Source organism: Kribbella sp. VKM Ac-2569 (assembly GCF_004216905.1).
Classification (GTDB): Bacteria; Actinomycetota; Actinomycetes; order Propionibacteriales; family Kribbellaceae; genus Kribbella.
In genome coordinates this window covers 837187-893831 of sequence record NZ_SGXJ01000004.1, presented here as the reverse complement: position 1 = coordinate 893831, position 56645 = coordinate 837187, and the positions used below count along the sequence as shown (strand labels likewise).

General features: G+C 67.7%; 57 protein-coding genes and 1 riboswitch (1 of these 58 running past the window's edge). Of the genes, 31 read left to right on the top strand and 26 right to left on the bottom strand.

What is annotated here, in order from left to right; genetic code table 11:
• Nucleotides 1-384 precede the first annotated feature (384 nt).
• Nucleotides 385-873: a hypothetical protein gene (locus EV649_RS30910; protein WP_130387116.1), complete on the bottom strand. Its 489-nt coding sequence runs from the start codon at nt 871-873 to the stop codon at nt 385-387.
• A 414-nt stretch (nt 874-1287) separates the two neighbouring features.
• On the opposite strand from EV649_RS30910, the gene EV649_RS40955 reads away from it, so the two are divergent.
• The 5 genes from EV649_RS40955 (at nt 1288) to EV649_RS30890 (ending at nt 3512) form a co-directional block, all read left to right on the top strand.
• On the top strand, nt 1288-1458 hold the full coding sequence (locus EV649_RS40955) for a hypothetical protein (protein ID WP_157996353.1): 171 nt from the start codon (nt 1288-1290) through the stop codon (nt 1456-1458).
• A 301-nt stretch (nt 1459-1759) separates the two neighbouring features.
• Nucleotides 1760-2107, top strand: coding sequence for a hypothetical protein (locus EV649_RS30905; RefSeq protein ID WP_130387115.1), 348 nt, complete (start codon nt 1760-1762; stop codon nt 2105-2107).
• Nucleotides 2108-2472: 365 nt separating this feature from the next.
• Nucleotides 2473-2763: a DUF6247 family protein gene (locus EV649_RS30900; RefSeq protein ID WP_130387114.1), complete on the top strand. Its 291-nt coding sequence runs from the start codon at nt 2473-2475 to the stop codon at nt 2761-2763.
• A 56-nt stretch (nt 2764-2819) separates the two neighbouring features.
• The gene (locus EV649_RS30895) at nt 2820-3005 is read left to right on the top strand and encodes a hypothetical protein (protein ID WP_130387113.1); all 186 of its coding nucleotides are present in this window, start codon (nt 2820-2822) and stop codon (nt 3003-3005) included.
• Nucleotides 3006-3110: 105 nt separating this feature from the next.
• Nucleotides 3111-3512: a hypothetical protein gene (locus tag EV649_RS30890; protein WP_130387112.1), complete on the top strand. Its 402-nt coding sequence runs from the start codon at nt 3111-3113 to the stop codon at nt 3510-3512.
• Here EV649_RS30890 and EV649_RS30885 read toward each other — a convergent pair.
• Together EV649_RS30885 and EV649_RS30880 are read right to left on the bottom strand one after the other, a co-directional pair.
• Entirely contained in the window at nt 3509-4165 is a 657-nt protein-coding gene (locus tag EV649_RS30885) for a response regulator transcription factor (RefSeq protein ID WP_130387111.1), read from the bottom strand. The genes EV649_RS30890 and EV649_RS30885 overlap by 4 nt on opposite strands.
• Nucleotides 4162-5310, bottom strand: a complete 1149-nt coding sequence (locus tag EV649_RS30880) for a sensor histidine kinase (protein ID WP_130387110.1) — start codon at nt 5308-5310, stop codon at nt 4162-4164. The genes EV649_RS30885 and EV649_RS30880 overlap by 4 nt, the downstream gene beginning before the upstream one ends.
• A gap of 156 nt (nt 5311-5466) precedes the next feature.
• On the opposite strand from EV649_RS30880, the gene EV649_RS30875 reads away from it, so the two are divergent.
• Entirely contained in the window at nt 5467-7590 is a 2124-nt protein-coding gene (locus EV649_RS30875; protein WP_130387109.1) for an MMPL family transporter, read from the top strand.
• Between the two features lie 7 nt (nt 7591-7597).
• On the opposite strand, the gene EV649_RS30870 is transcribed toward EV649_RS30875, so the two are convergent.
• The 5 genes from EV649_RS30870 to EV649_RS30850 all read right to left on the bottom strand — a co-directional run bounded on the left by EV649_RS30870 (nt 7598) and on the right by EV649_RS30850 (nt 11968).
• A complete protein-coding gene (locus EV649_RS30870) occupies nt 7598-8080 on the bottom strand; it encodes a DinB family protein (protein ID WP_198682773.1) in 483 nt (160 codons plus the stop codon).
• 65 nt (nt 8081-8145) lie between these two features.
• Complete coding sequence (locus EV649_RS30865; RefSeq protein ID WP_130387107.1) at nt 8146-8796, bottom strand: hypothetical protein; 651 nt, start codon at nt 8794-8796, stop codon at nt 8146-8148.
• Between the two features lie 343 nt (nt 8797-9139).
• Nucleotides 9140-9661, bottom strand: coding sequence for a hypothetical protein (locus tag EV649_RS30860; protein WP_130387106.1), 522 nt, complete (start codon nt 9659-9661; stop codon nt 9140-9142).
• Between the two features lie 95 nt (nt 9662-9756).
• On the bottom strand, nt 9757-11040 hold the full coding sequence (locus EV649_RS30855; RefSeq protein WP_130387105.1) for a hypothetical protein: 1284 nt from the start codon (nt 11038-11040) through the stop codon (nt 9757-9759).
• 151 nt (nt 11041-11191) lie between these two features.
• Entirely contained in the window at nt 11192-11968 is a 777-nt protein-coding gene (locus EV649_RS30850) for a hypothetical protein (RefSeq protein WP_130387104.1), read from the bottom strand.
• 403 nt (nt 11969-12371) lie between these two features.
• Here EV649_RS30850 and EV649_RS30845 point away from each other — a divergent pair, with 403 nt between their 5' ends.
• Both EV649_RS30845 and EV649_RS30840 read left to right on the top strand, forming a co-directional pair.
• The gene (locus tag EV649_RS30845; RefSeq protein ID WP_241998841.1) at nt 12372-13421 is read left to right on the top strand and encodes a hypothetical protein; all 1050 of its coding nucleotides are present in this window, start codon (nt 12372-12374) and stop codon (nt 13419-13421) included.
• Nucleotides 13418-14617, top strand: coding sequence for a hypothetical protein (locus EV649_RS30840; RefSeq protein WP_130387102.1), 1200 nt, complete (start codon nt 13418-13420; stop codon nt 14615-14617). The genes EV649_RS30845 and EV649_RS30840 overlap by 4 nt, the downstream gene beginning before the upstream one ends.
• Here EV649_RS30840 and EV649_RS30835 read toward each other — a convergent pair.
• The 3 genes from EV649_RS30835 to EV649_RS30825 all read right to left on the bottom strand — a co-directional run bounded on the left by EV649_RS30835 (nt 14552) and on the right by EV649_RS30825 (nt 17836).
• Nucleotides 14552-15040, bottom strand: a complete 489-nt coding sequence (locus EV649_RS30835) for a GNAT family N-acetyltransferase (RefSeq protein ID WP_157996351.1) — start codon at nt 15038-15040, stop codon at nt 14552-14554. The genes EV649_RS30840 and EV649_RS30835 overlap by 66 nt on opposite strands.
• Before the next feature lie 122 nt (nt 15041-15162).
• Complete coding sequence (locus EV649_RS30830; RefSeq protein ID WP_130387100.1) at nt 15163-16212, bottom strand: serine hydrolase domain-containing protein; 1050 nt, start codon at nt 16210-16212, stop codon at nt 15163-15165.
• A gap of 199 nt (nt 16213-16411) precedes the next feature.
• Nucleotides 16412-17836 (bottom strand): MFS transporter, encoded by a 1425-nt coding sequence (locus EV649_RS30825; RefSeq protein ID WP_130387099.1) that lies wholly within the window; start codon nt 17834-17836, stop codon nt 16412-16414.
• Between the two features lie 97 nt (nt 17837-17933).
• Between EV649_RS30825 and EV649_RS30820 the strand changes: the two genes are divergently transcribed.
• On the top strand, nt 17934-18599 hold the full coding sequence (locus EV649_RS30820; RefSeq protein ID WP_130387098.1) for a TetR/AcrR family transcriptional regulator: 666 nt from the start codon (nt 17934-17936) through the stop codon (nt 18597-18599).
• An 80-nt stretch (nt 18600-18679) separates the two neighbouring features.
• On the top strand, nt 18680-18865 hold the full coding sequence (locus tag EV649_RS30815) for a YegP family protein (RefSeq protein ID WP_130387097.1): 186 nt from the start codon (nt 18680-18682) through the stop codon (nt 18863-18865).
• Between the two features lie 82 nt (nt 18866-18947).
• Here the strand turns inward: EV649_RS30815 and EV649_RS30810 are convergent, their stop codons facing one another.
• The gene (locus EV649_RS30810) at nt 18948-19310 is read right to left on the bottom strand and encodes a YciI family protein (RefSeq protein WP_130387096.1); all 363 of its coding nucleotides are present in this window, start codon (nt 19308-19310) and stop codon (nt 18948-18950) included.
• Nucleotides 19311-19405: 95 nt separating this feature from the next.
• On the opposite strand from EV649_RS30810, the gene EV649_RS30805 reads away from it, so the two are divergent.
• Entirely contained in the window at nt 19406-20368 is a 963-nt protein-coding gene (locus EV649_RS30805; protein WP_130387095.1) for a threo-3-hydroxy-L-aspartate ammonia-lyase, read from the top strand.
• 271 nt (nt 20369-20639) lie between these two features.
• Nucleotides 20640-20831: riboswitch (cyclic di-AMP (ydaO/yuaA leader) on the top strand.
• Nucleotides 20831-21688: an NlpC/P60 family protein gene (locus tag EV649_RS30800; RefSeq protein WP_130387094.1), complete on the top strand. Its 858-nt coding sequence runs from the start codon at nt 20831-20833 to the stop codon at nt 21686-21688. Its footprint overlaps the riboswitch before it by 1 nt.
• Before the next feature lie 157 nt (nt 21689-21845).
• Here EV649_RS30800 and EV649_RS30795 read toward each other — a convergent pair whose 3' ends face one another.
• Together EV649_RS30795 and EV649_RS30790 are read right to left on the bottom strand one after the other, a co-directional pair.
• Entirely contained in the window at nt 21846-22502 is a 657-nt protein-coding gene (locus EV649_RS30795) for a response regulator transcription factor (protein WP_130387093.1), read from the bottom strand.
• Nucleotides 22499-23719, bottom strand: a complete 1221-nt coding sequence (locus EV649_RS30790; protein WP_130387092.1) for a histidine kinase — start codon at nt 23717-23719, stop codon at nt 22499-22501. Before EV649_RS30790 ends, EV649_RS30795 begins: the two co-directional genes overlap by 4 nt.
• Before the next feature lie 143 nt (nt 23720-23862).
• Between EV649_RS30790 and EV649_RS30785 the strand changes: the two genes are divergently transcribed.
• The 3 genes from EV649_RS30785 (at nt 23863) to EV649_RS30775 (ending at nt 25984) form a co-directional block, all read left to right on the top strand.
• The gene (locus EV649_RS30785) at nt 23863-24762 is read left to right on the top strand and encodes an ABC transporter ATP-binding protein (RefSeq protein ID WP_130387091.1); all 900 of its coding nucleotides are present in this window, start codon (nt 23863-23865) and stop codon (nt 24760-24762) included.
• A gap of 25 nt (nt 24763-24787) precedes the next feature.
• Nucleotides 24788-25594, top strand: a complete 807-nt coding sequence (locus tag EV649_RS30780) for an ABC transporter permease (RefSeq protein WP_130387090.1) — start codon at nt 24788-24790, stop codon at nt 25592-25594.
• A gap of 204 nt (nt 25595-25798) precedes the next feature.
• Complete coding sequence (locus tag EV649_RS30775) at nt 25799-25984, top strand: DUF3073 domain-containing protein (RefSeq protein ID WP_130387089.1); 186 nt, start codon at nt 25799-25801, stop codon at nt 25982-25984.
• A 173-nt stretch (nt 25985-26157) separates the two neighbouring features.
• On the opposite strand, the gene purM is transcribed toward EV649_RS30775, so the two are convergent.
• Together purM and purF are read right to left on the bottom strand one after the other, a co-directional pair.
• Nucleotides 26158-27231 carry a phosphoribosylformylglycinamidine cyclo-ligase gene (purM, locus tag EV649_RS30770; RefSeq protein ID WP_130387088.1) on the bottom strand — a complete coding sequence of 358 codons (1074 nt, stop codon included), beginning with the start codon at nt 27229-27231 and terminating at the stop codon, nt 26158-26160.
• A 21-nt stretch (nt 27232-27252) separates the two neighbouring features.
• Nucleotides 27253-28815 (bottom strand): amidophosphoribosyltransferase, encoded by a 1563-nt coding sequence (purF, locus tag EV649_RS30765; protein WP_130387087.1) that lies wholly within the window; start codon nt 28813-28815, stop codon nt 27253-27255.
• Nucleotides 28816-29078: 263 nt separating this feature from the next.
• On the opposite strand from purF, the gene EV649_RS30760 reads away from it, so the two are divergent.
• Together EV649_RS30760 and EV649_RS30755 are read left to right on the top strand one after the other, a co-directional pair.
• Nucleotides 29079-30062, top strand: coding sequence for a LuxR C-terminal-related transcriptional regulator (locus tag EV649_RS30760; protein ID WP_241998840.1), 984 nt, complete (start codon nt 29079-29081; stop codon nt 30060-30062).
• 5 nt (nt 30063-30067) lie between these two features.
• A complete protein-coding gene (locus tag EV649_RS30755; RefSeq protein ID WP_130387086.1) occupies nt 30068-31054 on the top strand; it encodes a LuxR C-terminal-related transcriptional regulator in 987 nt (328 codons plus the stop codon).
• Between the two features lie 308 nt (nt 31055-31362).
• Here EV649_RS30755 and EV649_RS30750 read toward each other — a convergent pair whose 3' ends face one another.
• The 4 genes from EV649_RS30750 to EV649_RS30735 are packed head-to-tail and all read right to left on the bottom strand — an operon-like array spanning nt 31363 to nt 35531.
• Nucleotides 31363-32733, bottom strand: a complete 1371-nt coding sequence (locus tag EV649_RS30750; RefSeq protein WP_130387085.1) for an NAD(P)(+) transhydrogenase (Re/Si-specific) subunit beta — start codon at nt 32731-32733, stop codon at nt 31363-31365.
• A complete protein-coding gene (locus EV649_RS30745) occupies nt 32730-33035 on the bottom strand; it encodes an NAD(P) transhydrogenase subunit alpha (RefSeq protein WP_130387084.1) in 306 nt (101 codons plus the stop codon). The genes EV649_RS30750 and EV649_RS30745 overlap by 4 nt, the downstream gene beginning before the upstream one ends.
• The gene (locus EV649_RS30740; protein WP_130387083.1) at nt 33032-34153 is read right to left on the bottom strand and encodes an NAD(P) transhydrogenase subunit alpha; all 1122 of its coding nucleotides are present in this window, start codon (nt 34151-34153) and stop codon (nt 33032-33034) included. Before EV649_RS30740 ends, EV649_RS30745 begins: the two co-directional genes overlap by 4 nt.
• Before the next feature lie 43 nt (nt 34154-34196).
• The gene (locus EV649_RS30735; protein WP_130387082.1) at nt 34197-35531 is read right to left on the bottom strand and encodes a dipeptidase; all 1335 of its coding nucleotides are present in this window, start codon (nt 35529-35531) and stop codon (nt 34197-34199) included.
• A gap of 117 nt (nt 35532-35648) precedes the next feature.
• Between EV649_RS30735 and EV649_RS30730 the strand changes: the two genes are divergently transcribed.
• Entirely contained in the window at nt 35649-36584 is a 936-nt protein-coding gene (locus EV649_RS30730) for a hypothetical protein (RefSeq protein WP_130387081.1), read from the top strand.
• On the opposite strand, the gene EV649_RS30725 is transcribed toward EV649_RS30730, so the two are convergent.
• Nucleotides 36581-37993: a serine/threonine-protein kinase gene (locus EV649_RS30725; protein ID WP_130387080.1), complete on the bottom strand. Its 1413-nt coding sequence runs from the start codon at nt 37991-37993 to the stop codon at nt 36581-36583. The two genes, EV649_RS30730 and EV649_RS30725, sit on opposite strands and share 4 nt — an antisense overlap.
• 166 nt (nt 37994-38159) lie before the next feature.
• Between EV649_RS30725 and EV649_RS30720 the strand changes: the two genes are divergently transcribed.
• The 11 genes from EV649_RS30720 (at nt 38160) to EV649_RS30670 (ending at nt 48419) form a co-directional block, all read left to right on the top strand.
• Nucleotides 38160-39329 carry a hypothetical protein gene (locus EV649_RS30720; RefSeq protein ID WP_130387079.1) on the top strand — a complete coding sequence of 390 codons (1170 nt, stop codon included), beginning with the start codon at nt 38160-38162 and terminating at the stop codon, nt 39327-39329.
• Between the two features lie 277 nt (nt 39330-39606).
• Nucleotides 39607-39846, top strand: a complete 240-nt coding sequence (locus EV649_RS30715) for a hypothetical protein (protein ID WP_130387078.1) — start codon at nt 39607-39609, stop codon at nt 39844-39846.
• A gap of 70 nt (nt 39847-39916) precedes the next feature.
• Complete coding sequence (locus tag EV649_RS30710; RefSeq protein WP_130387077.1) at nt 39917-40648, top strand: metallophosphoesterase family protein; 732 nt, start codon at nt 39917-39919, stop codon at nt 40646-40648.
• Between the two features lie 17 nt (nt 40649-40665).
• Nucleotides 40666-41799 carry a histidine kinase gene (locus EV649_RS30705; RefSeq protein WP_130387076.1) on the top strand — a complete coding sequence of 378 codons (1134 nt, stop codon included), beginning with the start codon at nt 40666-40668 and terminating at the stop codon, nt 41797-41799.
• A gap of 210 nt (nt 41800-42009) precedes the next feature.
• Nucleotides 42010-43224, top strand: coding sequence for a formaldehyde dehydrogenase, glutathione-independent (gene fdhA, locus EV649_RS30700; protein ID WP_130387075.1), 1215 nt, complete (start codon nt 42010-42012; stop codon nt 43222-43224).
• A 149-nt stretch (nt 43225-43373) separates the two neighbouring features.
• Nucleotides 43374-43565 (top strand): hypothetical protein, encoded by a 192-nt coding sequence (locus EV649_RS30695; protein WP_130387074.1) that lies wholly within the window; start codon nt 43374-43376, stop codon nt 43563-43565.
• Nucleotides 43566-43592: 27 nt separating this feature from the next.
• Nucleotides 43593-44336, top strand: a complete 744-nt coding sequence (locus EV649_RS30690; RefSeq protein ID WP_130387073.1) for a LytTR family DNA-binding domain-containing protein — start codon at nt 43593-43595, stop codon at nt 44334-44336.
• 1 nt (nt 44337) lies between these two features.
• The gene (locus tag EV649_RS30685; protein WP_130387072.1) at nt 44338-44718 is read left to right on the top strand and encodes a hypothetical protein; all 381 of its coding nucleotides are present in this window, start codon (nt 44338-44340) and stop codon (nt 44716-44718) included.
• A gap of 1 nt (nt 44719) precedes the next feature.
• Nucleotides 44720-46258, top strand: coding sequence for a cation acetate symporter (locus tag EV649_RS30680; RefSeq protein ID WP_130387071.1), 1539 nt, complete (start codon nt 44720-44722; stop codon nt 46256-46258).
• 185 nt (nt 46259-46443) lie between these two features.
• A complete protein-coding gene (locus EV649_RS30675; RefSeq protein ID WP_130387070.1) occupies nt 46444-46776 on the top strand; it encodes a DUF485 domain-containing protein in 333 nt (110 codons plus the stop codon).
• A gap of 11 nt (nt 46777-46787) precedes the next feature.
• A complete protein-coding gene (locus EV649_RS30670) occupies nt 46788-48419 on the top strand; it encodes a cation acetate symporter (protein ID WP_130387208.1) in 1632 nt (543 codons plus the stop codon).
• A gap of 125 nt (nt 48420-48544) precedes the next feature.
• On the opposite strand, the gene EV649_RS30665 is transcribed toward EV649_RS30670, so the two are convergent.
• Nucleotides 48545-50035, bottom strand: coding sequence for a CYTH and CHAD domain-containing protein (locus EV649_RS30665; protein ID WP_130387069.1), 1491 nt, complete (start codon nt 50033-50035; stop codon nt 48545-48547).
• A 322-nt stretch (nt 50036-50357) separates the two neighbouring features.
• Nucleotides 50358-51158 (bottom strand): methyltransferase, encoded by an 801-nt coding sequence (locus EV649_RS30660; RefSeq protein ID WP_130387068.1) that lies wholly within the window; start codon nt 51156-51158, stop codon nt 50358-50360.
• A gap of 28 nt (nt 51159-51186) precedes the next feature.
• Between EV649_RS30660 and EV649_RS30655 the strand changes: the two genes are divergently transcribed.
• Nucleotides 51187-52644, top strand: coding sequence for a PLP-dependent aminotransferase family protein (locus tag EV649_RS30655; protein WP_130387067.1), 1458 nt, complete (start codon nt 51187-51189; stop codon nt 52642-52644).
• Here the strand turns inward: EV649_RS30655 and EV649_RS30650 are convergent.
• Nucleotides 52622-54724 carry an MMPL family transporter gene (locus EV649_RS30650; protein WP_198682772.1) on the bottom strand — a complete coding sequence of 701 codons (2103 nt, stop codon included), beginning with the start codon at nt 54722-54724 and terminating at the stop codon, nt 52622-52624. The two genes, EV649_RS30655 and EV649_RS30650, sit on opposite strands and share 23 nt — an antisense overlap.
• 105 nt (nt 54725-54829) lie before the next feature.
• Here EV649_RS30650 and EV649_RS30645 point away from each other — a divergent pair, with 105 nt between their 5' ends.
• Complete coding sequence (locus tag EV649_RS30645; protein ID WP_198682771.1) at nt 54830-55438, top strand: TetR/AcrR family transcriptional regulator; 609 nt, start codon at nt 54830-54832, stop codon at nt 55436-55438.
• Here the strand turns inward: EV649_RS30645 and EV649_RS30640 are convergent.
• Both EV649_RS30640 and EV649_RS30635 read right to left on the bottom strand, forming a co-directional pair.
• A complete protein-coding gene (locus EV649_RS30640) occupies nt 55426-56412 on the bottom strand; it encodes a hypothetical protein (protein WP_130387066.1) in 987 nt (328 codons plus the stop codon). The genes EV649_RS30645 and EV649_RS30640 overlap by 13 nt on opposite strands.
• Nucleotides 56413-56425: 13 nt before the next feature.
• Nucleotides 56426-56645: the 3' end of an MFS transporter gene (locus EV649_RS30635; RefSeq protein WP_130387065.1), read on the bottom strand. 1067 nt of this gene lie beyond the right edge of the window; only the last 220 of its 1287 coding nucleotides appear in the window; its start codon lies off the right edge, out of view; it ends in the stop codon at nt 56426-56428.

The window sequence follows — 56645 nt, the reverse complement described above, 5'->3', positions numbered from 1 at the left end:
CGGTCTGATCGCCGGCCAACCGGTCGCGGCTCTCGGCCCAGGCCGCGTGGTAGGTGATCATCATCTGATCACGCACCACCGTGCCCTTGCCCTGAACGCTGGTGATCATGCCTTCGTTCTGGAGCACGCCCATCGCAAGCCGGACCGTGTTCCGAGACACGCCGTACTGCTTTATAGCTCCGCCTCGGTCAGTAGGCGGTCGCAGGCTGGGAGAGGGTTGCGGTAAGGATTTTATCGCGCGCGGTATCGGCTGGTGCATCTCGCGTTCGACGTGGCCTCGATGGTGGCGCTCGGCCGGCGCACAATTGATCCGCGCACGGGAAGCCACTAACGCCCTGATCGACTTTGCTATCACCCGCGCCTGAGCCGGCGGAGAGAACGTCGTCAAGTCTCGCCGGGCGAGGGCGGCGAGCTCGGCACATCCTCGACGAACGGGACCTTGCTGACGCTGTGGTGGTATTGCTCGACGGCGTCCTCCACCGAGAGGTGCCCGAACTGGAGGGACGTCAGCACGCCTTCGAGTTCCGCACTGCAGACCTCTGCGGCAGTGACGCGGGCCGCAAGATCCTGCGATTTGCTCAGGTTGCCGGAAATGACCGACACCAATGAGACGATCAACGCGGCCAGACAGAGCGGGCGCCAAACATCCGCGGCGCTGCCGATTGACAATTGGTCCTTGACGCCGTTGGTGAATGGCGCCCCTCCCAGCGCCGGACCCGCCACGAGGGCAGCGGCCAGGGCGCTGCTGACGATGCTGATATTGGTCAGTCGATTGCGCCGCGGCCGCACGTCGCGCAGGAAGGCAGCGATGCCCGCCCGGCGAGTTTCGATTTGGGTCCGCAACTCCGCGCGGACTCTAGGATCATCAGGCATCCCGCCCCTCCTGCCTCCCCTGGCCGGCTCGGTCCGCGATCAACGGCGGCCGGCGTCGGTGCCAGGTCGTGCAAGGGTCGCAGAGCCGACGATTAGGGCTCCGTCCTCTTCCGAGTCTTGCACCGCCACTTCGCTTTCGCCAGCACCGGCTGCACAAAAGGTTTCACGCTCACGCCGCCGTCCCGTTCTGCTTGTAATACCTCGACGAAATGCTTCACCTTCACGGCGAACAAGCCTCTGGTGCGCCCCCTCGGATTGCAGTATTGCGAGCGGCTAAACACCCTGACAACGCACAGCGCCATCAAATGTTTGTTGCAAAGAACTATTTGAAAGATGTACGCCTGACGCTGGTCGATGCGCTGATGACTGCGCGGCCTCCGAGGGGGCGGCGAGGGTGAGGACTGCGGCCGTCCGATGCTGGACGCCCGGGCAGAAGCCGCCGATCGGCGCCCGACCGTGGGTTCCGCCGACGATTACCACGTCGTCGGATTCGAGGACGTGGGCTCGAAGGTCGAAATCACAACTTCCGTGGTTGAGGCACAAGCCGATCAGAGCGTCGACAGCATCGTCGACTCTCCCGCTTGAACCGCAACGCCTGTCCGGCGACGAGCTCCATGAAGCGATCGCCTGGACGATGTGCGGCGGCACCCCAGCCGTCGGAGCAACGTCACACACGAGTACCGCAGGTATCCGGCTCGGTCGCCGTACCGATTTGTACTGGCCGTCTTTCACATACTGCGATGTAGGCTGACCGGCGCTTGCTGCGTGCAGCACGATCGATCAGGGTTCTGGGGGACAGGGAATGCCGACTCACGAGTGGACCGCGGCAAACGATGGATACAGGTCGCCGCGGAGCCCCTGGCGGAGGGTTCAGATCATCATCGGCTTGGGTGTGCTGGTGTGCCTGGGCGTCTTCGCCGTGCGCTCCATGACGGGTGCGCCAGGAGAAGGTACTCCGGTCCTCGACGCGACCAGCTACAAGACCAACGTCGACTGCCAGGCGAACACAGTCGGATCGCAGGGCACGGTAACGATCAACGGCACGATCACCGGCGACGCGTCGAGCTACACAGTGACCGTTGACGTCCTGGATGCAGCCTCTCAGCAGAGGATCGGCGGTCAGACCTTCGAGGTTCGCGACACGGCCACATTCGGAGGAACCACCCCGGCGCAAGCTCCCATCGGACCGGCAGGCATCGAATGCGAGATCACCAAGGTGGGCGCGGCGCAGTGAGGCCCACCCAGCCTCGTGACCGTACGACCCACGCGGCTGACGCCCTTCGTGGCCTGACGAAACCAGACCCCAACCTCTGGCACGAATGATCGCCGCGCGGCGACCCGGTAAAGCCCCCGTCAGGAGCTTCTCTGCCGCAGGCCCAAGCACATGACAAGGACTGAAGGGCTCTTGCCTCGTCGTGTGGCCATGGCCATGGCTGCTCAGAGATTCATCCCCGCGGTTGACGGGCCGTGACCGTCCGTGACCACTCTTCTCACCTGCGGCTTCTGGGAATCGCCAGCCTCTTCGCCAGGACCGCCCTCAGTCCGGTGGGTGTGGATAACCTTGACACGCGGAGGGGCTGCTCAGAGTAATCTAGTGCCATGACTGCTCAGCCGATGCAGAGCTCGCCGGAAGACCCCAGCGAGATCCTCCGCCTATTACCGGCGAAGTGGCACGAGCAGTTCCTCAGCGAGTACCACGGCGCTCTGGACGCTGCCCACGAGGTATGGCGTTTTCAGCATCTGCGGGACGTGTTGCACCTCTGGCACCTGCGGGCGGTTGCGTACTCCGATCCTGGCTTCGACCAGGCACTGCAAGCGACCCGCGAGGATCGAGCTGACGAGTTCATACCGGCTGAGCAGGCGATACCGGGCTGGCCCGATCGGCTGTGAGCTACCGCGTGGAGTTTCACGCATCCGCATTGGCCCAACTGCAAGGGCTGCCTCCAATGGCATTCGACGCTTTGGTCGAACGTGTCACCAAGCTGGTCGGCGCGCCGTGGGACACGCAAGCCCTCGATCGAGATGAGCCGAGCTTTCGGCAATGCACCTTCGGCGGCCTGGGGCTGCTGTCCTTCCATGTCGACGATGCTCGCACGCAGATCCGGATCTTCGACGTGACATGGGTCGGCTGAGGTATGGCTCGTCGGCCGTTGGTGCTTACGGGTGGGCCTGCGGTGGGGAAGAGTGTGACGGGGCGGGGGCTTGCGGGAGGGCGGCCGCGGTGTGCGTTTGTTGATGTGGATGATGTGCGGCAGCTGGTTGTCGCGGGTGGTGCTGCGCCGTGGGAGGGCGAGGAAGGCCGGGGACAGCAAGGCCTTGGCGTGAGGAACGCCTGCAGTTTGGCTCGGAACTTCGTGGCCATGGGCATTGAAGTCGTCGTCGCTGACGTGCTTACGCCGGAGACCTGCGGTCTGTACAGGCGCGAGCTTCCCGGATGCCTGATTGTGCACCTGACGGTCGGCTTTCCGGAGGCGTTGCGGCGTGCGGCGTCGCGCAAGGTCTGGCTGACCGACGATGAGTTTCGGATGCTTCACGAAGCCGATGTGGCGAATCCTCCGACCGCTGATCACCGCATCCAGGTAGACGAACTCGACTTGCAGAGCCAGACCAAGAAGGTGGAGAGGCTCTGGGAGGGCTAGGGCTTGATGCGGGCGGTTTCGTAGGCCCAGATGGCTATTTCTACGCGGTTTCGGGCGCCTATCTTGCCCATCACGCTGGTCAGGTGGGTTTTTACGGTGCTGAGGCTGATGTGCAGCTCCACAGCGATCTCGGCGTTGGTGCGGCCGGTGGCTGCGGCGATCAGGACCTGTTCTTCGCGAGCGGTTAGTGGATCGACGGGTTGGACCGGGGTGCGGCCGGTCGGTGGTTCGGAGAACGTGGAGAGCAGCCGCGCCGTGATCTTCGGCGCGATCAGTGCGTCGCCGTTGGCGGCGGCGTGGATGGCTTGGACGAGAAGGTCGGGGCCAGCGTCCTTGAGCAGGAATCCACGCGCGCCGGCCTTCAAAGCGCCGTACACGTACTCGTCGAGATCGAAGGTCGTGATCACCACGATCGGCAGTGGGTCTACGACGCCGGGTCCAGCTAGTTCGCGGGTCGCCGCGATCCCGTCCATCCCGGGCATCCTGATGTCGAGCAGACAGACGTCGGGCCGCAGCCGGCGGGCGAACTCCACTGCTTCCAGACCGTCGGCGGCCTGACCGACCACCTCGATACCGGGCTGGGCGTCGAGGATCATCGCGAGCCCGGTCCGGACGAGATCTTGGTCGTCGGCGACGAGCACCCGGATCGTCATCGGCCGGTAGCCGATCGCTGAAGAGGCAGCACCACGTCAACAGACCAGCCGCGGTCCGGATCAGGACCCGCCGCGAACGTGCCGCCGAGCAGCGCGGCCCGCTCAGTCATCCCCACCAGGCCATAACCTCCCGGGTTCCTCGAGGTCGTTTCCCCGTTGTCGCGGACAGTCAGCCGGACGGAGTCGTCGTACGACGTCAGCCGGACGTCGATGCGAGTTGCCTGCTTGGCATGCCGTACGGCGTTCGTGATCGACTCCTGCGCGATGCGGTAGATCGCTGCGCCGACCGCTGGTCCGAGGTCATCGAGGTCGCCCGACACCTCGACCTCGACCCGCGGCCGGTCCCCGACGCTACGAGCGAGCTGTTCCAGGTCGGCCACTCCGGGCTGTGGGGCGAGCGCCGCCGTACCGTCATCCCGCAGTACGCCGACCATCGCCCGCATCTCGGCGAGGGTCCGCGTACCCTCCGCCTCGATGATGGCGAGCGCATCGACCGCGGCGTCCGGGCGAGTGGCGGCGACGGCTCGGCCGGCCTGGGCCCGGATGACGATGGCCGAGACATGATGAGCGACCGTGTCGTGCAGCTCCCGGGCCAACAGCTCGCGCTCCCGGAGACGTACCTGCCCCAGCTCACGATTCCGGGCGGTCCACAGATAGCGGACTGCGAGTCCGAGTGTCGCGGGGAAGAGCAGGAACATGCTGCCGGCCGCGGCCTCACCGTACCCGGGGAAGTCACTGGCGAGTCCCAGCACCAGCGCCACGAGGATGAACGCCAGCCCGATGAGGATCTCGCGGCCGGATCCCCAGCGAACGAGTGAGTACGGCAGCGACACCACACAGATCATTGTGTAGAGGCCGAAGGTCGCGTCCCCACTGATCAGGGCCACGACGTTGACCACGATCAGTACGCCGAACACGGCGGCCACCACGGCCAACGGGTGCGTACGACGCCACAGGAGAGCGCACACGGTCACCGCAGCGACCACGAGCGCGACGGGCCTCCAGACGACGTCCTCACGGAATACGCCTTCGAGAACGGCCGCCGTCAGCAGGCCGGCGACGAGCACCCAGTCGCGCCACACCCGCCTGGGTGCGTCGGGTGCTCGCGGCTCGGCCAGCAGCGAGCGGACGGCGTTTCTCAACATGACCACAGCGTAGGGACTCCGGGCGCCGATCGGATCGGCTCAAAGTACGGGACGCGCCCCAGCTGTTCGGCCGAGGCAAGTCCGGCTCATCGCCCGAGGTGCGGGCCGGCCCCTCGGCCACACGATGAGTCCAACTCTGGCTGAAGGGGATCCACGATGAGGTCGAATCTGTACAGGCTGGGCCGGTACGCCGCACGTCGGCCCTGGGTGGTGATCGGAGCGTGGCTGGTGGTGGCAGCGCTCGTGGTCGCCGCATCCGGCGCGTTTGGGAAGAAGCTCGAGGAGTCGTTCGGAGCGCCTGGCGTGGACTCGCAGTACGCGACCGACCTGCTGTCGGCCGCGGGAGCGGATCAGGCCGGGCTGACCGCGAAGGTGGTCGTGACTCCGCTCGACTCGACGGCGACACTTGCCTCACCCGAACTGCGGGCTGCGCTGGCGCAGGTACGGTCGACCGCGGCTTCGCTGCCGCACGTGCTGGGGGCCGCCGATCCGGTCATCTCGCCTGACGGGCGCGTCGGGCTGATCCGGCTTCAATACCCAGTGCTGGACAAGCTGGAACCGAGCGACCTCGAGCAGCTCAAGACCCTCGCGGCGCTTGAATCGCCACTGCGGATCGAGCTGGGCGGGGATCTCTTCTACGCGTTCGAACAAGGCCAGGCCGGTCTCGGCGAGGCGGTCGGGCTGATCGCTGCGATGATCATCCTGCTGCTCGCGTTCGGATCGATCATCGCGATGGGACTCCCGATCGGGATGGCTGTGTTCGGACTCGCGCTGGCGATCAGCTCGCTGTCCCTGGTCACCTACCTCATCGACCTGCCCAGTTGGGCGCCCGTGCTCGGCAGCATGATCGGCCTCGGCGTGGGCATCGACTATGCGCTGATCATCGTCACCCGGCACCGTGAGTACCTGGCCCGCGGGATGGCGGTCGAGGAGGCGGTCGGGCGCGCTGTCGCCACGGCGGGACAGGCTGTGCTCTTCGCCGGTGGCACGGTGGTGATCGCGATCCTCGGGCTGGTGGTGGCCGGTGTACCGTTCATGACCGCCGGCGGGATTGCCATCTCGCTGATCGTGCTGACGATGGTGCTCGCTTCGATCACTTTGCTGCCCGCGTTCCTGGGCCTGGCCGGGCACTGGATCAACCGCCTTCGGGTACGCCGGGTGCAGTCGTCTCCTGGTATGGGTTGGCAGCGATGGGCGGGGCATGTGTCCAAGCACGCCGCGGCGTACGCCGTCGGCGCCACCGTCCTGCTGCTGGCGCTGGCCGCCCCCGTGCTCGCACTCCGCGTCGGTACGCCCGATGACGGCGCGCTTCCTGAGCAACGCACCGAGCGCCGCGCGTACGACCTGGTCGCGACAGGATTCGGTGCCGGTAGCAACGGTTCGCTGGTGATCGCCATCGACGTCTCGCGGGATCCGGCCGTCGTACAGCCGCTGTCCAACGCCATCCGGGCCGATCGGGGCATCGCGTCGGTCGCACCTCCTTCGGTGAATACCGCGGCCGGCGTCGCGTCGTTGATCGCCGTACCGACGACGGGACCGCAGGACGCTGCGACGATGACGACAGTCAAGCGACTGCGTGAGGAGGTCTTTCCCTCGGTACTGCGGGACAGTCCGGCGAAGGCTCATGTCGGCGGTCAGACGGCGACCCTCGCGGATGTGGGGGCCAAGGTCAACGATCGGCTGCCGTGGTTCATCGGCGCGGTGATCCTCTTGTCCGTCGTGCTTCTCGCCGTGGTCTTCCGGTCGGTCGTCGTACCGCTGAAGGCTGCTCTGATGAACCTGCTCAGCATCGGCGCGTCCTTCGGCGTCATGGTGATGATCTTCCAGTGGGGCTGGGCCGCGGACCTGATCGGGCTGGAGTCGACCATTCCGATCCTGCCGTTCATCCCGATGTTCATGTTCGCCGTGGTGTTCGGGCTCTCGATGGACTACGAGGTCTTCCTCCTCAGCCGGATCCGCGAGGAGTACGTCCGGACCGGTGACAACACCGCCTCGACGATCCACGGCATCACCACCACCGGCCGCGTGATCACCTCGGCGGCACTGATCATGATCGCGGTCTTCGTCAGCTTCTCCCTCGCCGACGACCCAACGGCCAAGATGTTCGGCCTCGGCCTGGCCACCGCCGTCCTCGTCGATGCGACGATCGTGCGACTGGTTCTCGTACCGGCCTTGATGAAGCTGCTGGGAGACGCGAACTGGTGGACGCCGGACTGGTTCAACCGGCGATCGCCCGTGGTCGCCATCGCTGAGCGTGAATCGGTCAGTGTTTCCGACTGAAGCGGCTTCAGTGGCCTGTTGTGCCGTCGAGGGACTCTCGGATGATGTCGGCGTGGCCGTTGTGGCGGGCGGTTTCCTGGATCATGTGGACCAGGACCGCCCGCAGGTTGGCCTCCGCTCCCGACGGCGTCGTGACCACGTCGTCGAGTTCGCCCGCGGCCACGACGGCGCGGGCACGCTCGCAGGTCCGTAGGTACTGCCCGACAACGACGTCGGCCGTCTCATCGGGACCTACGCGGAAGTCCGCATCTGAGTCACCGTCGGTCGGGAACAGATCTGGCTCGGGCAACCCTCCGTAGATCTTGAGGAACCAGCCGTGCTCCGTTTCGGCCAGGTGTTTCACCAACCCCAGCAGGCTGAGTCCAGACGCTGTCATCGGCCGACGCAGCGGCTCGTCGTCGAGCCCTTCCAGCTTGCGGAGCAGGGTGGCGCGGTGGAAGTCGAGCTGTTGTGTCAGCGCGTCGCGCTCGTCAGCCAGACGATTCGGCACGGCCCGCTCCACGGGCGACGTAAACACCATGCGCCGACAATACGACCGACGTACGACGTGTTCGTCTACTTGAGGTGGGGGTGGAGGGTGAGTCTGGCGCCTGTGTCGGCGCGGATGATGGCTCTGTCTCCGAGGGGGGCGGTGAGGGTTACGGTGGCTGTGGTGCTGAGGCCTACGTCTACGCAGCCGCCCTGTAGCGGGCTGTGGCTTCCGCCGATGATCACCATGTCCTCCAACTCGACGACATGGGCTCGCAGGTCGGGGTCACACTTCCCGTGGTGAAGGTTGAAGGTGAGCGTGTTGTCGTCGGCGCGAGTGAGCCTGCCGACCGTGAGGAGGTTGGGGTCGAGCTTGGCGAGGCCCGGTAGTGGGGCGGGGTCGACCAGGGGCTTGAGTACCGCTGCGGAGACTGCCAAGGCGACGATCGGTCTCGACAGGCCCTTCGCAGTGAAGGACCACGCAGGTACGGTCGCGCGGCCCGCGCTCGTGTCCACGTCAACTGTCTTCAAAGCGCCGCCGGTGATCGTGAGTACGCACTTTGATACCGGTACTGCTAGGTGTCCGCAGTTGTCGTACGTGTCTCCGATCGCTTCGGTCAGCGCAGGCCGGGGATCGAGGACGTTCACCGAGACGCTCGGTCCGTCGGTGAAATCGATGCGAGTTGTGCCACCTGATCCGAGTTTTACGCCCGGCGCGAAGGCCACGTACCCGGCCATCCACGCAACTTTCTGCTCACCAGTGTCGAAGCCCAGGCCCGGCGTTCGGGACGAGTACAGGAAGATCCCCTCCGGAGGCTTCGGGATCCCTGCGGTCCGGACGGCTTGTTCGACAGCGCGCGCCCGGTCGACAAACGCCGGAGTCCCAGGGCCGGACGGGATCGGCGTCGGAATCGCGTCATGAGCCGTTGCCGGCTGGGAGGTCGGCGTTGTACTGCTTGCCGTAGAGGGTGACGCTGCCTCGTTCCCGCATGCCGACAGAGTCAGGGCGCTGAGCACAACTAGACAACTGATGGGCCTCATACCCATAGGACGCGCTGGGCATGGCAAATCGTTGCGGCCTTCAGGGGCGAAGGGGGCCTACTAATAGGCGGGTTACGAGGGCAGCTAGGAGTAGAGCCACCAGGCCGGTCAGGGCCGTTAGGGACAGGATGCAGGCGGCGGTGCTCGCCATGGTCAGAAGGCGGGTGGTTTTGGTGAAGCCGTCGGAGAGGATGGCGACTGTGGCCAGGGTGGTGAAGGCTACGGCGGCTGTGACCAGGACGATGTAGTGGTGGCCGCCTAGGGTTGCGGTGGCGGTGAACTTGGAGGCGTGGTCCAGCCACTCGCCCAGCGTGTACATCCAGATCACCGTGGCCAGGTCGGCAGCCATCAGGAACCAGAGGACGATCGCGGCGCGTACGTCGGACCGCTTGCGGACCACTGCACGGTCTGAGGTGCGCGAGAGCAATGCCGGCACCAGATAGCGCCTGGTACTGCGAGTCGGGCCGCGGGTCGGTCCGCGCCCGGCGCGGGGAGTGGTGCGGGTACGGCGGTTGTTGCCGGGGCGGGTGCGGCGGCTGGTAGCTCGAGAGACGACGGTCATGGCTCGCTCCTCGGGAGGTCGATCGGTCGCGCAATCCATTACGCGATGACCTGCACACACAGGGCGAACATCGATGCCGCGACGGCACCACCTGGTCAGTGGTCGTCGTACGCGGCGGCCAACTCGGCCACCAAGGGCCCTCCGGTCGCAGCCGTGCTGCTGAACCAGGGGTGATTGCTGCTGCCGTTGACGAGGTCAGAGATGTCTGAGCGAGCAGGACCGCCGTGGAAGAGCGGTCCGGTGGTGGGAGCGAGTGCATCGAGAAGGCGAACGAGCCGGCGGTTGCGGGCTCGCAGACTGCGCGACAACCGCGACTCCGCCGCCGCACGTCGCCACTCGCTCAGAACGAGCTGTGCGCGCCGCTGACGTAGCAGGTCGGTGTCGGACGCGGCCGGCTCCGCACTGTCAGCGTCGAAAACATCCGCGCGCAGGTCCTCGACCGACGCCCCACGAAGCGGCACAACCTCGGTGAACACGGGCGTTCCAGCAGCGCTCGTGTGTAGCGACAGCAGTGCCGGAACCTGAGCCTCACCGGAACGACAGTCGACGAGGCGCACCATCAGCCGATCAGCGACGACAGGAGACGGCTGCGGCGCGAAAGCAGGCACAACCACGCGCACCGCCGTACCTTGTGGGAGCAGTTTTACGTCGCTACCGACGATGCGGGCACGTAGTTGTCGCGGGTCAACCCCACTGGTTGCTAACTCCGAGAGTGCCCCAACCACGGGCGCCGCCGACTTCAGAGGCGCCAGAGCGACCCGTTCCCACGCGGTCTGTACCGCGGCCAGCACCGCGTCCGGCCCGTCAACCTCACGAGCCAACGAGGCATACCCGCTAGCCAATCGGGACAGCCCTGAAAAGAGTGCCCTAGGCAACGATGCCCCGGCGAGCCCGTTCAGGTACGTGCTGACCTCGTCGGCCGACCGGCGAGCGAGGACAACGGCACGATCGACAAAGGTACGCCGGAGCGCGCCCGACCGAAGCGTCGTCGCAGCACGAGCGCGGACGATCGCACGCTCGGCGTCCAGCAGCCCTTGATTCAAAGGCAGCTGCAACCACCAGTCCAACGCATCGATGACCGCAAGCCGTCGCCAGACCGTGGCCGGCGCAACCTCGAGCGGTACGTCGACCTTCGCATCACCCGACGCGAGCAGCCCGGTCACCTCCCGTACCGCGGCCGGCCCGAGCAGCGCCTCGAGCAGATCCCGATCCGCTGCGGCCCAGCGCCGTACGTCGATCGCATGCCAGCGCGACGGGTCGGCGAGATCGATCTCGACAGCGACCCCCGGCGCCAGTTCCGTCGCCCGCACCAGGTCGGCCGGCGTGGATCTGGAGAGCCGTACGTCGGGGAGCCCTGGGGCAGTCCGGAGGGTCAACATCAGGTCGAACCCTCCTTCACACGCGGACGGTCGGCGCTCGCCATCGTTGTCGAAGTCAACGATCTCGAACAGCGCACCATCGGATGGAGACGATCTCCAAAGGTTATGACCCAAGTTCCGCCTGGTAAAGGCCGTGTAAAGCGAGCGCCGATCAGGCGGCCTGTGCCAGCATCCAGGCCATCCGCGCACCGGTACGCGCCGGGCAGCTCGCCGGCGCGGGCGAATCGGTCCACGGCGGCTCCGGCCGCTCCGCCAGTTCCAGCAGGGCCAACCGGCGCAGACCGTGGTACCCGCCGGCGCGGCCCCAGACTGTCTTCGTCATCGTGCCCGCCCGTGGCAGCGGCAGCTGTCGCAGGTCCGTCGCGCTGCGCAGGAACCCTTCCCGGCGCCGATCGCGTAGCTCACTGAGCTGCTGACCGACGAGCGGCCGGCCCTCGTCGGTCGCCAGCTCGGTCAGGCTGGTGTCGAGATCGAGCTCCAGCCAGGTCAGGTACTCGACGAAGGCCAGCACCAGAATGTGGCGGTCCTGACGCATCCCACTCGGCCGGTCCGCGGCGAGGCTACGGAGGTTGCTGAGCTCGCTCTGCTCCCGCCAGATCAGCCGGATAGTCCGGTACGCAGGGCCCGCGTGCTCGGGTGGAAGCGCCAGCCGTACGACGTCGGTGGTGGTCACGACCGGTACGCCTGGCTGGTGGCGAGCGATACCGGCTGCCGCGACGCCTAGCGTCTCCCAGGCTCGCCCGTGCTCACCGGCCGCGCGGAACGCCATCGCCCGCGCCACGGTCCGCAGATTCGTCCCCAGATACGCGTCCGCGACGCGGCCCGCACCGAGCACCCGCAGGGCCGTTCGCCAGTTCCCTGACTCCAATGCGCCGATCGCCTCGAGATCGCCTGCCGCGATCGTCGGTGTGGCTGATGATCTGCGCATCGGGCACCTGCTCAGGTTGGTACGAACACCCCGTCCGGTCCTCGAGAGCTCCTATCTCCGCGCGTCGCGTGGTTTCAGTTGGCTTCAGGTCGACTTCAGTATTACGGTAGATCCACGGTGTAACTGCGGTCAATCGCCAGTTTGTCAGGAGCAATGGCGATCGGAGCCGTATAAGAGAGCCCCATTCCTAGGACAGCAGGACGGCCGGGTGACCCCCGGCGGTGCGCAGTACAGCAGGGCTCGGTGAAGTCGGGTAGAGCGGGGTGTAGGATCAGCCGATCCGCCGCACCCGCAAGTTGGTCGACCATTTACGGGAGTGAGAGTGGCCCCTTCTCCAGAGGCCGTACGACTCGCCAGGCGACTTCGGGACCTCCGGGAATCCGAGCGACTGACTCAGAAGGACGTGTCGCGCAGATTTACCACCGGCGAGTTCCGCGTCGCGGTGGCGACGATCAGCTCGTGGGAGTCGCAGACCAACCCGAAACTTCCCCCGGAAGAGCGGCTGCGCTCGTACGCGCTGCTCTTCGCGATGTCCGAAGTACCCGAACGGCTGCCACGCGAGCAGGACCTGAGCGGAGCCGAGCGCGAGCGTTTCAACGCGCTGCATCGCGAGCTGACCATGCTGCGGGAGGACATCCGCCACCAGCAGGCGGGCTCGCCGACGTCCAACAGCTCGTACACCTTCGACTTCGAGTCCGGCCGGATCACGTTGATCTGCCCGGAGGTGCCCGAGCTGGGACGTTCCTCGCTCGCGGACGAGAAGAACCCGAACCACACCAAGCTGTACAAGTACGCCGACCTCGACGCACTGATCGAGATGTGGGGTCACGTACGCGCCTCCAACCCGGAGCTCCGCGTACGGCACCGCCTGCCGACGGAGGTGAGCGCGGACCACCTGTCCGGCCATCTCATCCTGATCGGCGGTATCGCCTGGAACCGGGTCACCAGCAGGCTGCTGCGGGTGCTCGACAATCTGCCGATCCGGCAGCTGTCGGTGCCCGATCTGGCCGACGGCGAGATCTTCCGCTCCCGCGACGGCCAGGAGTACCGGCCGATCTGGGAGGAAAGCAAGGAGCCCGTCCCCGAGGACGAGGCGCCGTCGCAGGAGGAGCTCGAGGCTGAGCAGGCCCAGGACGCGTGGCGCGACGAAACCCCCCGTGAGCTCGTGGAGGACGTCGCCCTGTTCGCCCGGCTGCCCAATCCCTTCAATCACAGCCGCACCATCACCATCTGCAACGGGGTCTACAGCAGGGGCGTGCTCGGCGCGGTCCGGATGCTGACCGACGACGCGGTCCGCGAACGCAACGAGGCCTATCTGGCCGAGAGGTTCCCGAACGGCGTCTTCGGCCTCGTGATGCGGGTACCGGTGGTCAACGGCGAATCCGTGACCCCCGACCTGGAAATCCCGGAGAACCGCCTCTTCGAGTGGTCTCCCGAGGACGCTGACAAATGAATCGCAAGATCAAGCAGATCCAGTCCCACGCCAACCTGCTGTTCGACGCGTCGGTGCCCGTCGCGGGCAGCGCGAACACCCGGCTGGACGCCATCGTGGTGCCTGCCGCGCGGCCGGCATCGGAGTTGCAACACGTCATCAGCCTGGCCGCCACCTTGGCCGTCCCGCTCGTCATCCTGTGCAGTCGGCAGGCGCAGCTCAGGCAGGTCGTCCGCCGGGTGGAGAGGACCTTCGGTGCCGAGGCTCTCGTCATCGAGGTACCGGAGAGCTACCGGCCTCCGTGCCCGACCCCACTGACCTCCGCCCACGAGTTCCACCTGGCGTCGGCCGAACGGTCCAGCGACCTCAGTGTCAAACGCAACATCGGTCTGCTCCTCGGCCGGTTGCGCGGTTGGAGCAAGATCCTGTTCGTCGACGACGACATCCGCGGGTTCAACCCGCGCGATGTCGCGCGCCTGGCCGGGTACCTCGACCGGAGCCCGGTTGCGTCGATGGTCAGCCGGGAGTTCCCGGACAACTCGGTGGTCTGCCACGCGCGCCGGACGGTCGGTTTCAAACAGGACGTCTTCGTCAGCGGCGCCACCCTCGGCGTCAACCTGCAGCACCGGGGTCTGTCCTTCTTCGCCGATATCTACAACGAGGACTGGTTCTTCTTCGCCCGGCACGCCGCGGAACGGACACTGCCGAAGGTCGGCGAGGTCAGTCAGTTGGAGTATTTCCCGTTCGCGGATCCGCTGCGGGCGGGACGCGAGGAGTTCGGCGACCTGCTGGCCGAGGGCCTGTACGCCGCCTTCGAGAGCGGGCGGCGGAGCTTCGACGACCACCTGCGGACCGCGCTGCACCCGAGCCACTGGCGGGAGTACAAAGAGGTCCGGCTCGAAACGATCGAGAACACGCTCACCGCACTCGAGCAGGTCGGTAAATGGCTCAGCCAGACCGAGTACGACAACATGGAAGAGTCGTTGACCACCGCACGCAAGTGGTCGGCCAACATCTCTCCGGACCTGTGCGTGAGCTTCATCGAGAGCTGGCAGGAGGACGGTCAGCGCTGGCAGCAGATGCTCAGCAGGCTCCCTTCGAGGCTGAGCGAGCGGGACGCACTGGCCGAGCTCCAGCTGCAGAGCTGGCGTTCATGTGGCTATGGCCGACCCACCGAATCGGAGACGAATCTCGCGCCGGCCGGAGCCGTCTGCTAGGAGCTGACGTTCTCCGGTCGCGTAGAAGCCCAGTCGCTCGTACACGTGGCGTGCGATCGTGTTCGTGTCCAGGACCCAGACGCGCCACTCGGTGACGTCGGGTTCGACCGCAGCCAGTTGCCCGAGGACCGCTCGCAGTACGCCGTTGCGGCGGTATCTCGGGTCGACCCAGACCGACTCGATGTGGCGTTCGTACGCCGGGCGGGCGGCGACGCGGACCGAGCTTGCCAGGCCGATGATCCGGGTGTCGGCGCGGGCCACGGCCCACTGCATGCGGGTGAAACGTTCGCGCCAGCCGTCCTCACCGACGGTCACCTCGTCCTCGTAGTCGGCGATGTACGCCGACGGCGAATCCTTCAGGGCCCGGAGACGGACGTCCCGGGCGATCGGCCAGTCGTCGGCACCGAGTATGGCGAGTTCCAAGGTCCCGGACCCCTTCGGGAGATGGCAACAAGGCATCCATACCAGTGTCGCCGTTTCCCTCGATCACCAAACCGCCGAGCACCAAACAGCCGGGCGGACAATGTCACATCCGGTGACCGGTTTCAGCGGCAGATTGCCTGGTCCACGAAGGCGTCGACGGACTTGTCCGGGTTGTCCGGGAGGTGCGGAGTCACGGCGACCGTGACCTGCCGCCGGGTGTCCTCCGTGGAGAACGAGTAGGCCTGGTACGCGAGGGCGTCGCCGTCGTTGCCGTACACCCTGACCTTGCAGGTGGTGTCGTGCCACGACAGCCCGAGGCCGTACTTCCCGTCCGAGGTACCTGGCGTCTTCATCGCGTCGAGCAGCCGGGCCGGGAGCAGATGCCCGCCGAGCAGGGCCGCGAAGAAGCGGTTCAGGTCGCGCGTCGTGGAGATCATGTCGCCGCCGGCACCGAACAGCGTCGGGTTCATCTCGGTGAAGTCGAGTTGTGCACCGTCCTTCGGGATGTACCCGTGCGCGTGCGGTCCCTTGATGTACGGCGACGTACCGGGAAGCGTCGTACCGTGCAGCCCGAGCGGGCGGATCAGGCGGCGCTCGATCTCCTCGGCGTACGTCCGTCCGGTCGCCTTCTCGATGATCTCGCCAATGAGCAGGTAATTGGTGTTGGAGTAGTCGTACCGCGAGCCCGGCTTGTCGAACACGGGCGGATTCGCGAGCGCCCGCTCGATCTGCTCGGGCGCGGTCCACGTGCGATAGCGCAGTGCGTAGAACTCCGCGCTCGGCGGCATCGGCAACGTGTCCTTGAAGTCGTACAAACCGCTGGTGTGGTTGAGCAATTGGCGCACTGTGATGTTCGCGCCGTTCGGCACGACACCAGGCAACCAGCGCTCTACCGGGTCCTCGAGCCGAATCCGCTTTTCGGCAACGAGTTGCAGTACGACGGTGGCGACAAACGTCTTCGTGATACTCCCGATCCGGAACCGCCCCGCCACCGGAACCTTTCGCGAACTGCCGAGTTCCGCAACCCCACTGCTCCCCCGCCAAACCGCGCCGCCGTCCCGCACTTCAGCCACCGCCCCGATCGCCGCCACGTCGTCGAGCCCCTTCTGCAACGGCGAAGCCACTCCCGGCGTCAAGCCGACAACCGCCGCCGTCACCAATGCCACCAGCATCCCGATCTCCTCTTGTGTGTCCGATGCCTCAACCCTTCCGGCAGCGGACTCCACAAACATCGGGGATCGCCCCGGGTTTCACCCCGTCAGACGACTGGTCAACGCCTTCAATTGTTCAGTGGTAGCCCCTGAGTTCAGCAGATACTCACGCGTCCCGCCGTACCGCTGCTGCGAGGTCCCTGACGTTGCTGCAGGCAACTTATGCCGCGGCGGTGGCTTCCGCGAGCTGCTCCGGCGTGGGCTGGAGCTGCGGTGTGGCGAAGGTCAGCAGGACGTTGGCGACGGCAAACGCAGTAGCCGCGAGCAGGCCGCGCTCGTACCCGGCCTGGAGCGCCTGGAGCTGGGTCGCGCCGTGCGTGAGTTCGTTGGTGGTGTGGGTGATGGAGAGCGTGGTGACGATCGCCAGCCCCAGCGCGCCGCCCACCTGGTACATCGCGTTGACGACACCCGACGCCGCACCGGCCTCAGCGGGACGGACCTCGGAGACCGCGTTGATCTGACCGGGTACGCCGACGCCGATGATGCCGAATCCGAAGATGATCAGACCGGGAAGCAACTGCGAGCTGTAGCTACCGGTGGCATCCGCCTGCGACAGCAGAAGCAGCCCGATGACGCTGAGCACCGCACCGGCGAGCTGAACCGTCCGCGTCCCGAACCGCTGCACCAGCTGCGACGCAAGGACCGCGCCGACGATCGCCGCACCACCCATCGGCAGGAAGTGGATGCCGGCATCCAACGCACTGTCCCCGCGAACCTGCTGTAGATAAATGGCCGTCAGGAAGAACATCGACAGGAACCCGGCACCGTTCAACGCGAGCGATGCGCCTGACACGCTCAACGCCCGCGACCGGAACAACCGCAACGGGACGAGCGGAGCAGCCGACCGCCTCTCGACCAGGACGAAGGCCGCCAGCAGGACGACACCCGCGGTCAGTACGCCGACGACCTCGAACGATCCCCATCCGGACGGCTCCGACCGCACGACGCCGTACACGACTGCCATCAGGCCGGTCGTGGCGAGCACTGCCCCGAGCGTGTCGAAGGTACGGCGACCTGTCGCGTGCCGTACGTCGGGGACGAACACCGGGATCAGCGCGACCAGTGCGAGCACGATCGGCACGTTCACGAAGAACACCCACTGCCAGCTCAGCGAGTCGACGAGTACGCCGCCCGCGACGACACCGAGTGTCCCGCCGAGGCCGGCCAGACCGCCCCAGACGCCCATCGCGATGTTGCGTTCACGTCCGTGGGCGAAGGTCATGGTCAGGATCGCCAGCGCGGCCGGCGAGAGCAGCGCGCCGCCGAGGCCCTGGACGGCCCGGGCCGCGATCAGGAACTCGGGCGAGTTGGACAGCCCCGCGACCAGCGAGGTGACACCGAACAGCAGCAGGCCGCCGGTGAACACCCGGCGCGGCCCGAGCAGGTCGGCCATCCGCCCGCCGAGCAGCAGGAAGCCGCCGAAGAGCAGCGTGTACGCGTTGATCACCCACTGCAGGGAGTCGGCGGAGAAGTTCAGGTCCGCCTGGATGTGGGGCAGCGCGACGTTCACGATCGTCACGTCCAGCACCACGATGAACTGCGCGAGAGCCAGCACCGCCAGGGTGGCCCAAGGATTGCGTCGCATCGCCGACCTCATTCGGTAAACAGATTTTGTCTACACCGTATGTATACGGCGTAAGCTTACGCAGTAGACGGTAGGTCTACGGTGTAGACTTGTCAACGTGATCACCAAAGAGACCTCGCGCCGCCTCGATCCGGAGAAGGTCGTCGACACGGCGCTGACCATCGCCGACGACGAGGGACCGGCCGCGGTCTCGTTCCGGAAGTTGGCCGCGCAGCACGACGTGACGCCGATGGCGCTGTACCGGCACTTCAAGGACAAGGACGACCTGCTGGCAGCGCTGGGCGACCGCTTGCTCGCGGACGTCGTACTGCCGGAGCCGACCGAGGAGCCGTGGGACGTGCAGCTTCAGGCGCTGCTGGGTGCGTTCGTCACCGCACTGCGCGCGCACCCACGGCTGGCGGACCTGACGCTGTCCCGCATCCTGGTCGCCGAGCCCGGACTCGCGCTGGCCGAGCGGGCGCTGGGCCTGCTCATCGAGGGCGGATTCTCCACCGACGATGCGGCCGAGGTCGGCCGGCAGTCGATCTGCTCACTGATCGCGCTGGTCACCACCGACCCGATCGTCCGCGAGGTGAACGACCCGGAGGCCCGTGAGGCGTCGCTGCGGCGAAAGCGTGCCTCGCTCGGCGCCCTGTCACCCGAGCGCTACCCGCTGATCACGTCCGCGGCGGGCGCGCTGGTCTGCCCGTCGTCCCGGGACCGGTACTACGACCTCGGCCTCGAACTCGTCGTCGCCGGCATCCGCGGTGTGGCCCGAACCTAGGGCGTGTGAGCGCGGCGGAGGCGGCCGGAGAGGACTACGCTCCGAAACGGAGCGATACCACTCTCTATGGAGGTACACCGATGGCGGGGAAGTTCGAGCTGTACAAGGACAAGTCCGGCGAGTTCCGGTTTCGTCTGAAGGCCGGCAACGGCGAGGTGATCGCGACCAGCAGCGAGAGCTACACGACCAAGGCCGCGGCCGAGAACGGCATCGAGTCGATCAAGAAGAACGCGGCCGACGCGAAGGTCGACGACCAGACCGACTGAACCCCTCTGCAAAACCCTGTAAAACCCTTTAAAACAAGGAGGGTTTCTCCACGATATTGTGGAGAAACCCTCCTTCGTCGTCTCAGAGACCGTCGGCGAACTCGACCCCGCGGACCTCGACACCGAGGCCCTCGATGCTCGCGTCCGGGATCATCGCGGCCAGCTCGCAGGCGCGCTCCCGGGAGGCCACGTCGACCAGGTAGTAGCCGCCGAGGAACTCCTTCGACTCCACGAACGGCCCGTCGGTCACGGCCGGGAGCCCGTCGCGGACCTTGACCACCGCGGAGTCGGCCGGCTGCTGCAGCGCGACCGTGCTGTGGAACTCGCCCGACGCCTTGATCGTGTCGATGAACTTCTGGTGTCCGCCGCCGATGGCCTGCTGCTCCTCCTCGGTCAGCGCGGCGAGCACGTCGGGGTTGACGTTCAGGACCAGTAGGTACTTCACGATGTCTCCTTCGCATACGGCCCCCGTTGGTGGGCGCCTCTTATCCATCAGTACGGAGCGGGCCGACGTACCTTGACATGCCCTAGCTTCATTCCATGACCGAGCTGAGTTTCACAGATGTCCGGGCCGCAGCGGATCGCCTCGCCGGAGTCGCACACCGTACGCCGGTCCTCACGTCGCGGACGCTCGACGAGCGCGTCGGGGCGCAGGTGTTCCTCAAAGCGGAGAACTTCCAGCGGATCGGCGCCTTCAAGTTCCGCGGGGCGTACAACGCGATCAGCCGTCTCACGCCGGAGCAGCTCGCAGCGGGCGTGGCGGCGTACTCGTCGGGCAATCACGCACAGGCCGTCGCGCTGGCGGCACGCCTCGCCGGGACATCGGTGGTGATCCTGATGCCCGAGGACGCTCCGCCGACGAAGCTGGCCGCGACCCGTGGGTACGGCGCCGAGGTGGTGACGTACGACCGGTACACGCAGGACCGGACCGCGCTGGCTCAGGAGTTGGCGACCGAGCGCGGGCGGACGTTGATTCCGCCGTACGACCACTACGACGTGATGGCCGGGCAGGGAACCGTGGCGCTCGAACTGATCGAGGAGGTCGGGCACCTCGGCGCGCTGCTGGTCCCGGTCGGCGGCGGCGGGCTGATGGCCGGCTGCGCGACCGCGGCGACGATGATGTCGCCCGGGATCCGGATGATCGGTGTCGAGCCGGCCGCGGGCGACGACCACGCCCGGTCGCTGGCGGCGGGTGAGCGGGTGGAGATCGCCATACCGCGGACGATCGCGGACGGGCAGGCGATCTCGACGCCGGGCGAGCTCACGTTCGCGGTGAACCAGCGGCTGGTGGAGTCGTTCGAGCTGGTCAGCGACGCGGAGATCCTGGACGCGATGGCGTTCGCGTTCGAGCGGCTGAAGATCGTGCTGGAGCCGAGCGGGGCGAGCGCCCTGGCCGCATTGCTGGCCGGACGGATCCACGGGCTGCCGGAGCGCGTCGGAGTGGTGCTGTCAGGCGGGAATGTAGGGCTGGAGCGCTTCCACGAGCTGCTCGGAAATAGCTGAAGACGCAAGAACTTTAGGGTGCCCTGACCACCCTCTGTGCCCGTTGTCACAGAAAGCCACCATGGAATGTGACCGAGGTCACATGAGAGCGCTCATTTGCCGCCTCAGCCCCGCTCAGACGCGCTCAGGACACCAGGTGTTCACCACGGCTTCCTGACCCGTCAGCAGCCCCCTCAAGGCCATTTGGGAGCGTCTTTGTCGATCTGAGGGTTTGCGTCGTGATCGTTCTGTTATACAGTCGTCGGCGGTTCGGTAAACAACACGAACCGCACACGGGTCAACGCCGAGCCCTGCCAGGGCCCATGTGCTCCCCTCGAACTACATGGCAGGGGTGGGGGACCCATGAAGTTGGGTCTCGACCGTGAGTGGCCGAGACCCTGGGGTGAAGTCCGCGGGAGCGGACCGGGCTATGAATCCCAGCCCGAACCCGACAGCTAACTTCACAGGCGTCGGGAGACAACCATGCCCGTCACTGCCCGACGGACGTCGCTTCTGCGCGCCGTCAGCCAGACCGCTGAGTCCAGTACGAACCGGCCTACCGGCCGGACTCTGGCGAAGCACCGTAGGTCCACCCGTCCGGGAACTCCCCGGGCTGCCGCCGCCGTTCTGACGGTCGGCCTGGCGGTAGGCGGTGGAGCCGCTCTTACCGTCAGCACCACCCCCGCTGCTTCCGCGGCGACCACCTCAGCCACCGCGACGACGACGCCGCGTGGGTACTGGAGCATCCCGAGCAAGCCGCTCCTCCGGTTCCGCGACAGCGGCCCGACCGTGAAGTTCGTCCAGAGGGCCCTGCACCTGGGTCCGGACGGCTACTTCGGCACCAGCACCGTCCGGGTGCTGAAGAAGTTCCAGACCTCCTGGGGTCTGAAGGCCACCGGCTACATGGACAAGAAGACCTGGGGCCGGCTGACCTGGGCCGCCAAGCACAAGGTGCTCTACGGCAAGTACGGCGCCAGCAGCGGCACCACCACGTTCCGCGCCAAGGTGCTCCGCGAGGCGGCCAAGCTCAAGGGCACGCCGTACCGCTACGGCGGCACGACGACCCGCGGCTTCGACTGCTCCGGCTACACCGGCTTCGTGTACAAGAAGGCCGGCAAGAAGCTGCCGCGTACGTCGCGCGCGCAGTACAGCGCGACCAAGCACATCAGCCGCAAGGCCGCCAAGCCGGGTGACCTCGTGTTCTTCCGCAACGGTGGCGGCGGTGTGTACCACGTCGGCATCTACGCCGGCGGCAACATGCTGTGGCACTCCTCGAGGCCGGGTCGCCCGGTCGCCAAGGCGAAGATCTGGACCAGCAGCGTGGCCTTCGGCCGCGTCTGAGTCCTGACCGGCCGGCGTCCTTCCCCCCATTGGGCGCCGCCGGTCGTCAGCGTCCTATCCCCCCAGGCACGCTGACTTCCGAAACCGGCCCGAACCGTCGCCCCCACCCCTCCGACGGATCGGGCCGGTTTCCTTCTGCCGTCTTCGTGCGACTGGTTCAGTCGTCGAGGAGGCCGGCTTCGTAGGCCAGGATCGCGACCTGGACGCGGTTGGTCGCGCCGAGCTTCACCAGGGCGCGCGAGACGTGCGCCTTCACGGTGGCCTCGCTCATGAAGAGCTTCCGGCCGATGTCGGCGTTCTGCAGGCCGCGGCCGACCGCGACCAGCACTTCCCGCTCGCGCTCGGTCAGTTTGTTGATCCGCTCCTGCGCGGCCCGCTTCCGGTCGGCGCGTGGATCCCCGGCGAAGTGCCCGATCAGCCGCCTGGTCACCGCCGGCGACAGCATCGCGTCCCCGGCCGCCACGACCTTGATCGCCTGCACCAATTCCCGCGGCGGCGTGTCCTTGAGCAGGAACCCGCTAGCCCCGGCCTGCAACGCCCGGAACACGTAGTCGTCGAGGTCGAACGTCGTCAGTACGACGATCTTCGGCGGATCCGGCAGCGCCTGCACCTCCCGGGTGGCGGCCAGCCCGTCCAGCCGCGGCATCCGGATGTCCATCAGGACCACGTCCGGCCGGTGCTCCTTCACCATCCTCGCTGCGTCTGCGCCGTCCTCGGCCTCGGCGACCACCTCGAGCTCGTCGTCGGACTCGAGGATCATCTTCAGCCCGGCCCGCACCAGCGCCTCGTCGTCCACGATCAGCAGCCGAGTCATCGCTCTCCTTCTTCTCCGTGCAACACCGCGTCTCCGCGCAACACCTCTACCTGGTCCGATATCTGTTCGCGGCCGTCCGCCCACGGCAGCCAGGCTTCCACCCGCCAGCCGCCTTCCGACGTCGGTCCGGTCCACAGCCGGCCGCCGACCAGCTGCACCCGCTCGCGCAGACCGACCAGCCCGGCACCGGCGCCAGGCAGCAGTGAACCAGCAGCCACCGGCCGGACGTTCGTCACCCTGACCGTCACGCCTTCGCCGCGTGCGCCATGGACCTGTACGTCGGTCGCGGCACCGCGCGCATGTTTGTGCACATTGGTCAGCGACTCCTGCACCAAGCGGTAGACGGTCCGCCCGACAGACACCGGCACGTCGTCCGGCAGCGAGACGTCGTACCCCACGGCGACTCCGGCGTCTCGCGAGGCCATGATGAGCCGCTCGAGGTCCGAGGCCTTCGGGACGGGCGTCAGGTCCGCCCCGTCCACGCTGATGTCGGACCGCAGTACGCCGAGGACCTCGCGGAGATCCTCCATCGCCTGCCGGGCGGTCTCGCGGATCAACCGGGCCGAGCCCTCGACCTTGTCGGGACCGACGGACGGGTTCACCTCGAGACCGCCGGCGTGCAGCGCGATCAGCGAGACCTTGTGGGCGAGGACGTCGTGCATCTCCTGCGCGATCCGGGCGCGCTCGCCCAGACGGGCCTGCTCGCTGCGCAGTTCGCGTTCGGCCTCGGCGCGTTCGGCGCGATCCCGCAGCGACGCCATCAGGTCGCGACGCGCCCCGACGTACGCGCCGATGGCGATCCAGGTGCCGACCAGGAACGGTCCGGTGAAGATCGACACCCAGATCTGATTCTCGGTGCCCCAGCTGTTCAGCACGTAGGCGGCGTACGCGGCCAGGCCGAGGATCGCGAGGGCGATGTCGCGGCGGCGGATCGCGAGCGTCAGCAGGGCGAGGCCCATCGGCACGAAGACCGACCCGGTGAGCATCGCGACAACGGTGATCGCGGTGACGGTCACGGGGAACCGCCGGCGCCAGAGCAGTGCGACGGAGGCGACGATGCCGGCGCCCAGCGTGTACCAGTCCTTGGGGTTCCAGCCGCCGGCGCCGGACGCGGCCTGCAGGACGATGGTCAGCAGGCCGAAGGCGACGTACAGGAAGTCGCGCAGGCGCGGGGCATGCCTGACCCACCAGGCGTACCACCGGCGCAACCGTCGCATTCCGTCACTGTAGTTCGACGGCCGACGCGATCACGTCCCCCATCCGGGTGGGGTTCAGGGCCGTCCCCGACGACTTTCGTAGGGGGCGACGACAGCCGCTCGTCCGATGTGCGACCGGGGTCGGTCACGGTTGACTCGATGTCATGATCACCGTCGAGAACCTGACCAAGCGCTACGGCAGCACCACGGCTGTCCAGGACGTGGCGTTCACCGTTCAGCCCGGCAGCATCACCGGCTTCCTCGGCCCGAACGGCGCCGGCAAGTCCACGACGCTGCGGATGCTCACCGGTCTGACGCCGCCGACCTCCGGCACCGCCACCATCACCGGCAAGCGGTACGCCGACCTGCCGAACCCGGGCCGGGTCGTCGGGGTCATGCTGGACGCCGCCGCGCAGCACCCGGGCCGCACCGGCCGCGAGACGCTGCTGCTGAACGCGAGCCTCCTCGGCGTGCCGAAGACGCGCGCCGACGAGATGCTCGAGGCGGTCGGACTCGGTCACGCCGCGAAGCGCCGCGTCGGTCAGTACTCGCTCGGTATGCGGCAGCGGCTCGGTATCGCCAGCGCGCTGCTCGGCGACCCCGCCGTACTGATCCTCGACGAGCCCGCGAACGGGATGGACCCGGAGGGCATCCGCTGGATGCGCGGACTGCTGCAGGACTTCGCGTCCCGCGGCGGCACGGTGATCCTGTCCAGCCACCTGCTGGGCGAGGTGCAGGCGACCGTCGACCGGCTTGTCGTCATCGGCGGCGGCCGGATCGTCGCCAACGGCTCGCTCGAGGAGTTGCTGGCCGGATCCGGCACGCTCGTCCGCGGCCTCGACCCGATCGGCCTGAACGAGGCCCTGACCGCCGCCGGGCTGAACCTCGAGCCGCTGCACGACGGCGTGCTCCGCGTCGACGCCACCGCCGAGCAGGTCGGGCGGGCCGCCGCCGCTGCCGGTCAGATCCTTCTCGAACTCCGCCAGAGCGACGGCGCCGGCCTGGAGGATCTGTTCTTCCAGCTGACAGCTGAGCCGTCACAGCCCGTCGCCGCAGCCGCCTGATCACCTCGAATCTCTGGAGACTTTCATGACCACCGTGACCGACGTCGCGCCCGCGACAACCGCCAAGCACCGGAGCGAGGTGGCGACCAGCCTGCCGCCCGCGCGCGGTCAGTCCTTCCTGAAGCTCGTCACCATCGAGCTCCGCAAGTCCGTCAACACCCGCAGCGGCCGGGTCCTGATCGCCGCGATCCTGCTGATCGCGCTCGCCGCGCTGACCTGGCAGTTCACGCACCTGCCGCAGGGCGACGCCGGTTTCGAGGGGTTCCTCGGCGCCGCGTCCACCGGCGTGATGCTGCTACTGCCGGTGATCGGCGTGATGGCGATGACGTCGGAGTGGACCCAGCGGACCGCGCTGACCACGTTCACGCTGTCGCCGCGCCGGGTCCGGGTGCAGCTGGCCAAGTTCGTCTCGGCCGTCGTGCTGAGCGTGGTCGTGATGACCGCCGTCGTCGCGCTGGCGCTTGCGAGCACCGCCCTCGCCGGTGGGATCACCGACCATGCCGCGTCGTACGCCGGACTCGGCGGGCAGCTCGCCGGTGCCTACCTGACCGTCGCGTTGAACGTCGTGATGGGCGCCGCCTTCGGTGCCGTCATCCCGCAGACCGCGGTTGCGATCCTGGCGTACTTCATCGCGCCGACCGCCTGGTCGCTGGCCGGGCCAGCGCTGTTCAAGGACAACGCGAACTGGCTGGACGTGTTCGGCGCGCTCGGCCGGATCGCGGAGCGTGATCTGCACGGGATGGTGCCCGAGACGCTGGTCTCGGTGGGGGTCTGGATCGTTCTTCCGACTGTCCTCGGACTGTGGGCAAGCTCACGTCGCGAGGTCAAGTAACGGGGGCGAAGGCGGCGGGGCGGGCTGGTTTGAGGGGATCGGCCCGCCCCGCCGACGCGGTGATCGGACCTCTTCGGGGTCCGGCCAGGGGGCGGTGCGTGTGTCGATCCGCCGCTCCGGGTATCCTTGAACCACGATTACTGACGACTGATCCGTGGGCGCCACGCAGCGTACCCGGTTGACTTGTGCGAGGGGGTCGACGCTATGGGGCGCGGCCGTGCAAAGGCCAAGCAGACGAAGGTCGCACGCGACCTGAAGTACCGCACCTGGGACACCGACTTGGACCAGCTCAAGCGTGAGCTGTCCGGTGACCAGGGTGGCGACCGTTCTGCAAACGGCGAGAACGACGGCGACGGAGACGACGCCGACGACTACCACCCCCGTCGGTAAGCCACACCAGCGTGGTTGAACTGCTCAAGCGCCCTTAGGGGTGCCTGAGCAGTTCACCGTGCGCCCGACGAGTTTTCACACAGCACCGCCTGTGGCGGATCGGCGATTCCAGCAGCCCGAGGCGTCGGACGGCTCGATAGCGACCCGCTCTCAGGCGGCGGCTGTGCAGCGGCCTACTTGGCGTAGGTGCCTTCGAGGGTGACGGTGCCGCCAGGAGTTGCGGTGACTTCGCCGCAGATCCAGGCGGGGATGTCACGGGCAGCCAGCGCCTGAACGGCGGCGTCGGCAGCCGACTGATCCAGTACGGCGACCATGCCGGCGCCCATGTTCAGCGTCTTCTCGAGCTCCGGCAGTGCGACGTCGCCGAGGAGCCCGACGAGCCCGAAGATCGGTGCCGGTGTCCACGTCGAGCGGTCGATCCGCACGGACAGCTCGTCCGGGATCACTCGCGCCAGGTTCGCGGCGAAGCCGCCGCCGGTGATGTGCGACATCGCGTGCAGCGGCTTGTCGTCACCACCGTTGAGCTCCTGGATCAGCTCCAGGCAGTGCTTGGCGTACACCCGCGTCGGCGTCAGCAGCACCTCACCGAGCGTCGTACCCAACTCGGGCACGACCCGGTCCAGCTCCCACCTCGCGCGGTCGAAGAACACGTGCCGCACCAGGCTGTACCCGTTCGAGTGCAGTCCCGACGACGCCATCGCCAGTACGACGTCCCCTTCGCGCACCCGCTCCGCGCCGAGCACCTCGTCTGCCTCGACCACACCGGTCGCCGCGCCTGCCACGTCGTACTCGTCCGGCTTCAGCAGCCCCGGGTGTTCGGCGGTCTCTCCGCCGACGAGCGCCGTACCGGCCTCGACACACGCCTCCGCGATGCCCTTCACGATCTGCGCGATCGTCTCGGGCACCACCTTGCCGGTGCAGATGTAGTCGGTCATGAACAACGGCTCCGCGCCGCACACGACCAGGTCGTCGACGACCATCCCGACCAGGTCGAACCCGATCGTGTCGTGCTTGTCGAGCTTCTGCGCGATCGCGACCTTGGTCCCGATCCCGTCCGTCGACGTCGCCAGCAGCGGCCGCCGGTACGACGTCAGCGCGGTTGCGTCGAACAACCCGGCGAAACCGCCGAGCCCGCCGACCACCTCGGGACGGGTCGCCTTCGCCACCCACTCCTTCATCAGCTCGACGGCCCGGTCACCGGCCTCGATGTCGACCCCGGCAGCGGCGTAACTCGCGCCTTGACTCACGTTCTGTTCTCCCTAGAAGTACTACGGGCGGCTGAGCGCGTCCGCGGCGCCGGCTCCGCCGGAGACCGTGGCCAGTCCGTCGACGTCGGTGGCCACCGGCAGCTCGAGCAGGTGCTTGCCGAGGTGCTCCGGGTCCGGCAGCGCGACCGGGTAGACCCCGTCGAAGCAGGCCCGGCAGAGTCGCTCCTTCGGCACGGTGGTGGCTTCGACCAGAACATCGAGGCTGATGTAACCGAGCGAGTCGGCGCCGAGCGAGCGGCAGATCTCCTCGGTGTTCAGGCCGTTCGCGATCAGCTCGGCGCGGCTGGCGAAGTCGATGCCGTAGAAGCACGGCCACTTCACCGGCGGCGCGGTGATCCGGACGTGGATCTCCTTGGCGCCCGCCTCGCGCAGCATCCGGATGACGGCGCGCTGGGTGTTGCCGCGGACGATCGTGTCGTCCACCACGACCAGGCGCTTGCCCTCGATCACCTCGCGCAGCGGGTTCAGCTTCAGCCGGATGCCGAGCTGGCGGATGGTCTGGCTCGGCTGGATGAAGGTGCGGCCGACGTACGCGTTCTTGACCAGACCCGCCCCGTACGGGATGCCCGACTCTTCGGCGTACCCGATCGCGCCCGGTACGCCGGACTCCGGGGTGGCGATGACGAGGTCGGCGTCGGCGGGGTGCTCGCGCGCCAGCCGGCGGCCGATCTCGACCCGGGTGGAGTGGATGCGCTGGCCGGAGATCTGGGTGTCCGGGCGGGCCAGGTAGACGAACTCGAACAGGCAGCCCTTCGGGTCCGGCTCGGCGAACTTGGTCGAGCGGAGCCCTTCGGCGTCGATCGCGACGATCTCGCCGGGCTCGACCTCGCGGATGAAGCTCGCGCCGACGATGTCCAGGGCGGCGGTCTCGCTGGCGATCACCCAGCCGCGCTCCAGCCGGCCGAGCACCAGCGGGCGGATGCCCTGCGGGTCGCGGGCGCCGTACAGCGTGTTCTCGTCCATGAAGACCAGGCTGAACGCGCCCTTGACCTTCGGGAGGATCTTCGCGGCCGCCTGCTCGATGGTCAGATCCGGGTACCCGGCGAGCATCGAGGTGAGGATGTCGGTGTCGCTCGACGCACCGTGCTTCGCGTTCGCCTTCGCGTGGTCGACGTCGGCGTCCAGACCGAGGTCCAGCTCCCCTTCGCCGTTCAGGCTCGCGGCGAGCTCGCTGGTGTTGGTCAGGTTGCCGTTGTGACCGAGCGCGATCGACCCGGTCGCGGTAGACCGGAACGTCGGCTGCGCGTTGGCCCAGACACTGGACCCGGTCGTCGAGTACCGGCAGTGGCCGATCGCGATATGCCCGCGGAGCGAGGCGAGAGTCGCCTCGTCGAACGCCTGGCTGACCAGCCCCATGTCCTTGTAAACGAGAATCTGACTCCCGTTACTGACCGCGATCCCGGCCGACTCCTGCCCCCGGTGCTGCAAGGCATAGAGCCCGAAGTAGGTGAGTTTGGCAACCTCTTCCCCCGGCGCCCAGACCCCGAAGACGCCACAAGCGTCCTGCGGACCCAGATCCTGCGGGTCGAGTTCATGAGTAAGCCGACCATCGCCACGAGCCACACCAGCAGTCTACGGGACGCAGACAGGTCCGCAGACCGAGCACCTACCAGCAGACAGCGAGCACGTTGCAGGCCGGGCTGGCGCCGGTGGCAGACGCGGTCAACGGCGCGGGGATCAACACAACCACGGCAAAACCAACTACTGTCAGCAGCTTCCTGATCACGTATCGTCCTTTCAGAAAGAATCCGAACCGCCATTGAGTGCTCATTTACGACGCACTCTGTATATGGTCGGTTCCGACAAGTTTCTGGAGGAGAAGGATCGTGCTGGAGCCGCTGGGGGTGGACGAAGCCACTTTCGCGGTCTATCACGCCCTGCTCAGCCATCCAGACAGTACGCCCGAGCAGATTGCGGCGCTAGTAGACCGCTCAACGAGCGACGTCCAGGAACTGATGGGCAAGCTCCGAAGCCTCGAGCTCCTGGTCCCGACCTGGACGAACCCGGAAGGTGAGCACGCGGTTCACCCCCGCGTCGGGCTGACCGGCCTGGCCGAACGGCGCAGGACCGAGTTGAACAAGGAACTCGGCGAGCTGAAAGAAGCCGAAGCCTCCGCCGAAGTGATCGCCGAGCAGTACAACGAACTGCTCACGTCGCGAACCAGCGGAGATGTCGAGGTACTCAAGGGCCGCGCGAACGCGTCGCGCCGGATCGAGGAGCTCGCACTGAAGGCCAAGGACACCTTCTGGGGTCTGGTGCCGGCGCACTTCGACGAATCGATCCCGCAATCCCTCAAGTCGCCCGACTTCGAGCTGCTCGAGCGCGGTATCAAGCTGCGAACCCTCTACCTCCAGAGCATGACTGCTTCGAAGCAGGCGCTGGAGTACGTCTCGACGATGCACCGGCTCGGCGGCGAGGTCCGGGTGACACCGACGCTGCCCATGCGACTTCTCCTCTTCGACCAGGAGATCGCGGTCATGCCGATGGACCCCGAGAACCCGACCGCCGGTGCGGTGATCCACCGCACGCCTGCCGTCGTGTCCGTGGCCTTGGCGTTGTTCGACTCCTATTGGTCCCGCGCGTCCGAGATGTTCGAACCAGGCGACCGCGACGACGAGACGCCCTTGACCCCCCACGAGGCTGAAGTGCTCCGTCTCCTCGCCGGCGGCGCGAAGGACGAGCAGGTAGCCCGCCTGCTCGGCATCTCCCTCCGCACAGCCCGCCGGATCACCGCCAACCTCTCCGAGCGCCTAGACGCCGCCAGCCGCTTCGAACTCGGGGTGGCCGCCGCAAAGCGCGGCTGGGTCTGACGAACTTGTTCAACTCCTCGGGGCTCACGGAGGACCTGCTCGCGGTCTACCGGGTCCTGTTGCAACAGCCAGAGCTGGGCCGTGACACACGACTGAGCGAACTGGCCGCCGAGTTGGGGCGTACCGAGGACGAGACGTCCCGGGATCTACAGAAATTGCGGGATCTCGGGTTTGTCGTGCCGAGCTGGATCGAGGGCGTCGAGTATCCGCTGGATCCGGCGGTCACCTTCGGTCGCCTGGCAGAAAGCCAACAGCAGGAGATCGACGCGCTGAGCGAACAACTCCGGGCAGACCAGCTCACCGCAAGCAGATTCACCGCAGACCTTGCGAATTTCCTGGTTCAGAGAACAACAGGCGACGTAGAGATCCTCCAAGGACGCGAACTCGCCAACCAGCGAATGCAGCGATTCCGACCGGAGAAAACGTCTTGGGGATTGATCCGAGACCCGGGTCAACTCACTTGGGACCCAGAGACCTTTCCAGACAGAAAACATCTCGAGCGCGGCGTCGAGATGCGGTACATCTATCCTGAGTCGTATTTCAAGCGTCCTCGCGGGCGTGAATTCCTGGAATTCATTGCGAGCCTTGGCGGCAAGATTCGAATCGCTCCATCGGTTCCGTTCCGATTAATCATCTTCGACAGCGAAACCGCCGTGATGGCGATCGACCCTGAGGACAGCTCTGTCGGTGCTGTCATACATCACAGCCGCGCCGTGGTGCGGATGGCTATGGAACTGCACCTGAGCTACTGGGATCGAGGCGTCGACCCGTTCAAGGAGCAGCCAGCAACTCGCGAGGGCGGGATCAGTGCGCAGGAGGCTGAGTTTCTTCGGCTCCTGGTGCACGGGGCGACTGATGAGCAGGTGGCGCGGAAGCTGGGGGTTTCTATGCGTACCGTTCGCAGGATGGCGGCGAAGCTTAGTGAGCAGGTGGGGGCTTCGGGGCGGTTTGAACTGGGGGTTCGGGCGGCGCAGCGGGGGTGGGTGGATTAGCCCCAGTCCCAGGCTCGGGAAAGGGGCTTGGTAAGGCAGGACAAAGTGTTCTCCTCGGTGGGACGGGAAGGGCGAGAGGAATGGGTGCGCCGCCCGGCCTCTCGGTACGAGAGTCAAACAGAGCGAACGCGGCGCGGGCAACGGGCGACACTGGCCGGGGGAGGTCGTTGGCCGGGGGCGGCCACCTGCTCCCGCATCCGCTTTGCGGAAACTTTCTGCCGTCAGGTGCCGATTAGTTACCGGAAAACAGGTCGGCCGTCGGCGCGCCGCTTCAGCGGGGGCCGACGGCCGTTGCGTTTGGTGTGGGGCTAGACCGTTTTCAGGGCGGCGAGGAGTTTGCTGAGGGAGTCTCGGGCGTCGCCGAAGAGGAGGGTGGTTCTGGGGTCGTAGAGGAGTTCGTTCTCGATGCCCGCGAAGCCGGGGCGCATGGAGCGTTTGAGGAAGATGACCCGCTGGGCCTCGTCGGCGTTCAGGATCGGCATGCCGTAGATGGGGGCCGACGGGGTGTTGCGCGCGGCGGGGTTGACGACGTCGTTGGCGCCGACGACCAGTACGACGTCCGTCGTCTTGAAGTCGCCGTTGATGTCGTCCATCTCGCGCAGTTGCTCGTAAGGCACCTGGGCCTCGGCGAGCAGCACGTTCATGTGGCCGGGCATGCGGCCGGCGACGGGGTGGATGGCGTAGTCGACCTTGACCCCGCGGCTCTGCAGTTCGTCGACGAGGTCGCGGAGCGTGTGCTGCGCCTGCGCGACGGCGAGACCGTACCCGGGCACGATGATGACCTTGTTCGCGTACCCGAGCAGGATCGCGACGTCCTCCGGTCCCGCCGAGATGACCGGCCGGTCGGACGCCGTACCGGCACCCAGCGTCGACCCGCCGCGCACGGCACCGAACAGGATGTTGAAGACGGACCGCCCCATCGCGTCCGCCATCAGCTTGGTCAGCAACGTACCGGCCGCGCCGACCAGCGTGCCCGCGATCAGCAGCAGCGTGTTCCCGAGGACGTAACCGCCCGCGGCGACCGTCAGACCGGTGAAGGCGTTCAGCAACGAGATCACGATCGGTACGTCGGCACCGCCCACCGGCAGCACCAGCATGACGCCGATCGCGAGACCGATGAGGCAGAGCAGTACGCCGACCCACACCCGCGGATCCGACACGAGCCAGGCCGCGAGCGCGATGCCGCCCAGCAGCGAGGCGACGAAGAGCACGGGCAGACCCGGGAACGTCACCGGACGGGTCGTCATCAGCTCCTGCAGCTTGGCGAACGTCACCACCGAGCCGGAGAAGCTGATCGCGCCGACCAGGATCGTGAACGCCGTGGCGATCGCCGCGACGGTCGCGTCGGAGGACACATCACCGAGCTCGACCAGGGCGACCAGCGCGGCCGCGCCACCGCCGACGCCGTTGAACAAGGCAACGAGTTGCGGCATCTGGGTCATCTGCACCCGCCGCGATCCGATCACACCGCCGACGGTGCCGATCGCCAGCGCGATCAGGATCGGCACCAGGTGGTCGGGCTTGTACGCCGCGAACGTGATGATCACCGCGAGGGCAGCTCCGGCGGCGCCGATCAGGTTGCCGGTGCGCGCGCTGCGCGGCGACGACAAGGCCTTCAGCGCGACGATGAAGCAGACCGCGGAGACCAGGTACCCGATCTGGGCCCAGGTGGGGATCACTTGTGCAGCTCCTTCTTGCGAGCTCCCGGACCTTTGAACATCTCCAGCATCCGGTCGGTGACCACGAACCCGCCGACCATGTTCACCGTCGCCAGTACGACGGCCAGCAGCCCGACGATCACCACGATCACGGAGTCGGCCGCGCCGGTGACGATGATGGCGCCGACCAGGATGACGCCGTGAATGGCGTTCGCCCCCGACATCAGCGGGGTGTGCAGCGTCGAGGAGACCTTGCTGATCACCTCGACCCCGACGAACGCGGCGAGGACGAAGATCGTCAGCAGCGCGATGGATTCCGTCATGCCTGGCCCTTCAAGAGCTCTCGGGTGGGCTCGTGGAGTACGGAGCCGTCGTGGGTGACGCAGCATCCGCGGACGATCTCGTCGTCGAAGTCGGGATCGAAGGCAGCGTTCCGGGTCATCAGCCGGATCAGGTTTGCGATGTTCTGACCGTAGAGCCGCGAGGCGGGCCCGGCCATCTGCGACGGTACGTTCGCGCCGCCCCAGACCAGTGCGTCGCCGATCGTCAGCTCGGTCCCGGCGACAGATCCTTCGACGTTGCCGCCCTGCTCGGACGCCAGGTCCACCACGACCGACCCAGGCTTCATTTGCTCGACCATCTGCCGCGTCACCAGCATCGGCGCGGTCCGGCCCGGTACGGCGGCTGTCGTGATGAGGGCGTCCGCGGCGGCGACGTACGGCGTGAGCAGTTCACGCTGGAGCTGCGCGCGTTCCGGGGTCATCTCGCGGGCGTATCCACCAGGTCCGTCGAGCGTGCCGAGTTCGAGCTCGATCGGTATGGCGCCCATCGACGCGATCTCCTCCGCGGCGGCAGTACGTACGTCGTACGCCTTGACCACCGCTCCGAGTCGTTTCGCGGTGGCGATCGCCTGCAGGCCGGCCACGCCGGCGCCGAGGACGAGGACCTGGGCCGGCGGGACGGTGCCGGCCGCGGTCATGTTCAGCGGGAAGAATCGCGGCAGCCGTTCGGCGGCGACGATCGCGGCCCGGTACCCGGCGACGAGCGCCTGCGACGACAGGGCGTCCATCGACTGGGCCCGGGAGATCCGCGGGATCAGCTCCATCGCGAACACGGTCAGCTTGGCCCGGGTTGCGGTCCGGACCACGTCTGGCGGGTTCGTCGGCAGGAACGACATCAGCGCCGTACCGGCGTGCAACCGTTGCAGACGCTCACGTTCGAGCGGCTGCACCGACGTCACGATGGTGGCCGCGTGATCGGCGCCCCAGGCCACTTCGGCGCCGGCGTCGCGGTACTGGTCGTCGGAGAACAGCGCGCGTTCACCGGCGGCCGGCTCGACCGCGACCTCGTACCCGAGCTCGATCAGTTTCGCGACTTGTTCCGGCACCAGCGCGACCCGGCGCTCCGCCGGTCTGGTCTCCCGTACGACTGCGATCTTCACTCGCCGAAACCTATGCCAAACACTGGGTCGCCGAAAAGCCCGGTCACGCCTGGTTTGCCAGGTTCTGAAGCAGGAGCGCCTCGGCGAGGCAGACCTTGGTGAACTCCGCGAGGTGCAGACCCTCGTCGATGCCGTGGGCGCGGGTGTCCGGATCCTCCACGCCGGTGACCAGGATCGAGGCCTGCGGGAAGGTCTGCTGGAACTCCGCGATGAACGGGATCGACCCGCCCATGCCCATGTCGATCGGCTCGACACCCCACGCCGTCTTGAAGGCCGCCCGGGCCGCTTCGTACCCGGCGCCGCGGGCGTTCACGCTGCACGGCTGACCGTTCTGCCCCTCGGTGACGGTGACCTGCGCACCCCACGGCGCGTGGTTCTCAAGGTGCGCCTTCAGCGCCGCGCTCGCCTTGATCGCGTCGTCGCCCGGCGCGACCCGCAGGCTCACCTTGGCCCGCGCGACCGGTACCAGCGTGTTGCTCGCCTCTGCCACGGACGGCGCGTCGATCCCCAGTACGGCGATCGCCGGCCGGGTCCACAACCGGTCGACGAGCGAACCCGAGCCGGTCAGCCGGACGGAGTCCAGCACACTCGACTCGGCCCGCAGCCGGTCCTCCGGGTACTCCACATCGGCCGCCCGGGAGGCGTGCAGCCCATCCACTGCGACGTCACCCTTGTCGTCGTGCAGCGTCGCGAGCAGGCGGCACAACGTCGACAGCGCGTCCGGGATCGGCCCACCGAACAATCCGGAATGGACCGCGTGATCCAGTGTCCGCACCTCGACGTACGACTCGACCAGACCGCGTAGCGACACCGTCAGCGCCGGCCGGCCGATATCCCAGTTGCCCGAGTCCGCGATCACGATCGCATCGGCGGCGAGCTCGTCGGAGTACTCGTCCAGCAACTGCAGCAGGGTCGGCGAGCCGATCTCCTCCTCGCCCTCGACGAACACCGTCACGCCCACCGGCAGATCGTTGCCGAAGGCCCGTACGGCGGCCAGGTGCGCGGCGATCCCGGCCTTGTCGTCGGCCGCGCCCCGCCCGTACAGCCGGTCGCCCCGCTCGGTCGGCTCGAACGGGTCCGACGTCCACTGCTCGACCGCCCCGGTCGGCTGGACGTCGTGGTGCGCGTACAACAGCACTGTCGGCTTGCCGGCCGGCGCGGCCTTCTTGGCGATGACCGCGGGCGCGCCCTCACCGGCCCGGACGATCTTCACCGTGAAGCCTTCGGCCTCGAACAACGCCGCGGTCGCCTCCGCGGACCGCTGGACATCGGCCGCGCGGGCCGGTTCGTAACTGACCGACGGGATCCGGATGAGGTCCTCGAGGTCGGCACGGACGCTGGGCAGAACGCGGTCGATCGCCGCTGACAGATCGCTCATGCGACAACCGTACGGCGTCCGTTCGCGAAGCTGACGCCCGGTGAACCCTCGCGCGTTACTCATTGCCGATTTACTCTGAAAATCTCGTAGGTTTCCGCCCAACCTCGTGAGGTCACCATGCGCTTTCTTGCCATCTCGACCGCCCTCGTCACCACAGCCGCCGCCCTGACAGGCGCTCTGCCCGCGCACGCCGCGATCAGTTGCGACACCTCGACCAGCGGCGGTTCGACGTTCTACGACGGACCATCGGCGTCCTACAAGTACGACGCCCGGTTCAGCAACAGCGCGAGCATCCCCAACCTCAGCACGCACACCCCGCAAGGCGCCGGCACCTGGTACAACTGGGACGGCTCCGGCAAGAACCTGATCCTGATCGCGGCGTACCGCGAAGGCGCCGACTCGCAGATCTACGGCATCGACCCGTCCACCGGCTCAACGGTCGGCGTGGTCGCGATCGCCGAGTCCCACGTCGGTGGGATCACCGTGAGCAAAGGCTGGGCGTTCGTGTCCGGCCAAGGCAGCAGCATCCGCAAGTACCGGCTGACGGAGTTGCGCGACGCGTTGAAGGCCGCCGGTACGCCGTACCTCGGGCAGGTCGGTACGGCGCGTGACGTGGCCGGATCGTCGTTCATCGGGAGCTACGGGGACTCGTTGTTCTCCGGGACGTTCAACGAGACCGGCCGCGGAACCATGTACGAGTACAAGATCGCGGACGACGGCACGCTGACCACGCTGGCCGGCGCCTGGGAGGTCCCGACGAAGACGCAGGGGCTGACGATCACCGCCAACCACTTCATCTACAGCACGTCGTACGGGCGTGGGAACCGCAGCAACATCTACGTCGTGAAGCGCGGTCAGAAGGATCTGGACGCGGCGGCGCTGAGCTGCTTCCGCGCCCCGAGCATGACCGAGGGCATCACGGAGTACAACGGCACCGCGTACCTGGTCTATGAGTCCGGGTCGTACCTGTACGCGTCAGATCCCGCCACGCTGAACGTCATTCCCCGCATGCACAAGGCAACCATCTCGTCCCTGACGTCCCTGGTTCCTTAGGACGAGTACGTCGCCGAGTCCGCTACTGCTTGCCGACTTTTCGGGTTGTCGTCGCGTACCTGGACCCGGAGGAGAGTCGTGTCGTTCACCTTCTTGTACTGCTCCAGCACGGTTGGCACGTCGTTGCAGTTGTACCTGAAGGTGACGACATCTCCGGATTGCTCCCCGGTACTTCCTCCAGTGCAGCCAGGTGGAGCGGAGGCACTCGTCGGGAGTTGCGTGGCGTTCACCAGACCTACGTAAACGCCTTCGGTCTTCGGGTTGGTCTTCCACGTTGACGTGTCCGTGCTGACCACCAGCGACTTGTCGGCGGTCGCCTGCTCGCCCCACTGCCGCGGGACCTTTACCGACAGCCCCGCGTGCTCAACCATCACCGGGCGGGTCAAGACGTACTGGTAGCCGCCGTACCCGCCGCCTGCTGCCAGCACCACTGCAGCGAGTGCCGTGAAGACACCTGTCCGCCCGCGACTCTGGGGTTTCGCACCAACGGTGGACTGGCTCGCACTGGCCAGTGCGGTCGCCTGGTCGACTGGACCGGTCGCGGCGCTCGGTGCGGGCATCTCTGCGGCCGGCACGAGGCCCGCCGGGATCTTGCCCGTGGTGTGCGCCTCGCGCAGTGCGTTGAGGAAGCTGTCGAGGTCCGGCCAGCGCTTGTCCCGATCCGGCTCGAGAGCGCGCCGTACGACGACATCGACCGCATCCGTCACGTCTTCGCGCAGTGTGGTCATCGAGGGCGGTGGAGCTTCGATCTGCATCACCGCACCGAGGCTGGCCACACCGTGCGGCGCCTGGCCGGTGAAGGCGGCGTACGCGACCGCACCGAGCGAGTACAGGTCGGCGCGGTGGTCCAGGCGTTCGCCCATCACCTGTTCGGGAGCGACGTACGCCGGGGTGCCGCCGGGCATCGTGATCCGGGAGACCTCAGCGAGCGACTTGCCCAGCCCGAGGTCGGACAGCATCGCGCGGTCGCCGTTCGGATCGGTGCGGAACAGGACGTTGGCCGGTTTCACGTCGCGGTGCAGGACGCCGCGGGCGTGCAGGTGCTTCAGGCCGCGGCCGACCTGCGTGATGATCCGGACCGCCTCGCCGAACTCGAGCGGGCCGGCCTTGATCCGGTCCGCGAGCGTGCCGCCGTCGGCGTAGGTGAGGACCATGAACGGGCGGCCGTCGTCGGCCTCGCCGATGTCGTGCACGCCGACGACGTACAGCGAGTCGACCTTGCGCAGGAACCGGCCCTCGGCCAGGAACCGGCGGCGGACGTCCTCGTCCTCGACCCAGTTCTCGGAGAGGATCTTGACCGCGACCTCGGCGTCCAGTTGCTCGTCGCGCGCCAGCCAAACGGTCGCGAAACCCCCGGCACCCACCCGGCGGACCAGGGAGTACCGGCCGATCCGCGGTGGCTGGTCCATGGCGTAATTATGCTCGATCCGTTCTGCGACCCGTTCGCTGGAGTGAACAAAGCGGTATTTTCCGGCGTCACATCTGCGAGAACGGGATGCTGATCTCCCGCCCGGCCGTGGTCCGCCGCACGGTCCGTAACCGTGACCTGACCATGAACTGTTGAGGAGATCGCCGATGCGAGTGCAGAACGGCCGCCTGGTCGCCCTCGTCGCAGCTGTTGCCGTCGCCGCCGTCACGGGCGGCGGAGCCCTCGCGTGGCGCCAGGGCCCGGAGGCCAACGCGGAAGCCGACGCGGCCCCGCTGTCCAGCTCCCCGTCGTCGGCGGCAAGCACCCCGACCAAGAGCACCACCACGGCCAAGCCGACCGCAACGCCGTCGACCCTGAAGCCGTCGAGCCCGGTCACGAGCACCCCGTCCGGCCCGATCAAGACCAAGATCGACCTGAAGAAGCTGACCACGGGCCGGACCCCGCAGATCACCTACCTGAGCGGCCGGACGATCCGCGGCGGCGCCGGCGAGGACGTCAAGATCCCCGGCAGCACCGACATCCAGGAGGTCGCGCGGCTGGGATCGTCATCTCTCGCGGTTGTCAGCAAGGGCTTCGGAACCGAGATGCTGACGCTCGATGGTGAGGGCAACGTCATCCGCCGAACGCCGGACGTGAAGCAGATCGCCACGACTGAGGACAGGACCGCCGCGGCATATGTCGCCACCCGCACGAAGGACAGCGGCGAGGATCTGCCCGGAGCGACCATTTATGCCGAGCAGAGCGACATTCAAAAGGTCACCGTGTCGGACATCTGGAACACCACGCTGCTCGGCTATGTCGGTGACAAGGTCTACTTCGACGGATCGACGACACAGGACGGGAGCACCCTCCTGTACGAGTGGACGCCCGGCACCTCGAAGCCCATTCAGCTCAAGGCCATCCCCAAGCCGATGGCGGTGTCGAGCGCAGGTACGGCGGGCTCGCTGACCACCCTGGCCGACCAGAACAGCTGCAGCAGCCTCCTCACCGTGCCGGGCGGAAAGCGTCTTTGGCGGACCTGCGACTACCTGATCCTCGGCTTCACCCCAGATGGAGCCACCGCGATCGCCGGACCGAAGTACCAGGACGGGTACGGCGACGGCATCGCCGGCGCCCTGGACGCGAAGACAGGTGCACTCCTGCACGAATGGACCGGCGTCTTCCGGCAGACGGTCGCAGAGGACGACCAGCACCTCCTCCTGCTGGCGGACACCGGCGAGGAGACGCCCGCATCCATCGTCCGCTGCACAATCACCACCGGCGCCTGCGAACTAGCGACGCCACTTGCAAGAGGAGCGCTGCTGATCGGCAGCTGATCGCCTCCCGACCTCAGGGGCAGATGTCACTTGCTGCAAGAACCGTTGCGAGCGGTCTTTGCGCAGGGCAGACTCCCGCGTACGTCGAAGTCTCGACATACACCGGTACTGGGGAGGAAATCGAGAAATGCGAGCATTTACCGCTGGGGCAATCACGTTGGGGGCTGCGGCGCTGATATGTGCGACAGCACTTCCTGCCGCGGCAAACGACGCCTCGGTCGACCTTGCATCACTTCCGGGCTCAGCCAAGGTGCACCACGGGACCTGGACCGACTCCGTGGACACGCTCAAGGCCTGTCTTGGCGGCACCGGGAGCTACACCAAGGCAGTGGCTCAGATCCGCCCCGCGGACGGCGTGGGACCGACCTTCTCCATCACGGACACCAGCGTTGGCGATGGTTGCCGCAGCACAGGGAACCTCAGCATTCCGGAAGACGAGCGCTACATCTTGACCCTGACGGTGTCCGGTTCGAGGTTGAGCCCGGCACGCACCGGCTCGGTCTCCTTCTACACCTGATCGTCCTGGGCTGACTCTGCCGACAGCTAAACACATCCGGCAGCCACCGCGCACAGGCGACACTGAACGGATGGATCGGGTGGCTGTTCTTGCTGACATCCATGGCGTGCTGCCTGCGCTGGAAGCGGTGCTGGCAGATGCACAGCAGGCCGAGCTGATCGTGCTGGCTGGGGACATCGCCAGTGGGCCGCAACCGGTGGAGACGCTGGATTTGTTGACGGGGCTGGGCGAGCGGGTGGTGTGGGTGCGCGGTAACGCGGACCGGGAGCTCGTGGAGATGGCTCGGGGGACGTACGACGCCAAGCCGCCGGATGCGGTGAGTCCTTGGGCTGCGGAGCAGTTGCGGCCGGATCAGGTTGAGCTGCTGGCCGGACTGCCTACGACCGTGACGATCGGGGACGTGTTGTTCTGTCACGCCACTCCGCGCGACGACGAGGAGATGGTGCTCGTGGACAGCCCGATCTCCCGGTGGGCGCAGGTGTTCACGGGACTGCCAGAGGAGGTCAGGACCGTCGTCTGCGGGCACACGCACATGCCGTTCGCTCGGCAGGTCGATCGGCGGTTGGTGGTGAACGCCGGCAGCGTCGGGATGCCGTACGGCGCTCCCGGTCCGAGTTGGGCGCTCTTGACCGAGGACGGCGTACAGCTGCGGCGTGCACCGCTTGACGCGGCCAAAGCCGCAGCCAGGATCGAGAGCGAGTCGACGTACCCAGGACGTGCGGAGTGGGTCGCGGAGTACCTGCTGCACAACTACTCCGACACGGAAGCGCTGGAGGCGTTCAGGCCGCGCGCGGAGGGCTGAGCGGTTACCGTCAGGGGGTGTTCGCGCGGCGGCGGAAGCATTTCGGGACTCCGGCCGACAAGGCGACGTATGCGACCCTGCATACCGCCTCGTTGGCCAGCCCGCACCTGCGCGAGGGCCTGACACCCGCCGCGGCCGGCAAGGCCAGCCGCCACTTGAGAGACCTCCTGGGTACGGCGGCCATCGCGATCTGCGACTCCTCCGGCGTACTGGCGTGGGACGGCGTAGGTGGACCGTACGAGAGCAACCACCGCCGCGACGCCAAGGACCTCGCCGCAACGACACTCCGCTCCGGCCGTACGGCGGTACTCGGCGCACATGACGTGGCGTGCGGCGACCCGCAATGCCCGATCCGTACGGCGGTCGTCGCGCCGATCGTCACCGAGGAGCGCGTGGTCGCCGTACTGGTCGCGTACAGCAACAACACCTCCGCAGCACTCGTCAGAGCGACCGAGGAGGTCGCCAGGTGGGTCTCTGGTCAGGTAGAGCTCGCAGAGCTCAACAAGGAACGCACCCGGGCCATGGAGGCGGAGCTGCGCGCACTACGCGCCCAGATCAGCCCGCACTTCATTTACAACGCTCTTGCGGCCATAGCGTCGTTTGTACGCACTGACCCGGAGCGGGCGCGTGAACTGCTCCTGGAGTTCGCGGACTTCTCCCGCTACGCCCTTCGGCGTGGCGGCGAGTTCACCACGCTGGCGGACGAGCTGCGCAACGTGGAGCGCTACCTGGTGCTCGAGCAGGCCCGCTTCGGCGACAGGCTCAAGGTGTCGCTGCAGATCGCCCCTGAGGTGCTGCCGGTGGTCATCCCGTTCCTGGTCGTGCAGCCCCTGGTGGAGAACGCCGTACGCCACGGCCTGGAGGGTACGACGGGAGTCGGCAACATCACGATCCGCGCGCGCGACCAGATCAACGAGGCGGAGATCAGCGTCGAGGACGACGGCGCCGGCAGCGACCCGGAGGTGATCCGGGCGGCCCTGTCCGGCGAGTCCGGCAGCGACTCGGTAGGCCTCGGCAACGTCGACGCCCGGTTGCGGCAGGTGTACGGCGACGCCTACGGCCTGGTCGTGGAGACCGCCGTGGATGCGGGAACCAAGGTGATTTTCCGAGTGCCCAAATACTCGTCAGGAGTGCACGCCGTCTCGCGTTGACGGTGCTTGTCGGGCGGACTAGCGTCGGAAGAGATCCCTGATGGCGTTGGCCTGCGCATCCGCGGGGAGCAGCGCCGGTGGAACGGGATTCACCTGGGCGGGGCAGGCGACGACTGGACCGCCTTCTCCGGGCGGTCGCGGCCCGCAGTAGCGGAATCGCACGGCTCCATGGCGGTCTGCGGTGGAGCCTCCTGGAAGGAGCATTCGCTCGTGCCAGGCAACAGGGCAGTGATTTACAAGGGCCCAGGCGACGTGGCGGTCGAGACGATCGACTACCCGACGCTGGAGCTCAAGGACGGACCGGGAGTCAACCCGGCCAATGTGGGACGGCAGGTCCCGCACGGGGCGATCCTCAAGGTGATCGCCAGCAACATCTGCGGCAGCGACCAGCACATGGTCCGCGGCCGGACGACGGCACCGCCTGGACTCGCACTCGGCCACGAGATCACCGGTGAGGTCGCCGAGGTCGGGCGGGACGTCGAGTTCATCAAGGTCGGCGACCTGGTATCGGTCCCGTTCAACATCGCCTGCGGGCGGTGTGTCAACTGCAAGGAGGGCAAGACCGGCGTCTGCCTGAACGTGAACCCGGACCGGCCGGGTTCGGCGTACGGGTATGTCGACATGGGCGGCTGGGTCGGCGGTCAGGCGGAGTACGCGCTGGTGCCGTACGCCGACTGGAACCTGCTGAAGTTCCCGGACCGGGACCAGGCGCTCGAGAAGATCCGTGACCTGGCAATGCTCGCGGACATCTTCCCGACCGGGTTCCACGGCGCAGTTACCGCCGGCGTCGGGCCCGGGTCGACCGTCTACATCGCCGGGGCGGGACCGGTCGGTCTGGCGGCGGCGACGTCGGCGTTCCTGCTCGGCGCGGCGGTCGTCATTGTGGCCGACCTGCAGAAGGAGCGGCTCGAACAGGCTCGCAGCTTCGGCTGCGAGACGATCGACGTCTCCGAGGGCGAACCGAGGGACCAGATCGAGCGGATCCTCGGTGAGCCGGAGGTCGACGCGGCCGTCGACGCCGTCGGGTTCGAGGCGCACGGTCACGGTACGGACGCCCGGCAGGAGCGTCCGGCGACGGTGCTGAACACGGTCATGGACGTCACCCGCGCCGGTGGTGCGGTCGGCATCCCTGGCCTCTACGTGACCGGGGATCCCGGCGCGGCCGACGAGGCCGCCAAGACCGGTTCGCTGTCGCTTCGGCTCGGCCTGGGATGGGCCAAGTCGCTGGCGTTCACGACCGGTCAGTGCCCCGTCATGCGGTACAACCGCCAACTGATGCAGGCGATCCTGCACGACCGGACGCAGATCGCGAAGAACGTGAACGCCACGGTCATTCCGCTGGACCAGGCACCAGAGGGCTACCGCGAGTTCGACCACGGCGCGGCACGCAAGTACGTGCTCGACCCGCACGGACTGATCAAGTAGCCGGGCAGACCGACGGGAGCAGGGCCACGGCCCTGCTCCCGTCGCCATTCGTCAGCAGAGCGCGCAGACTCGTGACCGCGGAGAAACGTGTCGGTAACAACTCGCTGGCCATACTGCAGGAAAGGTAATCCTTCACGAGAGCGACCCTCATGAGCAGCGACAGCCGGCTGGACCTCGAGTTCGCCTACACGCCGTACCTGGACTCCTGCCGAGACCTCTACTCGCCGTACTACTACTGCCGGCGCCCGCTCGGCCACGACGGCGTCCATGCCGCCGGCTTCGGCTCGAGTCGACTCCGGTGGGAACACCAGCCCGACCACGCTCCGCACCTGCTGTCCTGAGTGCACGCGTCGCCGTAGTGTTCGCCTATGGCCGACTCTCCACTGCGCGCGCTCGTTGCGGACGACGAGGAGCCCGCGCTGGCGGAACTGGTGTACCTGCTGAGCCAGGACCCCCGGATCGGTGAGATCCGGACGGCGTCCAACGGACCGGACGCGCTGAAGATCCTGCAGGCCAGCGACCTGGACGTGGTGTTCTGCGACATCAAGATGCCCGGGCTGGACGGCATCGACCTGGCCAAGGTGCTGTCCAAGTTCGCCAGCCGCCCGCAGATCGTCTTCGTCACGGCGTACGACGAGCACGCGGTGGCAGCGTTCGAACTGGAGGCCACCGACTACGTGATGAAACCGGTCCGGCCGGAACGCCTGTCCCAGGCGATCCAGCGCGTAGTCACTCAAGGAGCACCGCCTGCGCCGCCGTCACCAGAGGAGACGGACGACGAGGTGATCGCGGTGGAGCTCGCCGGTGTCACCAGGTTCGTCCAGCGCTCCACGGTCCGGTACGTCGAAGCACAGGGCGACTACGCCCGCTTGCACACCGGCCAGAACTCGCATCTGGTCCGCATCCCGCTCAGCACGCTGGAAGAGCGCTGGCGGGACGCCGGCTTCACCCGGATCCACCGGAGCACCTTGGTCGCTCTGCAGCACGTGGACGAGATGCGGGTGGACGGTGGCCGCTGCGCGGTGCGTGTCGGTGACGACTGGCTCCCGGTCAGTCGGCGGCACACGCGCGAGCTCCGCGACCTCCTGGTCCGTTCGACGTCGCTGAGATGACATGAGTACGCCGGAAGGACCACGCCGGGTCCGCGTCACCAGCCCGCGAACCAGCGCGGCCCGGCGTCCGATCATGCCCACCGGTACGCGCGAGATCGACGAGCAGACCCGCCTCGGCCAGGTCTACATGCAGTCGCTGATCCAGTCCCAGCTACGGCTCACGCTGGCCGTCATCGGCAGCGTAGTGCTCGTGCTCGGCAGCATCCCGCTGCTGTTCTGGCTGGTCCCTCCAGCCCGCACGCTGTCCGTGCTGGGCCTGCCGCTGCCCTGGGTGATCCTCGGCATCCTGGTGTACCCAGTCGTGTACGTCGCCGCTCGCATCTACGTCCGGAAGGCCGAGCGGATCGAAACAGAGTTCACCGAGTTCGTGGGGCGGCAGTAGCGTGTCGCCGGCGCTCAGCCTGACCGCGATCGGATTGGTGGTCTTGGCAACGATCGGGATCGGGCTGTTCGGCCTGCGGATCTCGCGAACCACCAGTGACTTCTACGTCGCCAGCCGCGCGGTCAGCCCACGCTGGAACGCGTCGGCGATCAGCGGCGAGTACCTGTCCGCAGCGTCGTTCCTGGGCGTCGCCGGCCTGGTACTGGTGAACGGCGCCGACATGCTGTGGTTCTCGGTCGGCTACACCGTCGGCTACCTGATGCTGCTGGTCCTGGTCGCCGCTCCCCTGCGCCGATCCGGTGCGTACACGCTGCCCGACTTCGCCGAGACCCGCTTCGAGTCCCCCGTCGTACGACGGATCTGCGCCGGGCTCGTAGTCGGTATCGGGACGCTCTATCTCCTACCGCAACTGCATGGCGCCGGCCTCGCGGTCCAGACCGTCACGGGCGCGCCGCCGCAGGTGGGTGCGATGATCGTCGCGGTCATCGTGGTGATCAACGTGGCCGCGGGCGGGATGCGGTCCATCACGTTCGTCCAGGCCTTCCAGTACTGGCTCAAGCTGACCGCGCTCGCGACGCCGATCTTCGTCATCCTGCTCGTCTGGCACCAGCCGGTCGGCGTCCTCGACTCGCTGCACGGCGCGGCCGCCGAGTGGGCCGAGCCGCTGTCCCGCGCGGGCGGTCGCGACCACCCGTTGTACGCGACCTATTCGTTGCTCCTGGCCCTTTGTTTCGGGACGATGGGGCTCCCGCACGTCCTGGTCCGCTTCTACACAAACCCCGATGGCCGCGCGGCCCGGCGTACCACTGTCGTCGTACTGGCACTGCTCGGATTGTTCTACCTCTTCCCACCTATGTACGCCGTACTCGGGCGGATGTTCGCGCCCGACCTGGTGGGCGCGGGTGGGGACACCGTCGTACTCGAGCTGCCCGGGCGAGTTTTCCCTGGTACCACAGGGGATCTGCTCGGTGCACTGGTCGCGGCAGGGGCGTTCGCGGCGTTCCTGTCGACGTCGTCGGGACTGACTGTCGCAATCGCCGGAGTGATCGACCAGGACCTGCTGCGGAGCCGATTACACCGGTGGACCGGTGGTGACTACGTCGCGGTGAACAGCTTCCGGATCGCGGCGCTGATCGCGATGATCGTGCCGTATCTGGCGTTCACGGTGACCGGGGCACTGAGCCTCGCGGACACCGTGGGACTCGCGTTCGCGCTGGCCGCGTCGACGTTCTGTCCCCTGCTGGTGCTGGGGATCTGGTGGCGGCGGATGTCGACGACCGGCGCCGCGGCCGGCCTGGTCGTCGGCGGGATCGCGGCCAGCGCGGCGGCACTCGTAAACGTGTCCGGCGCGCCGCAGGGCGGCTGGCCGCGGGCGCTCGTCGGTCAGCCGGCCGCGTGGACGATGCCGCTCGCGTTCCTCACCGTCATCGTGGTCTCCAAGCTGACCCCGGACCGCATCCCGGCCGGCACGGCCCGCAGCATGGTGCGGTTGCACACCCCGGAAGCGGTCGACGTCGATCGGGGCTTGCCGTCCCGGTGACCGTTCGTCTCGTGATTCCTACCGCTCACCGCAGTTGAGTGATCCACCGAACGACTGGTGTGCTCCGCTGAGCGACCGATGCGCGCCGGTGCTGTCGGGAGGGCCGTGACCCAGGCCACAGTACGACTCAGCAACCTCGCCGGCCTCAATCCGCCCGGCACTATCCCCTCTCTGGAGGTCTCGCGATGAGTGACATTGGCGATCGCGACCTGACGACGTACCGGGATGTCCAGTTGTCACCGGACTTCTCCGAGCTGCGTCGCCGGTTCCGGCGCTTCGTGTTCCCGATGACCGCGCTGTTCCTGGTCTGGTACTTCGTCTACGTCCTGCTCGCCGACTACGCGCACGGCTTCATGTCGCACAAGGTCGGCGGCAACATCACCGTGGCCCTGCTGTTCGGCCTCGGGCAGTTCGTGTCGACGTTCGCGATCACGATGATCTACGTCCGCTGGGCGGACCGCCGGATCGACCCGGACGCCGAGAAGCTGCGCCACCAGATCGAGGGAGAACCGCAGTGACCGCCCCGCTCATGTTGCCGCTGGCAACGGACATCGGTAACCCGACCGTCAACATCGCGATCTTCGCGCTGTTCGTGCTGGCCACGCTGGCGATCGTCTTCCGGGCGTCGCGGAACAACAAGACCGCGGCCGACTTCTACGCCGGCGGCCGGTCGTTCACCGGCCCGCAGAACGGCATCGCGATCGCCGGCGACTACCTGTCCGCCGCGTCGTTCCTCGGCATCGCCGGCGCGATCGCCCTGAACGGGTACGACGGCTTCCTGTACTCCATCGGCTTCCTGGTGGCCTGGCTGGTCGCGCTGCTGCTGGTCGCCGAGCTGCTCCGGAACACCGGCCGGTTCACGATGGCCGACGTCCTGTCGTTCCGGCTGAAGCAGCGGCCGGTCCGGATGGCGGCCGCGATCTCGACCCTCGGCGTCTGCTTCTTCTACCTGCTGGCGCAGATGGCAGGCGCCGGGGGTCTCGTCGCCCTCCTGCTGGGCGTGAGTCACCGGGCCGGGCAGAGCATCGTGATCGCGGTGGTCGGCATCCTGATGATCACGTACGTCCTCGTCGGCGGTATGAAGGGCACCACCTGGGTGCAGATCGTCAAGGCCATCCTGCTGGTCATCGGCGCCGGAATCATGACGATCTGGGTGCTGGCGAAGTACACCTTCAACCTGTCCGGCCTGCTCGGTGCAGCCGTCGACAAGAGCCCGGCAGCCGGCGAGAAGCTGCTGAGCCCGGGCCTTCAGTACGGCGTCACCGGTGTCACCAAGCTGGACTTCATCTCGCTCGCGCTCGCTCTGGTGCTCGGCACCGCCGGCCTGCCGCACGTGCTGATGCGGTTCTACACGGTGCCGGACTCCAAGGAGGCGCGGCGCAGTGTCAGCTGGGCGATCTGGATCATCGGCATCTTCTACCTGTTCACGCTGGTCCTCGGGTACGGCGCTGCCGCGATCGTCGGACCGGACCGCATCAAGGCCGCACCCGGCAAGGCCAACTCGGCCGCGCCACTGCTCGCCTTCGAGCTCGGTGGTGAGGTGCTGCTCGGTGTGATCTCGGCGGTCGCGTTCGCGACGATCCTGGCCGTGGTCGCCGGTCTGACGATCACCGCGAGTACGTCGTTCGCGCACGACATCTACGGCCAGATCATCAAGAAGGGCCAGATCAGCGGCGACGGCGAGGTCCGTGTGGCGCGGTACACCGCGGTCGTGATCGGCATCGTCGCGATCATCGGCGGCATCTTCGCGAACGGGCAGAACATCGCGTTCCTGGTGGCCCTGGCGTTCGCGGTCGCGGCGAGTGCGAACCTGCCGACGATCCTGTACTCGCTGTTCTGGCGGCGCTTCAACACCCGCGGCGCCCTGTGGAGCATCTACGGCGGTCTGGCCTCGACGATCATCCTGATCATCTTCAGCCCGGTCGTCTCCGGCAAGGTCGACGCGAAGACTCACAAGAGCCTGTCGATGATCACCGACACCGGGATCGACTTCCACTGGTTCCCGCTGGACAACCCCGGCATCGTCTCGATCCCGCTGGCGTTCGTGCTCGGCTGGCTCGGCACGATCACCAGCAAGGAGCAGGTCGACGTCGACCGCTTCGCCGAGATGGAGGTCCGCTCCCTGACCGGCGCCGGCGCCGAGAAGGCGGTGAAACACTAAAGACCTGTCAGGCAGGTCCTGCTGATCCGACGCGGTCCTGCCTGGCAGCCCCACCCCGCCCCACGAGACGGACCCGGCCCCTGCACCGGGTCCGTCTCGCGCGCCCAGCCCCTTCCCGGAAAGGCTCAGTGGAACTTGAGGGTGGGCCAGAGTTGGTAGAAGGCGTCGCGGGAGGTGTTGCCGCGGGCTTCCTCGGTGGCGTGGAGGCGGCCGTAGGTGAAGGGGTTGCCGCCTTCGGCGTAGACCTCCAGGGCCAGGTGATGGAGGAGGTCTCGGGAGACGACCGAGTCCTGGTGTTCGCCGAGGATCTCCTGGACCTGTTCGGCGCGGTCGGCCAGGTCGGCGGCTTCGTCGGAGAGGACGGGTACGGCGGACTCCGCGGCGTACCGCAGTCGCTTCGACGACTTTCGTACTTCGTGCAGCTCGTGGTCCTGTTCCGCCACGGTGTCGGCCTGCTGCGAACGGCGTACTGCCTTGCGCATCCGCTTGTAGTCGTGTTCGAGGAGTTCGCCGATCTGCTTGCTCGCCTTCCGGTCGTCGTCAGTCACCGGCGGCTTCGCGACCAGCTCGTCCAAAGCATCCAGCAGCCGGAAGTACCGCGGATTCTCCAACGCGGCCAGCGCCCCGGCGCGCCCGTCCTTGTAGACCCGCCGCAGATGGTCGTCGATCCGCCCCGCGACGCGTCCCATCACCAACTCGACCGGCTGATCCGCGACCTCGGCCGCGAAGTGCTCCCGCTGCACCTCCGCGTCCCGGGCAGCCCCGAGCTCACCGGCCAGCCACTTCAACTCGTCACGCAACGGGTCGCCGACCGCACGATCGATCACCGGACGGTACGTCGCCAGCGCCGAGCGCAGCCGCCGCGTCGCGACCCGGAACTTGTGGATCGAGTCCGGGACGTCCCGCCGTACCTCGGGGTCCCGTTCGCGGATCGCCCGTACCTGCGCGCCGGCGTACGCGCGGAACAGGTCCGACGTCCGCGGCTTCTTCGGCAAGGTCCATTCGTCGTACGCCGGAACGCGATCGCCGAGTGCCCTTGCGAGCTTGCTCGGACCGCTCGCCGGACGGGCACCCGCGGCCTTCAGCAACTCACCCGCGTCCTCGAGCAGCAGGCCGTCGCCGTCGACCAGCTCGACCTCCCACTCCCGCCAGCTCTCCGGCTCGCCGCCCTCGACCGTCGCGGTCACGTGGTCGTCGGCGAGCTCCGCGAGGACACCGCCGTCCGCGTCGAGCAAACGATGGACGATGCGTCGGGTCTGCAGCGTCACGACCGGCGCCAACTGCTGGTCGCGGACATGCACGCGGACCGAGCGGACGACCGCGATCGGCACGGTGCGCACCGACCGGCCGAGTGGATACCGAACCTCGAGCCGTCCACCGGACGACCCCGGAAACTTCACGTGCCACCCGTCGTCCTCGCCACCGGTACGTCGGCGAAGCGTCACCTTGTGAGCGGCCAAGTCGAGGGCTGCGGTGTCGTAGTACACCGCCTCCAGCTCGAGCTCGACCGGTTGCGCGACGCTCGCGACCCCGGGCAACTCGTGCAGCGCCGGCAGGGTCGCGCTCGTGTCGACGTCGTACTTCGTCTCGATCTCGAGCTGCTCAGTCGGGGCCATACCCATTGTTTACCAGGCGTTCATGAACAGGGGTGGTCTCCCGGCCCCACGCCGTCGCGAGGAGGTGCTCGGTGCGGTGCATCGGCGTGCGGGGGCGAAGGTCTCGATGCGGAGCATCGTGGCCTTTGCACCCGTGCGGCGAGGTGCCGTGCCGAGTGCCCCGCAGTAGGCGTGGGGCCGGGAGACCACCCCAGTGCCCTGAGATCGGCGACCAGCCGCTGCAGATCGCGGTCGGTGCGGCCGCCGATCGTCGGCCGGATCTGCCTGCGCCGGTTGCGATTGAGAGCCCAGCAGATCAATCCGATCAGGACGAGGAAGGCGATCATGTTCTGCCCACTCCCTTGAAGAACGTGTAGTGAAAGGTGCCGCCAGGCCCGGCGGACTTCTCGAGGTCGCGGATGCCCGCGGCCCACTCGGCCTCGGTGCGCAGGCCGGCGGCGATCGCGCGGTCGCGGACGGACTCGACCATCGCGATGAACGTCTTGCGGGTGAAGCCGTCGACGAGATGCGGGAGGTTCTGGTCGGCGTACACGGTGCGCGGTCCGACCTGTACGTCGTCGTACCCGGCCTGCTCGAGCAACGGCTGGAGCCGACGGCCGATCAGCGAGTCGCCGCCCGCCGAAGCCTGCAGGTCGACGAGGCAGTCGATGACGGCCTGGGCCTGTGCGCTGCGCGGGTGGAAGAAGGCGGACTCGTGGTCGCCTTCGATCACGGTGATCGTGCCACCGGGATTGAGGAGACCGCGAAGCCCGACGAGCGCCCCAACAGGGTCGGGGAGGTGCTCGAGGACGAAGCAGACGAAGACGTGGTCGAACTTCTCGCCGGCCAGATCGTGGAGATCCGCGTGCCGCCAGTCGACCCTCGCGTCCGGCGCGTGTTCGGCGACCTGGGCCTTGGCCTGGGCGAGCGACGCCTCGGAGATGTCGATCGAGACCAGCTCGATGCCGGGGCTTCGCGTGACCAGTTGAACGGTCTGTGCTCCCACTCCGCAGCCGGCCTCCAGCACGCGGCTGCCGGGTGGGTACGTGGTGCCGCCATGCAGCAGCTCGGCGAGCGTGCCGGCCTGGTCGGACAGCCGGCGGGTCTCCGCCGGGGTGTAGCCGTGGACGTAGTCGGTTCCCATACCTCCAAGGTCGCGCCACAATGGTCCTGTGAACAGGTCCAATCCGGCGATAAGTGGCAGGTCCAATGGCGGGGCGGACTTCCTCCAACTCGACCCGGCCGAAGCACCACCCGGCGGTCTCGCGGACTGGCTCACCGACCGTCTCCGGACAGCGATCTCCACCGGCCACCTCCCGGTCGGCACCCGCCTGCCCGCGACCCGCACCCTCGCGACCGACCTCGGTCTCTCCCGAGGCGTGGTCACCGAGTCGTACCAGCGCCTCACCGAGGACGGTCACGTCTCCACCCACGGCCGCCGCGGAACGGTCGTCGTCGCCGCCGCGATGATCGGTGACGTCCGAACGTCCGAGGGCCCACGCTTCGTCGGACGTCAGAACCTGGCCGTGACCGACGACGTCTTCGACCGGCTGCGGGGTCTGCCGGCGCGGATCGACCTGACGCCCGGGGTGCCCGATCTGGCGGCGTTTCCGCGAAGCGCCTGGCTGCGCGCGGAGCGAGCAGTGCTAGCGGATCTGGAGTCGGCCGATTTCGGGTACGGCGACCCCGCGGGTACGCCGACGTTGCGACGCGCGGTCGCGGCCTGGCTGGCGCAGTACCGCGGGATCACCGCGAACCCGGACGACCTGATCATCGTGGCCGGGGTGGCCCAGGCGATCGGGCTCGTGGCCCAGATGCTCGAACAGCACGGCATCCACGAGATCGCGGTCGAGGACCCCGGCTCGCTCGGCTCCCGTCAGCACCTGCAGAACTGGGGCATGCAGACGCCGCCGATCCCCGTCGACGATCGCGGGATGCAGGTCGACGTACTGCGGAATTCCGGCGCGGGCGCGGTGATGGTGACCCCGGCGCACCACTTCCCGACCGGCGTCGTACTGGACGGCGAACGTCGTCGCGAGCTGATCCAGTGGGCGACGGACGGCGGACTGGTCATCGAGGACGATTACGACGCTGAACACCGGTACGACCGACCGCCTGTCCCCGCGCTCCGCTCGATGCTGCCCGACCAGGTCATCTACGCCGGCAGCGTGTCCAAGCTGCTCGCCCCGGCGTTACGGATCGGCTGGATGCTCGCGCCCCCGCAGTACAAGGAAGAACTGATCGCCCGCAAGCGCCTGGCCGACCTCGGCAACGCGGGTCTCCCGCAACTCACTCTCGCCGCCCTGATGGAGTCCGGGGAACTCGAGCGCCAACTCCGCTTCCTCCGCCGCCGACACCGCACCCGCCGTGACGCGATGGTCACCGCCATCCGCAATCACTTGCCCACCGCAACCATCCACGGCGCTGCCGCCGGTCTCCATCTCACGATCACCTTCAAAGGGGGAGACGACACCGCCCTGGCCGCAGCCGCCTTGGAGGCCGGTGTGAAAACCCATCCCCTCTCGTGGCACTGCCAACTCCCGCACGCTCCCGGCCTGGTCCTCGGCTACGCCGCCCGCACGCCCACCGAAATCACCGAAGCGATCGCTACGATCGCGAAGGTCCGCTGATCGGACTCCACCAGTTCGCGCGCCCGGCGAGCTTCATGAACGCCGGCAACAGAATGCCTCGGATCGCGGTCGCGTCCACGAGCACCGCGACCGCCATCCCGACCCCGATCATCTTCAGGTACACGACCCCGCCGCTCGCATAGACCGCGAACGACAGCGCGAGTACGGCGGCCGCGGACGTGACCAACGGCGCCGATCGCTGCAGCCCCGTCGCCACCGCCTGCTCGGTGTCCCCGGTCCGCAGGTACTCCTCCCGAATCCGCGACACGATGAACACCTCGTAATCCATCGACAGTCCGTACACGATGCAGAACATGAGGGTCGGCATGCTGGCCTCCAGTACGCCGGTCGCGGTGAAGCCGAGTGGCCCGGACAGGTTGCCGTGCTGGAACACCCACACCATGACGCCGAACATCACCGCGAGACTGAGCAGGTTCAGCACGGTTGCTTTCAACGGAAGCAGCACACTGCCGGTCGCGACGTACAGGACGAGCACGCTGAGCAGCAGGATCAACCCGAGCACCAGCGGGATCCGTTCGGTGAGTGCCGCACGCCAGTCCGACATCTCGGCCGGCGAACCACCGATCATCGCCGGGTACGGCGCCTCAGCCGCGCGGACCTGTTCAACGAGGTGCCCGACGTCCCCCTCGAGCACCTCGTCGGTCGGGATGACCGTCAGATACGCCCCGCCGTTGCGGACATAGGTGTCGACCTGCGCCACCCCGTCGAGCTGGCCGAGCGTCTTCGCGTACGGCGCCAGTCGCGCCGGATCGCTCGTCTCGGGCATCACGACGTACAGGGCATCGGACTCCTCCTGGCCGAAGTTCTGGCGCACCTGGTCCGCCATGATCCGGCTGCTCGCGTCGGCGGGGAGGATCCGAGCGTCCGGCAGGCCGAGGCGCAGACCCAAGGCAGGTGACGCGAGCAACAAGATCAGCGCGAGGACGGCGCCGCCGATGAGTGCCGGGCGGCGCATCACGGCGGTCGCGAGCGCTGCCCAGCGGCCCGAACCGGAGCCTGTCGCCACGGGACGGACCGCTCGGCGGCCGAGGAGCGCCAGCGCGGCCGGGAGGATGACGAGCGCGCCGATCAGCGCGGACAGGACGACGAGAACACCGGCGTACCCGAAGGACCTCAGGAACGACAGTGGGAACAGCAGCAGCGCGAGCAGTGAGACCGCGACCGTCAGGCCACTGAAGAAGACAGTCCGCCCGGCCGTGCGCACCGCGGTCACCACGGCGTCGTCGACCTCGGCGCCGGCCGCCAACTCCTCGCGGAACCTCGCGATCACGAACAGGCAGTAGTCGACGCCGAGCGCCAGTCCCATCACCAGTGCGAGGTTGGCGGCGAACGTCGAGACCTCGGTGAACGCCGCGATCGCCCGCAGCCCGGCCAACGCGCCGCCGGTCGCGAAGATCCCGACCGCCAGCGTCACGAGAGCCGCCGAAACCCTGCGATAGATGAAGATCAGCAGCCCGAGCACCATCGGGATCACGACCAGCTCGGCGCGCAGGAAGTCCGCACGGGCCTGGGCCCCGATCTCGCGGAACACCTCGTCCTGACCGCCTGACTGTACGGTGATCCCATCGCGCGATCCGGCGTACTGCGCGGCGAGCTCACCGACCCGCTGTCGCGCCTCGTTCACTTCGCCCGGCACATGGACGAGGACCAGCGCCTGCCGGGAATCCTTGCTCCGCAAGGCCGGACTGTCGTCACGCGACCAGTACGACGCCGCTTCGGCAACCCCTGACTGCCCCGCGATTTCATTGGTCAGCCCAACACCAGCGGCCCGTACGGCGGGATCGTCGACAGTCCCCGTCTTCGCCGTCACGAGGAACGCGAGGTTCGGCGGACCGGTCCGGAACTGCTCGGCGAGCACTCGGCGCGCACGATCCGACTCGGACGCCGGATCGGCGATCCGGGACAGCGAGAGGGCGTTGAGTGCGCCGGCCGCGACGGCGAGCACGAGCACCGTGCACGCGAGCGAAAGTACCGCGACGGTACGCCGGCGCCGGACCACCAACCGCCCGAGGCGCTCGAGCAGACCCGCAGGCAGGTCGGGCGGAGTGACTTCGGGCATGGCGGACCTCCGGACGAGCGGGGGTAGGATGACCAAACACGAGCAGTTGCTCGCATAGAGAAAAATACGAGCATTTACTCGTGTTTGTCAACGAAGGGTCGATCCATGCCCGAGGAGCCGCGTCGCCAGGCACGCGGGCAGCGGCGGATGGTTCAGCTGCTGGACGCCGCCGCGGTGGTGTTCGCCGAGGCCGGCTACGCGAAGGCGACCACCAACGCGATCGCCCGCCAGGCCGGCGTCTCACCGGGCACGCTGTATCAGTTCTACGCGAACAAGGAGGCTCTCGCCGAGGCGCTCGCGGAGCGCTACCGCAGCGAGCTGGCCGCCGCGCACCAGAAGGCGTTCGACCCGGGTACGGCGCAACTCCCGCTGCCCGAACTGGTCGACCGGATGATCCGCCCGATGGTCGAGGTCAATCTGGAGAACCCTGGGTTCAAGGCCCTGTTCGGCAGCGGCGACCTTCCGGACAAGCTCACTGCGCCGACCCGCGCGCTCCAGAGGGCCGTCACCGGCCGCGTCGCCGAGGTCCTGGCCGCTCGCTACCCCGAGCTGCCGACGGACCGCCTCGAAACCACCGCGGCTGTCGCGACCCAGATCTTCGCCGCCCTGCTCGGCACCATCGTCACCACTCCCGCCACCCACCGCGAACGGTGGATCACCGAACTCAACCAGGCCCTGGTCGGCTACCTGACCCCGCTCGATCAGCGGGTGTAGCGCGAGGCGATCGCCAGGGCGAACTGGGTCATCAGATCCGGGTTGATCTTGCGGGCCGGGAGCGGGACCAGATCGACGATCTTGTCGTCGCCGACGCGGATCGTCACCCGGCCGGTGGCGGTGTCGACGTACCCCTCGTCGCCGAGCGGGATGGACTGCGAGGTCGGGAGCTTGCGGATCGGGGCCATCAGCGCCTTGGCGTCCGGCTCCCGGCGTGCCGACGTCGAGAGCACGCTCGTCGAGGTCACCCAGCCGCACACCAGGTCGCCGACGAGGGTCTGACCGTCGCGCCGGGCCATCGCCGGTGCGCCCAGCACCTTCTCGGCCGTCGCCGTAGCGCGGTCACAGTCCGGGCGCGTGATCAGTCGATCGGCATCCGGCAGCCCGGCAGCCTGCCGCACGACCTCCTGGCCGAGTGCGACGTACTTCGCGAGGGTCGCCTGCGGCCCGGAGAGCTTGTACATCCTGCCGGCCGACAGGAACACCAGGAACGTACTTGTGCCGTACCCGCCCCGACCGATCTTGACGGGCTTGGCCGGCTCACGCGGATGCGCAGCGTACGCCTTCTGGGTCGCCGCCAGCGTCGCCGGAGTCGCCGGAAGCACCGACATCCCGACCCTCAGCACCGGTCCGTTAGGACTGGTGCTGAGCGCGAACTGACACACGTCGTACGTCGGGATGTCGAACTCGGGCGGCGGCGCCTTGGGCTGGATGTTCGCGACCGGCGCCGCGAGCATGGTCTGCACCAAGGCAGCGTTCATCCGCACGCACAACGTGTCCGCGACCTTGGACGTCTCGGACGGCGTCACCGAAGGCGTCGGAGAGGGGGTCTCCGAGTTCGGTGCTGTGTTCGGTGCTGTGCTCATCGACACCAGCGGCGGCACGCTCGGCGACGTCTCCTCCGCCGGACCACCACAACCTGCGAGCAGTACGACGGTCAACGCGGAGGCGGTCACTACCCGGCGGATACGCATGATGACAGGAACCTTAACCCGCGGACCGGAGCTCCCTTTCGCGGACCGCGTGTTCGTCGGTACGGGCGTCGTACCGCCAGAACTCGCGCAACCAGACGGACGTGGCGACCACGCCGGCGACGCACAGCACGCCACCGCTGACGATCGCGGTGCGGACCCCGGTGAGGTCGGCGACCAGCCCGGACCGGGCCTGACCGCCGAGCGGGCCGAGCGAGTACCCGAGCATCTCGATC

Coding starts and splice junctions, on each gene's coding strand:
- EV649_RS30730 (WP_130387081.1), top strand. CDS start 35,649: ATGCGCTTTCTTGCCATCTCGACCGCCCTCGTCACCACAGCCGCCGCC.
- EV649_RS30780 (WP_130387090.1), top strand. CDS start 24,788: ATGACCACCGTGACCGACGTCGCGCCCGCGACAACCGCCAAGCACCGG.
- EV649_RS30745 (WP_130387084.1), bottom strand. CDS start 33,035: ATGACGGAATCCATCGCGCTGCTGACGATCTTCGTCCTCGCCGCGTTC.
- EV649_RS30665 (WP_130387069.1), bottom strand. CDS start 50,035: ATGGCCCCGACTGAGCAGCTCGAGATCGAGACGAAGTACGACGTCGAC.
- EV649_RS30875 (WP_130387109.1), top strand. CDS start 5,467: ATGAGGTCGAATCTGTACAGGCTGGGCCGGTACGCCGCACGTCGGCCC.
- EV649_RS30650 (WP_198682772.1), bottom strand. CDS start 54,724: ATGCCCGAAGTCACTCCGCCCGACCTGCCTGCGGGTCTGCTCGAGCGC.
- EV649_RS30690 (WP_130387073.1), top strand. CDS start 43,593: ATGGCCGACTCTCCACTGCGCGCGCTCGTTGCGGACGACGAGGAGCCC.
- EV649_RS30640 (WP_130387066.1), bottom strand. CDS start 56,412: ATGCGTATCCGCCGGGTAGTGACCGCCTCCGCGTTGACCGTCGTACTG.
- EV649_RS30675 (WP_130387070.1), top strand. CDS start 46,444: ATGAGTGACATTGGCGATCGCGACCTGACGACGTACCGGGATGTCCAG.
- EV649_RS40955 (WP_157996353.1), top strand. CDS start 1,288: ATGCTGGACGCCCGGGCAGAAGCCGCCGATCGGCGCCCGACCGTGGGT.
- EV649_RS30900 (WP_130387114.1), top strand. CDS start 2,473: ATGACTGCTCAGCCGATGCAGAGCTCGCCGGAAGACCCCAGCGAGATC.
- EV649_RS30725 (WP_130387080.1), bottom strand. CDS start 37,993: ATGGACCAGCCACCGCGGATCGGCCGGTACTCCCTGGTCCGCCGGGTG.
- EV649_RS30850 (WP_130387104.1), bottom strand. CDS start 11,968: ATGCGCAGATCATCAGCCACACCGACGATCGCGGCAGGCGATCTCGAG.
- EV649_RS30645 (WP_198682771.1), top strand. CDS start 54,830: ATGCCCGAGGAGCCGCGTCGCCAGGCACGCGGGCAGCGGCGGATGGTT.
- EV649_RS30735 (WP_130387082.1), bottom strand. CDS start 35,531: ATGAGCGATCTGTCAGCGGCGATCGACCGCGTTCTGCCCAGCGTCCGT.
- EV649_RS30670 (WP_130387208.1), top strand. CDS start 46,788: ATGTTGCCGCTGGCAACGGACATCGGTAACCCGACCGTCAACATCGCG.
- EV649_RS30840 (WP_130387102.1), top strand. CDS start 13,418: ATGAATCGCAAGATCAAGCAGATCCAGTCCCACGCCAACCTGCTGTTC.
- EV649_RS30910 (WP_130387116.1), bottom strand. CDS start 873: ATGCCTGATGATCCTAGAGTCCGCGCGGAGTTGCGGACCCAAATCGAA.
- EV649_RS30710 (WP_130387077.1), top strand. CDS start 39,917: ATGGATCGGGTGGCTGTTCTTGCTGACATCCATGGCGTGCTGCCTGCG.
- EV649_RS30825 (WP_130387099.1), bottom strand. CDS start 17,836: ATGCGACGCAATCCTTGGGCCACCCTGGCGGTGCTGGCTCTCGCGCAG.
- EV649_RS30775 (WP_130387089.1), top strand. CDS start 25,799: ATGGGGCGCGGCCGTGCAAAGGCCAAGCAGACGAAGGTCGCACGCGAC.
- EV649_RS30895 (WP_130387113.1), top strand. CDS start 2,820: ATGGCATTCGACGCTTTGGTCGAACGTGTCACCAAGCTGGTCGGCGCG.
- EV649_RS30805 (WP_130387095.1), top strand. CDS start 19,406: ATGACCGAGCTGAGTTTCACAGATGTCCGGGCCGCAGCGGATCGCCTC.
- EV649_RS30790 (WP_130387092.1), bottom strand. CDS start 23,719: ATGCGACGGTTGCGCCGGTGGTACGCCTGGTGGGTCAGGCATGCCCCG.
- EV649_RS30720 (WP_130387079.1), top strand. CDS start 38,160: ATGCGAGTGCAGAACGGCCGCCTGGTCGCCCTCGTCGCAGCTGTTGCC.
- EV649_RS30880 (WP_130387110.1), bottom strand. CDS start 5,310: ATGTTGAGAAACGCCGTCCGCTCGCTGCTGGCCGAGCCGCGAGCACCC.
- EV649_RS30815 (WP_130387097.1), top strand. CDS start 18,680: ATGGCGGGGAAGTTCGAGCTGTACAAGGACAAGTCCGGCGAGTTCCGG.
- EV649_RS30685 (WP_130387072.1), top strand. CDS start 44,338: ATGAGTACGCCGGAAGGACCACGCCGGGTCCGCGTCACCAGCCCGCGA.
- EV649_RS30785 (WP_130387091.1), top strand. CDS start 23,863: ATGATCACCGTCGAGAACCTGACCAAGCGCTACGGCAGCACCACGGCT.
- EV649_RS30885 (WP_130387111.1), bottom strand. CDS start 4,165: ATGACGATCCGGGTGCTCGTCGCCGACGACCAAGATCTCGTCCGGACC.
- EV649_RS30660 (WP_130387068.1), bottom strand. CDS start 51,158: ATGGGAACCGACTACGTCCACGGCTACACCCCGGCGGAGACCCGCCGG.
- EV649_RS30800 (WP_130387094.1), top strand. CDS start 20,831: ATGCCCGTCACTGCCCGACGGACGTCGCTTCTGCGCGCCGTCAGCCAG.
- EV649_RS30830 (WP_130387100.1), bottom strand. CDS start 16,212: ATGCTGGTGGCATTGGTGACGGCGGCGGTTGTCGGCTTGACGCCGGGA.
- EV649_RS30855 (WP_130387105.1), bottom strand. CDS start 11,040: ATGTTGACCCTCCGGACTGCCCCAGGGCTCCCCGACGTACGGCTCTCC.
- EV649_RS30795 (WP_130387093.1), bottom strand. CDS start 22,502: ATGACTCGGCTGCTGATCGTGGACGACGAGGCGCTGGTGCGGGCCGGG.
- EV649_RS30860 (WP_130387106.1), bottom strand. CDS start 9,661: ATGACCGTCGTCTCTCGAGCTACCAGCCGCCGCACCCGCCCCGGCAAC.
- EV649_RS30865 (WP_130387107.1), bottom strand. CDS start 8,796: ATGGCCGGGTACGTGGCCTTCGCGCCGGGCGTAAAACTCGGATCAGGT.
- EV649_RS30695 (WP_130387074.1), top strand. CDS start 43,374: ATGAGCAGCGACAGCCGGCTGGACCTCGAGTTCGCCTACACGCCGTAC.